This is a genomic window from Companilactobacillus jidongensis, assembly GCF_003946575.1.
Taxonomy (GTDB): Bacteria; Bacillota; Bacilli; order Lactobacillales; family Lactobacillaceae; genus Companilactobacillus; species Companilactobacillus jidongensis.
In genome coordinates, this window is record NZ_RHOP01000002.1 from 1 (window position 1) to 57671 (window position 57671).

A 57671-nucleotide genomic window follows, 5' to 3' on the forward strand; every position below is an offset into this window, starting at 1 on the left:
TGTGCATGAAAATAGGCATCCTCAATGAGGATGCCTATGGTTAAAAGTTATTCATCAATACTATTTGACAAAGAGCCGAATCCTTTTAGTTTATGATCAAACCTTTGGTCTGCTTACGAGCAATAATAATCGTTAAAATCAACCAAATAATACAAACAATCAATGCAGCTATCGAGAATTGCATCTTAGCTGCCTCTCTAAGCGTACTTGGTGACAATAATGGGAACAGATCCTTAAGCATGTGCAAAGCCACTACAAGTAGCAAATTATTCGTTTTAACGTAGATTGCACCTAATAGTAATCCGAAGGAAATTGCAAAGATAACTTGAATCGATACATATCCAAAAGAAATACTCTTCAAATTGATCAAGTGCATTAATCCAAATAAGACACTAGAGCCAATCACAGCATAATAAGCGTTGCCTCTGAACCGTTTTAAGAATAACGGGATCAATAGTCCTCGAAAGCAGAATTCCTCTGCTAAACCGACCAAAATCGTCATTATCAAAACATCCATCTGAAATCTCATATCTTTGACAAAAAACATGGCCGCACTTGAATATGCAACAAATATTATTGTCGGTAAAGCCGTACTGAGCTGATCAAATATTCTATCCATATTGAACCAATTGATCGGTTGATGAAACCACAAGCGATTCAAAAAGTATGCAACTAAAAATACAATTAGATCGGCCATTCCTTGTTTGGTATTCGTCGATAATCCTGATGGTATAATTGCGGCAGAAGCATACAGCATAATTGGAAATATCAACCACACTACAACTATCTTGAGAGGTGAAGACTTAAATATTTTCATTTTATCTGACTCCACTCTTTTCATTTTTGACTAATTCTAACATTTTTGATTATTTTTAAAAATAATTTGACATGGAACCCGTTCCATATAGTATTCTATAGAAGTCGAGTAATAGTGGTCGTTACCACTCGTCGACAATGATTTCAATTAATCTTTGATACTTCTTGAAAGATTCTCACCCTTCAATGATACTTTCAAGTCGGTTATGCAAATAACCTCAAAATACAAATACTCAAAAATAATAGACGCCTATCGGCGTCTATTTGTTTTTTCTAGTAAAAATATTTTTCAGACTACGACTAAGTACCTGGAAGAACCCTAATGATTGAACAATATTCTTAGGATCAATGTACTTACGTACAGTACGTAAAGCCTTCTTAGGATCTTTTGAAGAGAAGGTAAACAAACCATTCTTCTTAGTCTTAAAAGCATAACGTGGAATCCACTTACCCTTGAAAACTGTTGAGACGATTACTTTATCAACCTCATCCCAGGGAATCTGAATAAAGTTCTTCTTATCACGATCACTATAAAATTCAAATCCCTTATCTCCAATCATGATCTTGCCATATTCAGACAATCCCATATGAGAGGTTCCATCAATTACGAGATCAGATTTTGTGTTGATTGATTGGACCATTTAATCCACTCCATTTCTTTGACAATTAATAATTATTAGTATTATACAACTAAAAAAGGATGAACCCATAAGAGTCCATCCAATAAGGAGCCAAATGCTCGATTAAATTATTACATAATGTGAATAACGTGTAGAAGTACACCAACAACGAATAATCCAAGGATAATAACGATTGGTGAAACCTTTTTCTTTAGTAACCACATACAGAAGAAAGTTAGAAGCACAGCGGCCAAACCTGGTACTAATTGATCCAAGTTATCTTGCAATGTTGTAACTTTATCAGGTGTTAATGATAGACCAGCTTTTTGTTGGATAAGAGCTTGTTGAACACCTTTTGCACCTGATGGTAAATGTGCCCAATCAATGTAGGCACCCTTATCAAGTTTAACTGTAGAAACAGTTGGTGTGAACTTAACAACAACCCAACGGTTGATCAACGATCCTAAGATAAACATACCTAGAATTGATGCACCCTTAGTAATGTCTTGTAGCAAACCACCAGACATATCTTCTGTGATAGCTGAACCGGCTTTGTAACCTAATTCTTGTGTATACCACATGAATCCCATACGAATTGCATTCCATACTACGAAGTAAATGATTGGTCCTAAAATGCTACCTGTCATAGCTAATGAAGCAGCCAAGGCACCAACAATAGGCTTAACAGTGAACCAGAACACAGGATCACCAATACCAGCCAAAGGACCCATCATACCAACTTTAACACCTTGGATAGCAACGTCATCAATGGGAGCACCATTGGCACGTTCTTCTTCAAGAGCCATAGTAACACCTAAGATAGGTGAAGCTAAGTATGGGTGAGTATTAAAGAATTCCAAGTGACGCTTCAAAGCAGCGGCACGGTCTTCTTTAGTTGTATATAATTTTTTAAGTGCTGGAATCATTGAATATGCCCAGCCACCGTTTTGCATACGTTCGTAGTTCCATGAACCTTGGATGAAAGTTGAACGCCACCAAACGGAGATTCGATCTTTTTTAGATAACTTTAATTCTTCTGCCATTTTTATTCTTCCTCCGTCCTAGTAATTATCTATCATGTCGCCAACTGGATCACCGGTGTTTGAACCTCCACCGCCGTTGTTTGAGCCACCACTCTTAGAAAGAGTTAGGTAGATCAAGGCTAGTGAAATACCGATAGTACCAAGTGCGATAAGTGTAAGCTGTGTAACTGTAGCTAGAACGAAACCAATTGCGAAGAATGGCCATACTTCTTTAGAAGCCATCATGTTGATAACCATTGCATAACCAACGGCAACAACCATACCACCACCAATGGCAAGACCATCAGTTAACCATGCAGGCATAGCTTGTAGCATAGCTCTAACAGGGCCAGCACCAATAGCAAGAATCATACCTGCAGGGATAGCGATACGAATACCTTGTAAACAGATAGCAATAATCTGCCACATTTCAATCTTTCTAAAACTACCTTCTTCGGCAGCCTTATCCATGATATGAACGATACCAGTTACGATTGTACGAACAATGATTGTTAGTAACAATCCAGCAACGGCAAGGGGAACAGCGATAGCAATAGCTGAAGCAACTCCGGCTTTACCTTCGCCACCTAAAACCAAAATAATTGCAGAAGCAACAGATGCCAAAGCAGCATCAGGAGCAACAGCGGCACCAATATTTGCCCAACCTAAAGCGATCATTTGTAATGAACCACCTAGGATCAAGCAAGGTACTAAATTACCTGTAACTAAGCCGATCAAAGTACATGCGATAACTGGTTGGTGAAAATGGAATTCATCAAGAATACCTTCCATACCAGCTAGGAATGATACTAGAACGACTAATACAATTTGAATAGCATTTAATTGCATAAGTATTAACCCTCCATAAAATATCTAAAAATTATTTATTCTTATTTAATTCTTCTTGAGCTTTGTTCAAGATATTGTCCATATTATCCTTTGAATCTGTTGGAACTTTACGAACATCAAACTTGATACCCTTATCCTCAAGCTTCTTAAATGTATCAACATCATCTTGGCTGAAGGCCAAAACCTTATTAGGTTGAACTTTACCAATTGAATGAGCCATTGATCCAACATTAAGTTCTTTCAATGGAACCCCACCTTCAATTGCACGTAGTGCATCTTGAGGTGTTTCGAATAATAGCAATGCACGTTGACCACCGAAGTGTTTGTCATCTTTTGCTAACTTGATCATTTGATCAACTGGAACAACGTGAGCCTTAACACCAACTGGTGCAGCTTGTTGAATCAATTGAGTACGTAGATCATCTTTAGCAACAGCATCAGATACAACGATAATACGTGTAGGTGTTACTGATTTTGACCATGCAGTAGCAACTTGTCCATGAAGTAGACGTGAATCAATACGTGCTAAGACGTAATCGAATGATCCTGGTCTACCAGCATTAGCAGAAGTATCAGCAGGTGCAGCAGCTTTAGCTTCTTTTGGTTGAAGTGATTCTGGACGAACCTTAACTCCCTCTTTTGCAGTTTCAATGATATGTGCAGCAATTTCTTGTGCGCTTTCCATTGATAGACGTGAAGCATATGCTTCGATCAACATTGGTAAGTTCAAGCCGGCAACAACTGCCCACTTGTCCTTATGTGCTTCAAACAAGCCATTGACTTGATTGAAAGGTGTACCACCCCAAAGATCGACTAGGAACAATACTTGGTCTTGGTCTTTAAAAGTAGCAACTGCTTCTTCAAGCTTTGCTTTTAAGTCATCAGGTCCCATATCAGGCATTAATGTAACAGCTTCTACATCTTCTTGCTCACCGAAAATCATAGATCCGGATTGCTTGATGCCCTTGGCGAATTCACCGTGACTAGCAATGATAATCCCTACCATCTTTAATCCTCCTTATATTTAAATATGTATTAAAGCGCTTACAACAGCTACCTTATGGTAACGAGTACACAAAAATAAAATTGAATTATTTCATAATTAAAACGCTTTAACGAGCTCACCCTTCATGTGAACCCTTTCATAATATCATTTTTTCAGAAAAAAAACACCACTTTAAACAAAAAAAATCAATTGGCACGTAAATTGCCATTACGTCAAAGAATAATTATTCGCATTTTTTGATTTTTGTATGCCTTCGTTATGACACAAAGTCCTACTGTAATAGGCGTTTCAGACACCAGTACCATCGGTATACTCCAAAGTTCACTATTGTTCTAAACAAACAATAGTAGTCAGCTAACAGTGTTGAAAAACCATACGATCACCGATACTTTCATGTTTTCGTTCCACTTTAGGTAAAAAAATATTTTTTTACATTTTTCAGTTTGTTTCTTAAGATTATCTAAAGTCGCTTTTCATAGAAATCAGCAATGGCACCTTACTTGCGCCTATAAATACCGTGGTTATGGGATTCTTCATAATTGGTAATTACCAGTTAGTTTCCTGAAAGTGGTAACTACCTCTCAATTAAGAATGCTCAACGATTATTTCTAATAGTTCACTTAATCTCAATACGTCTTCATCTGAAAAATTCCTAGTTCTATCTTTTAATTCTTTTAAATTTTTTTGATCTAATCTTTTCTTAATTGATAGTATGGTGTGACCATCATCAGTTAGTCTCAAAATCCATTCTTTCTGATTATCTTCACTTTTAGTTTTTTCAATTAATCCCGCCTTCTGCAGCTTAGATGCTGAACGAGAACTCGATGCTTGGGAAACCTTCAGTTTTTGAGGTAGTGTCTTTAAAAGTATTGTATCGGTGTTCTTAAACAAACCAATAAGTCGAAATTCACGACTTTCAAAGGTATTAATAGCTTGTTTTAAGCCTTCATCATTAATCTGGTCGGCCGCCCATTGTTTTTCTTTATCGCCTTTCGAGTCTTTAATCAAAAATTGATTTAATAATTCAATTATGTTTTCCATATTATTTATTCTCCTGAATACATATTGACATAAGAGATATTAGTTGTAAAATATCTATTCAGATGAATAAATATTTAGGAGGTACTCTTTATGAAACAAATTGGAATAATTGTTGGTAGCAATCGTCCTACACGTGTCAGCTTAGATATTGCTACATGGGTGCAAACAACATTACAAGACTCCGAATTAAATTATGAGTTAATTGATCTGGAAAAAATAAATCTGCCATTTCTAGATGAACCAGACATTCCCGCTCATGGGAATTATCAAAATGAACATACTAAAGAATGGGCATCGTTGGTGAATAGCTTTGATGGTTTCATTATCGTCTATCCTCAATACAACTGGGGTTATCCTGCTGTTCTAAAAAATGCGCTAGATTACTTATATACAGAATGGGCACACAAACCAGTCTCTACTATTGTATTTGGCGCTCATGGCGGTTATATGGCTGATTTAGCATTGAGTTTTGTGCTCAAGGGATTACACATGAATGTCTTAAATAGTAAAGCTAGTCTCAATATTGTGCCTGGTCAGCCTGTCAAGCCCGAAATAGACTTCAAACAAAACGAATTTGCTATCGAACAAATTGGAAATGAATTTAAAAATATTTTAAGACAATAAAAAATCTCTTCGCTCATTTTTTGAACGAAGAGATTTTTTATTATTCAGCTAAAGGTTTCATAGTAACTAACTTACCAGTCAAACCAACTTTAACTCCAGTAGCAATTTTATCTTTTCTGCTTGGATCAACAACTTGGAACTTGTTCTTCTTAACAATACGAGGATTGTTGCTCTTGAAGTCAGCAGGTAATTCTTGGTTTGTTCCTGCAATCAACATCACGATAAACTTGAAACCTGAATCGTGAACCTTGATTGGTGCATAGTGAAGAGTATCACTGTAGAATTCAACCACTGTACCAGCTGGTACAAAGAAGATCTGTCCATCTTCGCTAGGACTGTACAAGCCCTTTGTGTCCAATACTTGACGTTTACCAAGAACCATAATGACATCTGTTTGGAAGATGTTCAATTCGCTTCCTTGGTGATATTCGATTGCTGTGAAGCTAGTTGATTGTCCTGTACATTCGCCAGCTTCAATAGGCATACCGGCGAAGACATCTGTTCCAATCTCTTGAATAGTACTGATTTCTTCAAGGGCTGGATTTGAAGGCACGTAGGTATTACCCGGACTTGAGATCTTAACCTTATTATTCATAAAGTCATTGATCTCACTAATATCATAGTCAGTATAAACCGTTCCGTACTTCTTAAAGTCAGGATCATCGATCGTTAAAATTTTGTAATCTGGATTTAGTTTTTTGAAATCTTCATATGTGCTCATTGAATGCTTTCCCCTTTTGCTGTTTGTTGTTGTTCATTTCAAACATAATCTAACATCTGAAAACGTTTTAGTCAAGTCTAACTTCTGACATCAAACTAACAGCAAAAAGTGGTTAAACACTATTATAGCAACGTTATTTAGCATTTAAAGCAGCCATCGTAATGTAATTATATGGTTGATTAAAGTGCGGTAAGAAAAAGATATCTAACAATTTAAGTTGATCAATTGTAACTTTTTGTTCAATTGCCAACGAAAACATATGGATTCCCATTGAAATATCAGCGGTTGAACACATCTGTGCTCCTAGAACTCGACGATTATCTGCATCATAAACAATACGAATTTTAACTTCGGCATTTTCTTTCATGAAACCAGGTTTCTGAGTATCTTCAAAGTCGGTATATAGAACATCAAATCCGTTCTTCTTAGCTGCAGTGACCGACATCCCTGTCGAAACCATGTTCAATCCAAAGATTGAAATACCATTTGAGCCTTGAACTCCAGTCGCATCCAGCTTAGTCCCACCAACGTTATGACCGGCCACAATACCTGAACGTACAGCATTAGTTGCTAGGGCAATATAAGTGGTCTTCTCAAGTGCATTCGAATAGATAGTTGCACAATCCCCAACAGCGTACACCGAAGGATCTGATGTCTGTTGATGATCATCAACAAAATAAGCACCGTTACGGAATAATTCCAGATAATCTTTACCTAAGAAGTTATTCGGTAAGAATCCAATTGCGTTGATAACCAAGTCAACTGGATATTCACCTTTGTTAGTTACGACAGATTCAACCTTGTTAGTTCCTTTATATTCTTGTGCGCGTTCATTGAAATGAACATCTATTCCATGTTCGATCAAATTTTCGTCCATCTTGTCAGTGAATTCTTTATCATAATAACTTGATAATGAACGATCAGCGGTATCAAATAATAAAACATTCTTATTACGACGTTTAACTGCTTCAGCAATTTCCACACCGATATATCCAGCACCGATAACTGCAACATTACGAATATCAAATTGATCCAACAACTTATCAACTGTTTGGCCATCTTGGAATAACTTCAAGAAATGAATATTGTCGAGATCAGCCCCAGGAATATTAGGTTTGATAGGAACAGAACCTGTTGCCAAAATCAATTTGTCATACTTCTCAACAAATGACTTGCCATCAAGTGAGTTGCAATAAACTTTTTTGGTAATGAAATCAACTTTTGAAACAGATGTTTCCAAATAAATCTTGGCACCTTTAGCTTCAAAGTCTTCCTTCTTGGTATAGAACAACTTCTCATATGAATCGATCTGTCGACCGACCCAGAGTGCTGTTCCACATCCCAAGTAACTCAAGTTACTATTTTGATCGATCATCGTTACTTCTTGATCAGGATAATTATCCAATAAAGTATTAGCTGCAGCGATGCCGGCATGGTTTGAACCAATGATAATTGTTTTTGTCATTATTTCACCTACTTGATCTACCTATTATTAATTAAGAAAAAAGAAGCTGAACCATCTACGAATGATATCCGGTCAGCTTCTTAATTTGAATTTTTAGATTAGTCTTCTTCTGCGATTGTTGCGTTTGTATGTGGCAAAATTGATTCTACTTCTGCGTGTGGACGAGGAATTACGTGAACTGATAGTAATTCTCCAACACGTTGTGCAGCTGCTGCTCCGGCATCTGTAGCTGCTTTAACAGCACCAACATCTCCACGAACCATAACTGTGACGATACCACCGCCAACTCTTTCTTTACCTACAAGTGTAACGTTAGCAGCCTTTACCATTGAATCTGCTGCTTCAATTGAACCGATTAATCCTTTAGTTTCGATCATACCTAATGCATCTGATTTCATTTTTTATTCCTCCTAATTTTCACTCTTAATAATTTTGATTTGTGTACCTGGTGTAACTCCTAGTGCATTGGCTTCTTCAGTATCAATATGTACTTCTAAGCCGGAATTCGCTTTAGCGCGAATGATAACGTCAGTTAATGTACCGCCTCTTGGACCATCAAACTTGATTGCAACTGATTCGCCATTTGTAACGCCGAATCTAGCTGCTTGTTCTGGAAGCATGTGAATGTGACGTTTAGCCACGATTACACCTTCGGGAATCTCAAGTGAACCATTAGGTCCAATGATGGTGATTCCTGGTGTTCCGCTCAAGTCGCCTGACAAGCGCAGAACTCCTTTAACTCCAAGTTTGAATGAGTCTCCTTGAAGAATCTCAACTTGAGTTTGGGGACGGACAGGACCTAGAATTCTCACTTTACTGATTGTTCCTTTAGGTCCACAGATCATAACGCATTCTTTACTTGCGAATTGACCTGGTTGAGACAAGTCCTTCAACTTAGTTAGTTGATAACCTGTTCCAAATAACTTATCTAGTGCATCTTGAGAAAGGTGAATATGTCTATTCGAAATTCCTACTGGAATCATTTGATCATTAGATGCCGTTGTTGTAGTTGCGGCTGCATTAGTGATTTTAGCTGCATTACTACTACTTGGGCTCAATTTCTCAAGAAGCGTACCTAATAATTCTTCGTAATCTTCCATGGTTTACCCACCTTTCTCTATGCATTCATTTGTGTTAATACTTTGCGAACTACATCTGATAATTGTTTCAAATCATCATCTGAGAAGTCCTTCTTAGGAGCTGCTGCTGATTGTGATGCCGGAGCTGTTTGACAGCTTGAACCTTCACAATCTTCATCTGCTCCAAAGCTATCTACTAGTTCTGGATGGTTGAATGACTTGTCGTCTTCTACCAATGTAGTTACGTCCTTTAGGCCGTATGCTACTTCTTTGATATTAAGAAGATGTTTAGGACTAACATTCTCTGATACAGAACTTCCACCGTAAGTACCACAACCTAATGTGAAGGCAATTGGTAAGCCAGTACTGATACCTGTACCACCTTGGCTACCACCGGTATTTACAAGGATACGTGATGCTGGTTTAGCAGCAAATTTCAATACCATGTCGCGGTTATTAGTATGAATACTCATTGTATGACCAATACCATTTTGTAGTAGGTCGATACTTAAGTGACAAGCTTCTTCCCAATCCTTGACCACGTAGAATCCAAGAACAGTTGTAAGTTTTTCGTATGAAAGTGGATAACCTTCACCGACACCGCCTTGTTCTCCGATCAACAATGTTGCTGTTGATGGAACTGTGAAACCAGCCGCGTTAGCAATAGTTTGTGGAGAACGTCCAACAAATTTTGCGTTCATAGCGTGTCCACCGTTCTTGAAGAGAACTTTGGTTGCCATATTTGTTTCCTCAGGTGACATGAAGTATGCACCCTTGGCCTTTAATTCACTGATAACTTCGTCTTTGTTGACTTCTTCACAGATAATTGATTGTTCTGAAGCACAAATTGTTCCGTTATCAAATGTCTTACTTGCAACGATTTTGGCAACAGCGTCTTTAACGTTAGCACTGCGTTCGATGTAGGCTGGTGAGTTACCAGCACCAACACCGATGGCTGGCTTACCTGAACTGTATGCTGCCTTAACCATACCAGGACCACCTGTGGCGATGATCAGCTTAACTTCTTTAGCGTGCATCAATTCGTTGGTTGAACCCATTGTTGAGTTCTCGACACAACTGATGACACCCTCTGGAGCTCCAGCAGCAACAGCTGCACGGTTCATCATGTCAGCTGCTTTTTTAGTACATTCAGCGGCTGCAGGATGTGGAGCAAAGACGATAGCATTTCTTGACTTCAAAGCGATCATAGCTTTGAAGATTACTGTTGAAGTTGGGTTTGTTGAAGGTACAATACCAAGAACTAGTCCAACTGGTTCAGCGACATCCATCAGACCTTTTTCTTTGTCTTCATGAATGATTCCTACTGTTTTTTCGTCTTTGATTTGTTCGTATAGCAATGTTGATGCGGCATGGTTCTTGTATGCTTTGTCAGCTACCTTACCAAAACCTGTTTCATCAACGGCTGCTTTAGCTAAGCTAACAGAGAACTTTTCTGCGGCTGTCTTCATGCTTTCAAGAATTGCATTAACTTGCGTTTCGTTGAAAGTAGACATTTCTACGGCTGCCTTATGTCCTGCTCTTGCTAAATCACGTGCTTCTTGAATTGAGCGTAAATCCTTGTCAAAGTTATTCATTACTGATACTCCTCTACTTCCTCAGGTCAATCTTTATTAAAGTAGTCGAACAATGCCTTAATAAGCTTCTCTTTATTGACTCGATAGATATCTTTTCTAGCTATCGGAAAATCCGAATGCTTTTTGGCCATGTTTCTTAGATCAACTACCTTCATGTTCTTCAATTCATCTTCAGTAATTTCACCTTCAGAAGTTTCTTCAGTCTTTGGGACATCTGCCGAATCCGCATTGTCAGTTGGATTATTTGTCGAAACATCCTCTGTTGGGTCTGCTTCTTCTGCTGATGGCTCTTCTGAATCTACTTCATCATGTTTATCAGTTACGTCCGAATCGTCTTGGTTCGATCTGGATTTGACCTCGTCTATTTGGCTTTCTGTTTCTTTCATTAATTCTTCTACATCATCTTCGTCTGATTTGATTGTCTCAGGTCCTTGTGGAAACAATCCCTCGATACTACTATCAGGCCTTGGAATTACATGAGTTGAACAAAGTAATTCTTCACCGAGATTTCTGACTGCAGAATCAGCTGCATCTACAGCTGTCTGAACGGCGCCGACATCGCCAACAACTGTGACTGTCACTAATCCGCCTCTGACAAATTCTCTAGAGTGTAACTGTACTTCTGCTGTTTTCAACATGACATCGAGAGCCTCGATTGAAGCAATCAAACCGTGGGTTTCTACTAATCCTAATGCTTTCATCGCTTACTCCTTTAGACCAAATCGGCCCAGTTAGCTGGATATGTTGCATAGAAGATCTTTGCTTTATCTGGTGAACCCCATGTTACCTTGCTACCCTTAGGTACAAAGGCAACATCTCCAGCATGAGCTGTGTATGTAGTTCCGTCGATAGCAATTGTTAATGTTCCGTCGATAACATAATCGATTTCTTCATAAGTAGACAATTCCCAATCAAAGTGTGAATGATCGATTTCCAGGAATCCCGCACTTATATGAGATTCTTCTTTACTAATAATTTCCTGAAAATGAACGTTTGCTTCTGGATTTCCTGTTTCGAATACATCCATCTTGACGCTTGATCCATCAACGGTCTTCAATCCATTGCTATGCTGTTTGTAGATAAATGGTTTATCACTAGGTGCATCTCCAGCTAAAATTGCTTTTAGCATTTCCACAAGTGTCTCTTTAGTCAAATTACTTGGTAAGGCAACATTCAGAGGATTGTCTTCTTTGGCTGCTCCTTCTTCAAACTTAAGATCTAGCGCATCGGCCATATCCCTTGCTGAAGGAGTAATAATCGTGTTTTTACTATCAATACAAATCGTCTGAGTGCCTTGTTCGTGTGCCTTAGTAATATCATCGGCACATATCAATTTTTTCATAGCCTAGCCCTCTCCTATACAGATTCGCAATTTTCATCAATAATACCGACCACAGCTGCATCTACTGGAATCGCATCATCTTCCAGCATTCTTCTAGCAGAGGATCCGGTGGTAATAATTACCCGATCACCGATTCCTGCGCCGATCACGTCGCAGACTACTAATCGTTCCCCATCACGGGATCCACCAATCAATTCTGCAAGCATGAGCTTTAAGCCGTTTAACCGGTCAGATTTTCTGGTTGCCCAGATATTATCGACTAGTTTCGCTGTTACCATTCTTCTTGAGCCTTGCTTCCCTTTTCAATTGTCTCCATCGCTGACATTACTGATGCGGTATCACCGAAGATTGCCAACATGATCATATTTTGTGGACATGACCCACGAATATCTTCAACAGTTACACCTACGGCTTTTTCAGCCAAATCTGCTGCACATACCATTTCAATCAGCTTACCTTGTACTAGGCCAACTGCATCAGGAGTAGGAATTTCTTCTCTAGGTCCTGAACCCTTACGACGTTTCAGAATGGCAAGTGTTCCTTCACCAGGTGATTTAATAATTCTTAAGTCCATAATTTTCCTCTCCTTTACATTAATTGATCCGTACAACTTAATGCGATTCCTAATGGTGTTACAAACATTGGATTTGCAGGTTTGAACGTTGGAATCTTAGTTCTGGCTTCAATGATATCTTCAAGTCCACCGAGACAAGCTGTTCCACCTACTAGATATAATCCGTCGACATCGTATCCGTCGATCTGTTCTGTAATGATAGAAGCAATCTTTTCAATTACAGGTTTTAGCACTGTAATCAATTCTGGTTGATTCTTAGGGTCGCGTTTGAACAACTCTGCTTGGTCAAATGGAAGTTTGTATGATCCAGCTGTTACCAAGGTCAAGTGTGTTCCACCAGTAGCTTCATCAGCTACTTTGATAACTTTACCATCTTTGATGATCGAGATTCCGGTAGTACCACCACCGATATCAACGACCGCACCGTTCTTGATATTCAAAACTAGATTTGCCGCTGTGGGTTCGTCTAGAACATTTGTAAGTTCAAATCCGGCACTTTGGACAACATTCTTAATTGCTCCTCCATCCAAGGTATCTGTCCCTGGAGGTATTGCTGATGCTGCATAAATCAATTCTGTGGAAAGTTGTTCTTCGAGCTTTTCTTTTAATTCTCTAACTATCGTAATAGCACCGATGTAATCGACTACCATTCCATCTCTGACAACATCTGCGTAACGATATGCTCCAGCGACGGGTTGATAATTTTCATCCATTACTACTAACACAATGCAGGCTGTTCCCAAATCGACTCCAGTGTAATAAGCCTTTGTCTTACTTTTTATAGGCTTCTTGATCACTTGTTCGAATTGGCTTACCAGCTCGTCGCATCTTTGCATATCATTCGCTACCATCATGGCCTTCTCCTATCAATAAATGGATTTCGTTGTCGATACATTGAATCAAACTGTCCAATGAATAACTCTGGGAATCTGTTGTCTTGCTTTTCAAACCCTCGGCAACTACTTGGCTGCGTTTTAGTTTGATCAAAATCTTCCCTTGTGGTGTAAGGAGGTTTTGTTTGTTTAATTGAGATTGTTCTTCCTTACTTGGAACAATTTCTTCTAATGAATCAACTACTTGGTCTTGTTGAATTTTCACAGGCATCTCAGACAGTGAAAAGATTCGCTGACTGGATGCTAGATCGACTTCATTTGCCTTCAAAGCTGCATCTTGAAGTTCTAGTTCCAACAATTGGAAGTTTTGATTCAACTCCTCGGTCTTTTTTTCGACGTCCTCTACTGTGGTCGTCACTGAATCAACTTTGGAATTGGAATCAACTACTTTTATTTGATGATCTATCAAATATTGTCGAGCTCCAGGTGTTAATCGATCGTCAGAGGCAAGAAAGAATTTGGATATTGGAGTTTTTCTGTTTTCAAATTGAATGTCTTGCTCTGTTATGAAATGCATTAGAATCCACCTCTGCAAATTCTCTTGTACAACCCTTCGAGATCTTCCTTCTTAGGTTGCCTTGGATTTGTAAGTGTACATTTGTCATTCATGGCTGCTTCGGCCATATCTGGAATTGCTTCCATAAATTCCGCATTATCAATTCCACATTCTTCGATTGTCTTAGGAATGTTCATTTGTTTGGACATTCTTTGGATTCTGGAAATCAATAAGGTAACACTTGTCTTAGCTGTTCCTGATTGAACTCCCAACATCTTAGCTGCTTGTTGATACTTAGCCAATGCTGGTTCACTATCAGTTGGTAGATCAAGTCCAGCGTTATAAGCGACTACATATGGTAGTAGCATAGCGTTACATCTTCCGTGAGCAATATGGAATCTTCCACCTAAGGCGTGAGCCAAACTGTGACTGATACCAAGCGATGCTTCACTGAATGCCATTCCGGCTAAGCAAGATGCGTTATGAACTTTCTCTCTTAATTCAGCATTGCTTCCATCTTTATAGACATCTACTAGATCTTCCCAGATGATGCGCATTGCTTTTTCAGCAAGAGCATCTGTAAAGTCTGTGGCATCGGTTGAAACGTATGCCTCAAGTGTATGAGTCAACACGTCCATGCCTGTGTCAGCAGTTACACCAGCAGGTACACTTAATGTAAATTCTGAATCTAAAATTGCAATATCGGGAACCATTGATTCGTCGACTAATGCGTATTTTCCGTTATTGGCGGGATCAGAGATTACAGCGAAAGATGTAACTTCACTACCAGTACCACTAGTAGTTGGAACACAGATCAGTTGGATTTTTTTATCATTCTTTACTCCGTAATAAATATGTCTAACTGACTTAGCTGTGTCCAATGCAGAACCGCCTCCTAAAGCAATGATTGCATCAGGTTCGATCTCGATTGCTTTGGCGATTCCTTTTGAAACAACATCGATACTTGGATCAGGTACAACTTCTGAAAATACTGCATATGGTGTCTTCAATTCATCAAATACTTTGGTGATATTGTCAACTTTGTGGGACTTTTCCATGAATGGGTCACAGATAACGAGTGCTCGGTTGATACCGAAGTCACGAATCTTATCAACTGCGCCATGTCCCGAATAAATCTTTGTAGGCATTTTGAAACTTCCCATTTTTTCGCCTCCTCTCTAATTTAATAATTGATCTAATCTACTTAATTCTTCTGGTTTATCCAGATTTATAATTGCATCTATTTTTTTGATTCCTGTGTCCATCAACTGCCGCTCAGTGTATGAATACTCATCGTCCGTGTATGAGTCGTGGTAAGTTATGATTCCGAATATGGGGATTCGGAAGACTTTCGCGAAATTCGGTGGATAAGTATCCTTGTGAGCCTTCATCGGTTGAATGAACAAACCACACTTGGCTGTTTGTTGTAACGCTATGATGTGGTTATACATCCAGGGACATTCTAAATAATTATCTGGCACGGTAACCGTCTCTTTGCGATAAACGATATTGTCAACTTTTCTAAGTGGCACTTCTGATTGCTCAAGGTATGTAGCAATAGTTGCTTTACCGCTCAACCTTGGCCCAACGAGCATCACTCTCGGTTTCATGTTTTTGTTACTCCAACAACTTCGAAGCCAAGTACATCTCTGAATACTCGCAGAACCTCGGTCAAACTGACTTCAACGCTTTGAACATCTCCTGAGATAACTACCGATCCGGTGAAACGATCTAAGAATCCAACTGTGATATCAGCTGCTTTTGCGGCTGTATCTGCAGCAATCATTGCTGTTTCAAATGGAGATACGTTGAGGATCCCGATGGCTCCTTCTTCTTCGATGCCTAGTGCTTGATACACATCTTGAATCGGTGAAGCAATCACATGCGCCAAGGTAACTGTCTTACCTGGAATTGATTCTTCAATCATACGTTGTGTGGTTTCTTTGCTATCCACTGCCATGGGAATTCCTCCTCTCCTTTTGAAAGTCAACGCCTTCCGTCTCTAGTGACGAACAACTCTTACTGGGAAGTCATATTCTTTGATCCATCCTTCAATTCTTGTTAGATCTGCATCTGACAAGCTTGGATCTTCTTTAACTGGGTAATCGATACCTAGTTGACCATATTTGGCAACTCCTAGTTTGTGGTATGGAAGTAAATCGATACCGTGGAAGTTTGGCAAGTCTTTGTATGGCATCAAGAAATCAACGATTTGTTGAATTTCTTCATGACTATCATTAACTTGTTTCAACATAGGCATTCTGATCTTAACGTTGTATCCTCTCTTGAATAATTCCTTCAAGTTAGCAAGGATCTTTTCGTTACTGATACCAGTTAATTCGTTATGTCTAACTGGATCCATGTGTTTCATATCGAATAGGAATAAGTCAATGTAATCTGCCATTTCCATCAAACGATACATGCGACTGTGTCCACATGTTTCAATGGCTGTGTTTAGTCCATCTTCCTTGCAAGCTTTTAGAATTGCTAAAGCTGCATCAGGTTGAGATGTACACTCACCACCACTCAATGTAACGCCACCACCGGAAGTTTCGTAGAAAGCATCATCTTCGTGAACAATCTTCATTAATTCAGAAACCGTTTTGATTTCTCCTGTTATATGAAGAGCACTCATTGGACAAACTTCCTCACACTTACGACAGCCATCACATGAAATGTCACGACGTACTTGGTGATTACCATTTTCGTCAATGTAGTGAATCCCCTTTGGACAAGCTTCAACACAAGCCATACATTGACTACAAATACTTTCTTTGTACATTACTTCGAATTTTCGATTAAGGCCTTCTGGATTAGCACACCATCTGCAACGTAGTGGGCAACCCTTGAGAAAGATGATGGTTCGGATTCCCGGGCCGTCATACAGACTGTATTTTTGTACATTGAAAACAAAGGCCTGTCTTTCTATCCGTTCTTTTTCTTGTTCATCAATCATGCTTTCCCATCTCCAGCTCTAAAATCTACAATTGCGTTAGCATTGTACGACTAATAATTTCATCTTGAACGTCTTTACATAATTCAACGAAGAAGGCACTGTATCCAGCAACACGCACAATCAAACCACGATATTCTTCAGGATGCTTTTGAGCATCGATCAATGTTTGATTATCCAAGTAGTTGAATTGCATTTGTCCACAACCTAGAGAATTTGCTGTTCTAAGTAATGTGATCAAACTTTCTTCACCTTCTGGTGTATCCAACAATCCGGCCATGATCTTGTAGTTATGAACCATACCAATGTTCATACTGTCATTTGCCATCTTAGATACTGACTTAACAATAGCTGTAGGGCCTTTGTAATCTGCACCTTGTGTTGGACTGATACCATCTGATAATGGAACCCAAGCTTTACGACCATTGGCTGATGCACCTGTCATTTGACCAAATGGTGTGTTGTTTGAGATTGACAATGTTCCGTGACTCAATACTGAGTACAGTGTATGGAATTGTCTGTGTTCCATTTCAGTAAAGTTGATAAGGTTAGCTGCAATAAGATCAGCATAATCATCATCGTTACCATATTTAGGAGCGTTTAAGCAATCTGTACGTACTTGATCGAATCCTACGAAGTCTGCTTTCAATGCTTCATTCATTTGGTCCAATGTGTATTTCTTGTCATCAAAGACTAATTTCTTGATAGCTGCCATTGAATCTGTGTATGTAGCAAGTCCTGACCAAACAACACCAGGTCCGAAGTTATACATTGCGCCTCCGGATGAAACATCTTTACCATGTTCCATACAGCCTTCATACATGATTGACATCAATGGTTTTGGAGCTAGTTCACGATGAACACGTTGTGAAATAACGGTTGCTACATCTGTCCATTTTGTGATGTACTTGATTTGTTCTTTAACGGCATGATCGAATTCATCGTATGTCTTGTATTGTGACAAGTCACCCAAGTCTGGTGTAACTTTCTTGCCGTACCATTGTGGAACACCATGGTTAAGAGCTAATTCAATACAGATTGGCCATTGTGTATAAGCCGTTGAAGTCCATTGATACAAACGACCTGACTTCTGTGGTTCAACACATCCCATCAAGCAGTAGTCACGGGCATCTTCAATCGATACACCCTTAGCTAACATGATCTTGATATGTGTATCATCGAAGTGACATGCTGGGAATCCCATTCCGGCACGAACAACATCAACGATCTTCTTGAGATATTTTCTTGGTGAATGAGCGTGGATACGACATGCTAATGATGGTTGATAAATCTTAACGTGTCTTACAGCATCCATTAGTAAGTATGTTAAGTCGTTAGTAGCATCTTGACCTTGTCTTGTAATACCACCGACACACATGTTGATAAATGGTTGGTAACCAGCGAAGAACTTAGAACCACCTTCACTTGTGATCCACATCATTTCTGACATCTTGATCAACATACAACCTGCAAGCTCAAAGGCTTCATGATTGTTCATGCGTCCTGCTTCAAGATCAGCTTTAAACAATGGGTACATGTATTGATCAACACGTCCAATTGACATACCTGTTTGATTCTCTTCAACAACCAATAGTGATTCAACTGTCCATACAGCTTGGATTGCTTCGTAGAATGTTTCAGGTTTGTGTGCAGGAACTTTAGCATTGATTTCTGAAATTTTTAGAAGTTCTGCTTTACGTTTTGGATCTGTTTCTTTAGCAGCTTTTTCTGCAGCGTATTCTGACATACGACGAGCGTAGATCATAACACCTTCTGTAGTATCGATAACTGATTTGTAGAAGTAAATCTTTTCGATATCATCTGGGTTCTCATAGTCCAATTTTTCGAGGTGTTCTTTAGCCTCGTTTTGGATGTCGATCATACCCTTCTTCATCAAGATTACATCGTAACCTGGGTTTGAATCTCCACCACCGTTTAATGCATGGTATGAACAATCTGATACGAATGATTCACCTGATAATTCCCAAACACCAGCTTCGCGGTATTGGTCTTCACAGTATTCATCAACTGACTTGCCTTTCCAATATGGGAAAAGTTCATCACGCATGATCTTCTTGTCTTCGTCTGAGATATAGAATGGATCTTGTGGACGAGTACCGATTGTATCGATTTCGTCTTCCATCCAACGCCAAGCGATATCTGGTGAGAATGCTCCGGCACGAGGTGCTCCGTTAGGTGCTCCAACGATAAGCTCATTATCTTGAATTACTAAAGGTGCTGTTTCACAACAGTAGCGGAAACATTTAGCACGTAATTCAATTTTTGGCATACCAGGATTTTCTTTGGCAATCTTAGTAATAGCACGTGCACGGTAAGTTGTGATTGATGGTTTTTGATCCAAGTAATTGTCTTTTAAGGCACTCAATCTTGGTGTGATTCCATCTGGAACTTCTGTTGTTGTTTGATCGTCTAAATGATCTTTACCAGCTACGATTGCTCCATCAGTTGATTCGATGTGATCTGAAACTGATGAGAACATCTTCATTAGTGCATTTCTTTCTTCTTGGCTGAGATCTTGTGTTGCTGCGGCGAGTTTAGTTGAAAATTCTTTAACGTCCATCTGACTCCCTCACTTCTTAAATTTATTGATCCATAATTTTCTTTAATACTTTTGCTAATAATTCTTTGTCCGCCGAAATATCTCTTTCCTGAGTTACTTCTTGAACCTTTACATTGTTAGGAATGTTTGGTTTTGTATATCCGATGTCTCTTTGATAAGTTAGGTCCTCAGCTACAACGTTCTTGGAAATGAATCCTCGTCCAGTAGTTAAACCGCCTAGAATCAACGAAACTGGTAATGTTGAATTTAATCCGATACTTGAGAAACTTGCTGGTCCATTAACGATCATTCTGCCGACTGGTTTCTTCAATGCAAATTCTTTGATAACCGCTTCATCGTTTGAATAGATTGCTAAGGTGTGACCATTTCTCTTTGTCTTTAATAATCTGATACATTTTTCGCAAGCGTGCATCCAATCTGGTTCAACATAGAATGTTAAGATTGGGCACTTCAACTCGTCAGTAAATGGATTCTCATCGAAGATGTAAGGTTTCTCTGATACAAGAACCTTGGTATTCTCCGGTACGCTGAATCCTGATTGTTTAGCTAACCATGTGGCACTTTGTCCTACGAACAATGGGTTTACATGATCTTCATCTAAGAATAAGCTGCCTAGTAATTGTTCTTCCTCGCTGTCAGACAAGAAGTAAGCTCCTGCTTCTTTCATATCTGACTTAACTTCGTTAGCAACGACGCCTTCGGCGAGAACAAATTGTTCAGCTGCTGGTAAAAGTCCGTTATCAAATGAGCGACTATCCACAACTGATTTAGCTGCTTGAGCAATATCAGCTGTGTGCTCGATGAAGACTGGTGTTGATCCGGTACCACCGTAGATCATCGGTTTATTAACAACTTGATTGTTGTCAAAGTATTTTGGAACACCGATATCAATCACAATGGCTGTATCTGGATGAGCAAGTATTTGAGTAACACCTTCATCCGCCGTATTCTCCATATAACCGATGGCTCCTTTTGGAAGTCCCGATTCTTGGCAAATGTGAGCTACTTTGCTATAAAATCTTGCAACAACTTTTTCAGTTCTTGATTGTGGAACCAAGATGATTGTGTTGCCAGATTTAATAGCAATCAGTGTTGCGTACAAACTGTTCAAAATAATATTTTCAGTTGGTAGTAATACTGCAACGACTCCTAATGAAACACCAATCGTTTCGATTTGATTATGGGAATTCTCCTTCAAGCTTCCAATAACTTTTTGATTTTTAAGTTTATCTTCTAGAATAGGAAGAAATTCTTCAAATAGTTTTAATTTGTCTTTCTTAACGCCAGCTTTTGTTTCCGCAATTTCCAAATCCACTAGTTCAGGGATTTCAATAAGAATGTCTGACATTAATTTATCAATTACTCGGTCAAGATCTTGTTGACTGTATTCCTTCAAAAGAACATGGGCATCGCGCGCAGATTCGACTAATATCCTTGCTTCCTGGACTGATTTCAGATCTTTATCCACAAACTGCATTTTGCCCAACTCCTTCTATTATTTTTCATCCAATAATATATCTAATGAGTAACGGTCGATTATCTTGTTCAAGTCTTGATGAGGACTTGCGATAACGACTGAGCTGTAAACTTCAGCACCCATGTTTTCTACTGCCTTAACCCCTGCTTCAACGGCTGATTTACATGCGGCTACATCGCCTTGGACGATTACCGAGATATAACCTGAAGCCGTATTTTCATAACCGACTACATCGACATCTGCGGCTTTGCACATTGCATCAGCTGCTTGAACTACAAAGACGAGGCCGAATGTTTCAATAGCACCGATTGCTTGGTATGTCTTCATATTCTCTCTCCTCGTACTTTACTGATGATCGATATCGTGAACTGATACGATATCGCCAACTGCTGGGATTGGTCTAGGAATTACGTTCTTGGCCGTTAACTTACCAATTGCATCAGCTGCGATTGCTCCAGCTTCAACAGATGCCTCAACTGCGGCAACGTCACCCTTGATCATAATTGTTACTAATGTGGAACCGATGTTTTCGTAAGAGATCAACTCTACGTCTGCGGCTTTTAACATAATGTCTGCAGCTTTCAAAGCTGGCACTAAGCCGATGGTTTCTATGAAGCCTACTGCTTCTTCGCCTCTAAATCTCACATCTCTGCCTCCTTACGCAACCCGATAACGTTTATCAACGTATTTTTCAACGGTACTTTTACCGTCATCAGTAATTTTGTATTTCATAACCAGATCACCGTTCTCATTTAAGTCGTAGCTTGACATTTCTGCCAATCCATTAGCTTCGAGAGCCATCAGATGATCGAGATACATTTTTTCATTAAATTGTTTTTCATTTCCGTAGTCGTCTTTTAAGGCTGCCATAACTGACTTAACGTCGACTTCGTCTTTATCAAACATATGATTTAAAACTGCCATCCTGCTAGGTAGTAACATCTTATGCATCTCCTTTTCTAAATAGATCCAAAGGATTCATTGTAACGACGATGGCACCAAGTACGATGACGATTGATCCAATGACGATTGTTGGTGTGAATGCTTGTCCTAAGAACAAGACTGAGAACAAAACGCCCCAGAATGCGTATGTAACGTTAAGTGACATACCAACCGCACATCCAACCATTGAATTAGCCTTATACCAACTAACGAATGAAATAGCTGCACTCATTCCGGCAATTGCTAACCAAAGCATTGGTGATGGAGCTGAAAGTGTTCCACCAAGTAATTTGATTCCGCCACCGATAAGTGGAACAACAATAAGTAATGCGAATAAACCTGAGATTAATTCACGTAGGTTAACTGCTACGTCAGTATCGATCATTGCACCACCAAAACTTGAGAAGACTCCTTCAAGTCCCCAAGCAACAGCGGCGATCAATGCGCAAATAATTCCTAAAGTAAAGTTTGGTGCACCTTGTGGTTTAACAAAGTTAATAACAATAGCTCCGGCAACACACATTAACATTCCTAAAACAACACGTTTTGTAGGACGTTGTTTCAAGAAGATCCAAGCAAATAATGCTCCGAATAAACTACATGTTGCTGAAATTGGAATTGCATAAGCACCCGCTAATGCCAATCCAACTAGATAAGCACCGTTAGCAATTGGTCCACCTAATAGGAAGCCAATAACTAACATCTTTCCTGGTTTAGTTTTCAATGTACGTCCAAGTTCTCTTAATCGACCTTGTTTTGCGTTGTAGAATAATAACCAAATTCCGGCAAACAAGTCGTTCAATCCTGAAGCAACAAATGGAGCTGCCAGGATTCCTGCGGCACTTACTAGTGGGTTATAACCACTGGCCACAACTACTAAGGTTGAATAGATACCATATGTCAACCCAGAAACTAAGCCGTTGGAAATCCCAGTTACCTGGAATTTTTTACCAACAGCTTTCATTTGTGTATCCGCAGAAACTGCGGAAGTATTCATAATGCTCTTTCCACTATTCATAGGAATCCTCCTTATTCAGTTACATTTGCAGGTGCATTTGGAAGAATTGACTCTACTTCACTGTGTGGACGAGGAATTACGTGAACTGATAATACTTCTCCAACACGCTCTGCTGCTGCTGCTCCTGCGTCTGTGGCTGCCTTAACGGCTCCAACATCGCCTCTTACCATTACAGTAACGATTCCGCCACCAACAAGTTCTTTTCCTATTAATGAGACATTCGCAGCCTTTACCATGGCATCAGCCGCTTCAATTGATCCTACCAAGCCTTTTGTTTCTACCATACCTAATGCATCGAACTTCATAATCGTTCCTCCTAGTTTGTATGTAATTAAGCGCTTACATAACTTAACGATTTAAATATAGAACCTCCCCTTATGGTAGGGTCAACATTAATTTTGACCATTGTGTATTTTTTCACATCTAAGCTTATTTGGCACGCTATTACTTTTAAAATATTGCACAAAAATTAAATCATGATTTCGGTATAAATGCCGTTTAAACAGGATTCTTCGACTCATTTGTTAGTAAATCAGATAATCAAATACCAATAAAAATAAATTTGAAATAAAAAAAATAAATTATTTTGAATGATCTATTTTGGAATAAAAAACACATTTTGTGATTTATTTACGATTTTTTAAAAAAATATTCCTAAATATTTTTTGAATTGGAATAATTCTTAAAATGCTGATATATCAGTGGTTTTAGCAAAATAAGTTTAAAAATATACCCAATTAAGAGAACCCTTACCTGCGGGTACGGGTATAATGAATTATATATATATGGAATAATTATTCCATTCTGTTTTTATTAGTAATTCAAAATATATAATAAAAAAACCTCAAAAATTAGTTTTTGAGATCAACACACTTGATTGCTGATTTAACAAGATAAATCGTCTGTTTTTCTGAATTAATTTCATATTGTGATTTTTTCACTATATGAGTGTTTTAAGACAAAAAAATAAGTTTTGAACTATTTAAATTAATAGCTCAAAACTTATTTTTAAGATATTTTTTCTGCCGGTATCATAATCTCACAGACAAAACTGCTTTCGTCTTTGGTTGCCCAATAATCAACTAGATATCGTTCATACGATTCTGAACTCAACTTATATCCATGATTATCGGCCCAAACCTCTAAATCGTGATACTTAGACGCTGACGTATCTGGAGCGCCTACATTATAAGTGCATAAATACATTTGACCACCGAAGTCGATTGTTGGGATACGATGTGGATCATTCCTGACCGGCTTCTGCATAATCGATGCTCTTGAAATCTTTCCAGCTACCTTCTCCTGATAATTGTTGAATGACAATATCACAGGGCCTGTGATGGCTGAACCGTACTTTTCCAAGTGATTAATCCAAGGTAGATTGATAATTGAATCTTTATAATTGTACTTAAAATCTTGTTCCAAAGAATAATATTGTTCCTGTTCTACGTACTTCAAAGTAATACTCGAAATCCCATTCTCAACGGCTGTGTTACCCTCATGTAACATACCAACCCAATCATAGATTGCCTGATAGCGATTCTGAAGCTCTCGTTCCTCTTTCTTTAACTCATCTAACTTAGTAAGGAAGTTCCGTTCATGAAAGAAGCAGTCACAAGTATCCCCAACACCATTCATTTCCTGTAGATGAAAGCCCATTTGCTTGTAATATTTCAAAATTGGGACCGTGTTTAAGGTATCGTCGCTATAATAGCGATATCCGTTGTCTGGACTTACATAATCTGGAATTAGTAGGCCCAGCTCTTCATAAAAGCGTAATGTCTTGCGAGAAACGCCACAAATTTTGGCAGTCTCGCCGATAGTATGGAGTTTATCCATATCTGTTTTAGCCATATCCACTTTACTGCCTCCCAACTAACTAAATAACAACTATCGCGAATGCAATAGTTGTTTCATCCGTAGTAATATTGATCTACCTGTTTAACCAGTTCAAATTATGATTACATTTAACAAAGTTGTCAAGCGCTTTCAAAAACTGACACGTAAACGTCATAATGCTTTTTATAATAACATACTTTTTTGAAATTTTTTTCTCATTTTGTATAGTAAATAAAAAATTTCTTTAATTAACATAATCAATTAACGAGATTAATTTTATTTTATGATAACTTTAACAACTTCAGTCCCAGAATTAACCTTTCGATCAAGCGTTTGATACTTCATATAACTAACTGCAGGCATATTAGTAATAATAACCATAACGTCTGTCTTTTTACCGGCTTCTTTAACTTTTGACAAGTTCATATCAGCAAATGTTTCACCATGAACAACTTTTTGTCCTTCAGTAACTATGACATTGAATGGCTCACCCTTTAGCTGAACTGTATCGATTCCCATGTGAACTAGAACTTCTAATCCATTAGGAGTTGTAATGCCGATAGCATGCTTGGTAGGAAAGATAGTTGAAATCTCTCCATCGACTGGTACAACAATTTTTCCGTCGCTTGGAACAACTGCATAACCATCACCAAGCATTTTTTGTGCAAAGGTCGGATCAGATACATTCTCAATATCTTCTAATTCACCATTGCCTATACTATAGAAGATATCCGTCTCACCTGACTTGATATTATCAGTTGTTGGTGCTATTTGTTCTTCCTTTTTAGTAGATGTAGCAGTAGTTACAGCAGCATTTTCTTTATACAATTTGCTCAACTCATCAGCAACAAATTGTACTTCCGTTCCAATAACAATTTGAATATTATTTTTATCCAGAATATTGATACCGGCCGCACCAGATGTCTTAACTGTGGCTTGATCAACTTTGTCGGTATCAATTAACTGTAACCGGAGTCGAGTCGTACAATTATCAATGACTTTGATATTATCATGACCACCAATACCGGCATAGACTTTTTTGGCGGCAGTCATATATTTATCATCGTCGGCAGATGTTTCGACTGCGACTGAATCATCATTAGCTGTTTCTAATGGTTCACGACCAGGTGTCATGAGATTGAATTTTTTGATAGCAAAGTTAAATCCGAAGTAATAAATGAATGCCATAACTACGCCCTGAACCAATAGCATCAAGGGATGATTGGCTATTGGCATGTGTAAACTCAATATGTAATCAACGAGACCAGCACTAAATGTAAATCCAGCTGTCCAATGCATGAAAGCTGCGAATGCCATCGATAATCCGGTGAAAACAGCATGGATCACGTATAGTGGCCAAGCAACGAACATAAATGAAAATTCTAGTGGCTCTGTGACGCCAGTAAAGAATGAGGCAAAAGCACCGGCCATCATCAATCCGGCAGTGGCCTTTTTTCGTTCCGGTAAGGCATTCTGGTAAATAGCTAACGCCCCAGCCGGCAATCCAAACATCATAACGGGAAAATATCCTGCTAGATACATGCCTGTAATACCTTTTGTACCTTTGTTTGCCCAAAAATTACCAATGTCGTTGATCCCGGCAATATTAAATTCAAAAACTTGATTAAGTGCTTGGTGTAAACCAGTTGGAATCAGCAAGCGATTGAAGAATCCAAACAATCCAGAACCCCATGGTCCCAGTTGAACGAAGAACTTGCCAAATGTAATTAGAGCGTTATATAACGTTGGCCAAACAAATAGCAATATAACCGTAAATAATAGCATAACCAGTGAAGCCATGATAGGCACTAATCTCTTACCACTGAAGAATGATAATGCCATTGGCAATTTAGTTTCGTGGAATCGATCGTATAACGCCGCTGCGGTTAATCCAGCAATGATACCGATGAACACATTACCCGATATAGCATTAAATGCTGGATCAACATTTTTAACGTTGATACCTTTTAATAAGGCTACATTTGCTGGAGCTAACACTCCAACTGGAACAATATAGGCTACTACACCGGCCAAAGCCGAGGCACCGTCTTTCTCCTTAGCCATCCCCAGTGATAACCCAACCGCAAACAATAGTGCTAGTTGTCCAAGAATAGCAGTCCCACCTGCTTGTAAGAATTGTGCTAGAGCCCAATTGGCTGGCATCCAGTGTCCAATACCTACAAGAAGGGCTGCTGCTGGCAAAACAGCAACAGGAAGTTGAAGTGATCGTCCCATTCTTTGTAAATATGTTTTCATTTTTTCGTTTTCCCTCCAAAGGTAATAAAATAAATCAACGAATCCTATACTAATGGTATACCTAAAATATTTCAAGAAGAAATTGCCGTGGTATATACCTATGAAACATCTACACGTTTTTTCATAAGCTTGATAGTGATAATTGGTATACCCCAATATCAACAGAATTATAATTGAATATAATTAATTTCTAATAAGTTTATTAAGATTGACATAATCGTAATTACCTGTTAATTTATATATATAATATTTCTAAGGAGTGGAACTGGACTGAAAACGAATATCGCAATTATCTCCGGTACTAAAAGTTAATTACGTTTATTTAGGGCGCACTGCTATTGGGCAACGCGCTTTTTTTAACCCTATTTTCAAAAAACAAATAAATTATATTAATATTGAGGAGAAACAATAATTGGAAAAGAAATTTTTTCAAATGGGATTAGATGAACTAAAGGAACAAAATAACTTTGAGGATTTTAAACAAGGACTATCCGATACAGAGGCTGCGCAACGCTTAGCCACTGATGGTCCAAATAAACTTGAATCACAAAAAACGCCAAAGTGGAAAGTATTCATACGTCAATTCAAGAGTATGGTTATCTACGTGTTGATTGCTTCGACGCTGATCACCCTACTGATGGGCCACTACTCAGATTCGATCATTATCGGATTAGTAGTTATCATCAATGCGTTGATTGGATACTATCAAGAAACTAATGCCTCTGATGCACTAGAAAAAATCAAACAGATGCTCTCAACCGATGCAACTGTCTATCGAGAGGGCCAGCGAAAAGATGTTCCGGCTGAAGAACTAGTTGTTGGTGATCTAGTCTTCTTAGAAGCCGGTGATAATGTCCCAGCCGATCTTAGAATCGTTGATTCCGATAACTTGAGAATTCAAGAGTCGGCTCTAACGGGTGAAGCTAATTCGGTCGAAAAAATTGCTGAAGGTATTAATGAAGAAACCGTCGCACTTGCCGATCAAGACAACATGGCATTCGCTTCGACTGCGGTTACTAACGGTAGTGGTACTGGATTAGTTGTTGCTACAGCTGCAGACACAGAAATCGGTAAGATTTCTACTTCGGTTAGCTCTGTTAAACAAAGAAAGACTCCACTGATGACTGTCATCGATAAATTAGGAACGAACACTTCTTACTTCATCGTTGCTGCCTCAGTTGTGATCTTCCTAATTGGTTTTATCTTTGATACTTATTCACTATCTGTACTTGCGTTAGCCGTTGTTGCCATGATGGTTGGTGCTATACCCGAAGGATTACCTGCCACAACCTCAGTTATTCTTGCCAAAGGTGTTAGTGACATGGCTAAGAATCAGAACACCATTGTCAAAACTTTGCCAGCGGTTGAAACATTAGGTTCTGTCGACGTTGTTGCAACTGATAAGACTGGTACGCTGACAAAAAATGAAATGACCGTAACTGATATTATGATCGATGATGAAGAATATCAAGTTAGTGGAATAGGTTATCGACCAGAAGGTCAAATCACCAATAATGGTCAACCAGTTGTAATAGACGAAAAACTTCAATTATTATTGGAAGCTGGTTATGAAGCTAATGATACTGATTTGGCTGAAGAAGACGGACATTGGGTCATCAACGGTGAACCGACCGATGGTGCCTTCTTAACTCTTTATCACAAAGTTGTCCCCTTCGGTACAGCTGATAAATATGAAGAACTAGATATCCTACCATTCGACTCTGACTTCCGTTATATGGCCAAATTAGTAAAGAATAAAGACGATAATCGTTTATTGTTCGTTAAAGGATCACCTGACAAATTGCTAGAAATGGCTCAAAAGAACGATTCTAACTTTGATTATGACAAGTGGTTTGAGCTGGTTAAGCGATTCTCTGAAGAGGGAAAACGTGTTATCGCGGTTGGTTACGAAAAACAGCCTAATACACTGAATGAAATAACTCACGAGATCATTACTGACGGTCTCAACTTCTTAGGATTAGTGGCTATCATTGATCCACCTCGTGAAGAAGTAATTGAGGCTCTCAAGGTCATGCGCGCGGCTGGTGTTGAAGTCAAAATGATTACTGGTGACAATGCCATAACTGCCAAAACTATCGGTGAGAAACTTGGCTTAGCAGAAACTATTCATGCCATAACTGGTCCTGAATGGGATAAGTTAACTGACGAAGAACGCATTAAAGCTGCTGACAAAAATCAAGTTTTCGCAAGAACTACTCCAAGCAACAAGATTGAAATCATCGAAGCTCTACAAAAAAATAATAAAGTTACCGCTATGACTGGTGACGGTGTTAACGATGCTCCTGCCTTGAAGCGTGCCGATATCGGTGTTGCTATGGGTATTAAGGGTACGGACGTTGCTAAGGATTCTGCTGACATGGTCCTAACCGATGATAACTTTGCGACTATCGCAACTGCTATCAAAGAAGGTCGTCGTATCTTCGACAATATCAAGAAGAGTATTCTCTATCTGTTACCTATTTCATTCTCTGAAGGTCTGATTGTGGCCTATGCAATCTTAACTAAGAACGAGATTCCATTACACCCTACTCAACTTCTTTGGATCAACATGGTTTCAGCTATCACGATTCAATTTGCTTTGATTTTTGAACCATCTGAAGAAGGAATCATGAATCGACCACCACGTAAAACTGGTGCTAAATTTATGAGCCGACATGATGTATTTCAGATGACCTATGTTGCAATACTTATCGCTGGTGTCAGTTTGGTTGTTGACGCTTGGTTGATTGGTAACGGCGTTAGTCAAACTATCGCAAGCACGACTATGGTCAATGTGTTAGTTGTTGGTAAAATATTCTATCTATTCAACATCCGTACGCCAAAACTTGCTCTATCAAAAGAATTGTTCTCCAATATGTATGCCTTTGTTTTCGTAGGATTGATGATTATCTTGCAACTTATTCTCACCTACGTACCCTTCATGCAAGATATTTTCCATACAGGTTCAATCGGACTACCCGAATGGGGCCTCGCTGTTATCGGTGGAATAATCGTGCTCGCAGTCGCTGAGTTCGATAAAATAATTAGACTATTGATGAATAGAAAAACTGCATAATAAAAGACGCTCCAGCCATCTGGCGGAGCGTCTTTTTATTGTGTTGCAACTAACGGATAGTCATTATCCAAAATATAACCGAAACCTCGAACCGTCTTAATCCAAGTTGGTGATGAAGGATTCTCTTCAAGCTTGTCGCGTAAATGACTAATATGTATATCGATCGTACGGCTTGATCCCGCAGCATCATATCCCCAAACACCGGACAATAGTTGTTCTCGACTTAGAACCTGCCCTCGATGTTGCATCAAATACCACAAGAGACTGAATTCCTTAGGTGTCAATCCTAAATCCATTCCCTCATGAGATACTCTAAAGTGCTTCAGATCTATTGAGAGATCATGGCACTGAACAGTATGTTTAACATCTTTAGCAATTTTTTTCTTAGCTTGGTTGACGGCAAATTTGTCATAGACCCAAAACAATTGTTTAAATTTTGAAATCAGTTCCGGATAAGATAATGGTTCTACTAAATAAGCATCAACATTAATATCATAAAATAATTTACATTCATCCTTTTTCTTTGTTGGAGATAAGACCACGATAGGACCATCGATTTTATCACGAATTTCTTTTAAAGTATTCAATGATGTTTTTAAATCAGTTGTCGATAAGTCCCAGATCAGGCCAGATACATCGTCATCATTTATCATCTCAACAGTCTTCTCAGGCGTTGTCATATTATGAATGAACCATCCCTGACTATTGCAGTAACTGTTCATTTCAATGAATAATGGCAGATTTTTACTCAATAATACCAATGGTCGCATAGATCCAACCTCTTTCCGCTCATAAATATTGCGTCTTCCCTTTGTGTAACATGATTATAACTTATAATCGTATGGCCGTAATCTATTTTGCATAAAATGAGCATTCTATTTTGATATAGACCAATACAAATAGAATAATTGTCCATTCGAGCAAATTCAAACAAATTTGTTTATACATCAATTATAAAAATATAAATACAACATTTACACAATCTTTACAAACAACAAACAAGTTTTATACATCATAGAGTTATATTTGCATCATGTACTAAATATTGTTAGTAAGGGGTTAGTTATGAAAAAGAAAAATATCATTTCTGCGATCCTTTTATTCGGTGCTTTCATCGCCGTTTTAACTGGATGCAGTAACAATAGTAAGAGTAGTTCTAGTTCATCAGATTCCAGCGCATCAGGCAAAATCACTGCGGTCGGATCAACTGCTCTACAACCTTTAGTAGAAAAGGCCGCAAGCAATTTCCAAAAAGACAACAGTAAAATCAGCATCACCGTTCAAGGTGGAGGTTCTGGTACAGGTCTTAGCCAAGTACAAGATGGCTCAGTTGCCCTTGGTAACTCTGATATCTTTGCAGAATCAAAAGACGGTATCGATGCTAAGAAGCTTGTCGATCATAAAGTTGCTGTAGTTGGTATGGCTCCAGTTGTTAACAAAGAAACAGGCGTTAAAAATCTAACAATGGATCAATTAAAGAAGATCTTCACAGGTAAAACCACTAACTGGAAAGATGTTGGTGGTAAAGATCAAGAAATAACAGTTGTTAACCGTGCCGAAGGTAGTGGTACTCGTGCAACATTTGAAGACGCTGTTCTCGGTGGCGACAAAGCTGTTAAATCACAAGAGCAAGATTCAAACGGTACTGTTCAAAAAATCGTTGAAAGTACACCAGGTGCTATCAGTTACCTAGCATTCTCATACATCAACGACAAAGTACAAGCTGTATCAATCAACGATGTTAAACCTACAGATGCAAATGTTGAAACAAATGCTTGGCCTATCTGGTCATATGAACATATGTATACAAAGGGTGAAGCTAAAGATGCCACAGCTAAATTCTTGAAATACATGGACTCAAGTGCAGTTCAAAAAGACCTTGTTGGTAAGATGGGATACATCAGTATTCATGACATGAAAGTTCAAAAAGATGCCAAAGGTACTGTTTCAAACAAATAATTCTGAGGGGCTTTGACTTGTAGCATCGCTGACGGTCAAAGTCTCTTTTTCATGTCTCAATTTATAGGAGGCTCTAAATGTTATGGATGAAATTCAACGTAAATTACAGCAAAATTCAAAGGCCACCCGAGAAGACCATTTAGGTAGAACTATTTGTTATATCTGTATTGGTCTGATCATTGCATTAGTGACTTGTATTCTATATTTTATAGCTTCAAAAGGAATTGCCACATTCACAAAGGACCATGTCAATGTCTGGCAATTCTTGACTACCTCTAACTGGGAACCAACTACCATGGACAGTAAAGGCCGACCAATTGTCGGTGCACTTCCAATGATAGTTACTTCGTTCAGTGTCACTCTTCTGGCTGCATTAGTCGCAACGCCATTTGCTATCGGTGTTGCTATCTTCATGACAGAGATATCCGCTAAACGTGGTGCTAAATTACTTCAACCTGTTATCGAACTATTAGTCGGAATCCCCTCAGTTGTTTATGGATTCATCGGACTATCATTGATTGTTCCCTTCATCAGACATATCTTTGGTGGAACAGGTTTTGGTATCCTTTCAGGTACATTAGTACTATTCGTAATGGTGCTCCCTACTATTACCACTCTGACTGTTGATAGCCTAAAGGCTGTTCCTATGCATTACCGACAAGCTTCATTAGCCTTGGGAGCCACTCGTTGGCAAACTATTTACAAAGTTATTTTGCGGTCAGCAACTCCCGGTATCTTAACGGCTATCATCTTCGGAATGGCACGTGCTTTCGGTGAAGCGTTAGCCGTACAGATGGTTATCGGTAATGCTCTCTTGATGCCTAAGAATCTTGTCTCACCCGCATCAACCTTAACTAGTAAACTTACTACCGATATTGGTAATACTGTCATGGGAACTCTCCCAAATGACGCATTATGGTCATTAGCCTTGATTCTCCTACTAATGTCTCTCTTCTTCAATATGTTAGTAAGATTCATCGGAAAGAGAGGTAACATAAAAAATGCATCCTAAACGTACAGACAAAATAGCCACAGGAATTATTTATGCAGTTGTTGCCACTGTGGTCGCTATTCTAGTATTCTTGATCGGATATATTTTGTACAACGGAGTACCTGACATAACTTGGCACTTCTTAACATCCCAAGCACAGTCATTCAGTGCTGGCGGTGGTATCCGTGACCAACTATTCAACTCACTCTATCTATTACTTTTAACACTAATAATTTCCTTTCCAATTGCCATGGGAGCCGGTATCTATCTAGCCGAATATGCCAAAGACAATTGGATAACTGATATTATTCGTACATCAATTGAAGTATTGAGTTCCTTACCTTCCGTTGTTGTCGGATTATTCGGCTACTTATTATTAGTTAATCAACTTAACATGGGATTCTCGATTCTTTCAGGTGCTATCGCCTTAACATTCTTCAACTTACCATTACTTACTAGAAATATTGAAGAATCACTTAACAGTGTTCCTAATCTTCAAAAGGAAGCCGGTATTTCCCTTGGATTATCTGACTGGAAAACTATTACTAAGATTATTGTTCCCGAAGGATTGCCTGGTATCTTAACTGGTGTGATTCTTAGTTCTGGACGTGTCTTCGGTGAAGCTGCTGCATTAATCTACACAGCTGGTCAAAGCGCCCCATCAGTCTCATATACAAACTGGAACATCTTTAACGCCAACAGTTTTCTCAATCCAATGCGCCCTGCCGAAACACTAGCAGTTCATATTTGGAAAGTTAACACTGAAGCTGTCACTCCTGATGCCCATGCAATTTCTAGCGGTTCATCTGCTGTATTGATCATCGTCATCTTGATCTTCAATCTAGGTGCCAGATTCATTGGTAACCACATCTATAAAAAAATGACCGCAGCAAAGTGAGGTATTACTTTGAAAACATATGATTTTAATGACAAATATATCATCGACTTAAAGTCAGAAATGGCAATTGAAACTGAAAATATTCAAGTTTCATATGGTAAAAATCAAGCCATTTTTGATACCAGTTTGAAATTTCCAAGATTCAAAATAATTTCTCTTATCGGTGCCTCAGGATCAGGTAAATCTACCTATCTCAGATGTCTCAATCGCATGAACGATAAGATTGCGACCGTTGATGGAAAAATTATGTATCGAAACGTTGATATCAATGATCCAAAGACTAATGTTTACGAAGTTCGAAAACACATTGGAATGGTATTTCAACGTCCCAATCCATTCGCCAAGTCAATTCGAGAGAATATCCTTTTCGCACTTAAAGAAAATGGTATCCATGATAAAAATGAATTGGAAGAAAGACTCGAGATGAGCTTACAAGATGCTGCACTTTGGGAAGAAGTAAAAGACGAGCTAGATACTAGTGCCTTAGCATTATCTGGTGGACAACAACAACGTCTTTGCATCGCTAGGTCAATCGCAATGAAACCAGACGTGCTGCTATTAGATGAACCAGCGAGTGCACTTGATCCTATCTCAACTTCCAAAATCGAAGATACAGTTCAATTATTGAGTAAAAATTTAACGATCATCATCGTGACCCACAATATGCAACAAGCATCCCGTATCAGTGATTACACTGCCTTCTTCCATATGGGACACATTATTGAATACAATCAAACTAGAAAAATTTTTACTAAGCCTAAAATAAAAGCCACCGACGATTACATCTCCGGTGACTTTGGATAAACAAAAGTCGTGTGATTACGAAATCACACGACTTTTTTAGTGCCTTAAAACTAATCTATACTCATCTTCATTTTTAGTTTCTTTAATATGATATTTGTTGGCAATAATACGACGTAAATTATCAAGTTGCTTAGTACTTGAGCTCCTAAACAAGCTCGTTACCTTAGCTAATGGATTAGGCTTAACTTCCACTTCAACATTTTTCGTTGAATACAGAACTGAGCGACAAATCTCATAGGCTTCGCCGATTACATAAATATTATTTTGACGAGAATAAACTAATTCAAATAATTCTGTTTGATCTGAGACCTTCATAATTTAACCACTCCTAGTGACTTCATTATGACATAATACGGTCTCATGTACTACATCTTAGAGATTATCTCCCTTAGCACGAAGTAATTCTCCAAGTGAAGGTTGATCTTTTGGATCAATGTTGTACTTTTTGGAATATTCATCAACTGCATCTTTACCGTACAACTTCTCATCAAGTGGCATGAAGGCTGTCGCAATTGGATCTTCTTGCTTGATTACAGCATTGATAACGATAGGTTTCTTATTTCCAGATGCTTGTAATTTCTTGATCTGATCAAAAACATCATTAGCTTCTTTGATATTAGTAACAGTGAAACCAATTCCACCAAGTCCTTCAGCAACTTTAGCCCAATCAGCTCCAGTTAGATCAACACCATACAAGTGTTGCTTAGTAGCAACTTGTTCGTAATAAATGAAGCCTAATCTTTCATTAGACAAAACAACATTAACAACTGGCAATCCATAACGTGCTTCAGTAATAATATCTGGAGCAACCATTGAGAAACCACCATCACCTGACAACGTCCAGGCTTGGCCATCCGGAACACTCAAAGCACCTGCAATTCCGGCTGGAAGGCCGAATCCCATTGTTGCAAATAATCCTGACAAAGCAAAACGTTGATTCTTGTTCATTGGCAATCCACGAACACCAAATTCGGAAACATTTCCGGTATCGACACCATAAGTATCATTAGAACCGGCCATTTCAGCAATCTTGGCTGTGATTGTTTCTGGATTCAAACCATCACTGTCATCCTTGGCACGTGCAGCAATCCATCTATCCCAGTTGGCTTTGTTAGTTTGGTTAGACTTCAACCAGTCACCTGCTGGTAGTGTTTCACCAGTTTCAATTAATGCCTTCAAGTAACTTTCTGCATCAGAAATAACTGCATAATCGACATCAACTGTCTTACCAATATCATATGGATTGTTATTTACTTCGATAATCTTCAAGTTCTTTGGCCAGAAACCTGCAAATGGGAATTCTGAACCTAAAAATAGAATCAGATCAGCGTGTTGTAATGCTTCAAAACCTGACTTGCTGCCAAGACGTCCAAAGGTACCGATAAAATTAGGATGGTCAGTGCTAATAACACCAGTTGCAGGAACTGTATTCATGATTGGCAAGTTGAATTGCTCTGAGAACTTAGTCAATGTCTCACGAGCACCTATTAATCCACGGCCAGCATAGACTAATGGATGTTTAGCTTCTTTTAACATCTTCAAAGTATTAGCTACATCTTCGGGATTGATTGTTTGTGAATAGTCATTTTCAACGACCTTTGGTGTCTTAGGTGATTCATAATCAATCTCGGCTGCAGTGAGATCTTCAGGCAAAGTAACCACGGCAACACCCTTTTGACGGTACGCTTCACGAATTGCCTGATTGATAACGTATGGAATTTGTTCGGCTGTTGTAACGGTACGATTATATACGGCCACATCAGCGAACATTGGAGTTTCGTCCATCTCTTGGAAGTAGTTAGTATTCATAGTCGTTTGTGGAACTTGTCCAACTAAGGCTAAAACAGGAACATGGTCCATCTTGGCATCATACAATCCGTTGAACAAATGTGTTGCACCAGGACCGGCTGAACCGAAAGCTACACCAATTTTACCAGTAAATTTGGCGTCAGCTGAAGCAGCGATTGCTCCAACTTCCTCATGACGCACTTGAATATACTTAATCTTATCTTTTTCGAGATATAGTCCCTCAACTGTATGGTTGATTGAACCACCAGGGATACCGTAAACGTGATTTACACCCCACTCTTCAAGAACTTTAACTAGTGCTTGACCTGCTATCATTTTTGCCATAATAAAAACTTCCTTCTATTAAACATTTTTATTCTGAAAACGAATTCACGATAATCTTGCCAATAATAACAAAATTTGTCAAAGATTCTTTCTCGATAATTATTTATTTTAATTAAATTAATTGTTAAATTCATTTTTCTGGAAATATGTTTAAACAAGTATTAACATGGTCAAAAATAACGAACGGTGGTGTTACTTATGCAAGTATTTCAAAAGAAAGATATTAATGACCTACTGAGTCAAACTTCCCCCTTGAAGCGAACCTTGCATACTTGGGATTTGACCTTCCTTGGAATTGGGGCAATTATTGGAACAGGTATCTTCGTTCTGACTGGTAAGGGGGCTTTGACAACTGGACCTTCACTTGCAGTTTCATTTTTGATTGCAGCAATTTGTTGTGGATTCGCGGGATTGTGTTACGCTGAATTTGCTTCAATGGCACCTGTTGCTGGATCAGCTTATACTTATTCATATATTTCCTTCGGCGAAATCATTGCCTTCATCATTGGTTGGGACTTAATTCTTGAATACGCTCTTGGTGCTGCAACTGTCTCAGCTGGTTGGTCTGGTTACTTCGTCAATTTAATGGATAATCTTGGCATCCATATTCCCAAGATTTTGACCGCAGCCGCTGGTACAACCCCTGGAGTAACAACTTATTTCAACTTACCAGCATTTTTGATTATTTTATTAATTACTTATATTTTGGCAAAAGGTATCAATACTACGAAACGTGTCAATGATACGATGGTTATTATTAAATTGGCGGTCATCATTCTGTTTATTGTCTTTACAGTTTGGTATATTAAGCCTCAAAATTGGAAACCATTCACACCTTACGGATGGTATTCGTTCCACAATGGAACAGCTGCTGGCGTAATACCGGCAGCATCAATCGTCTTCTTCTCGTTCATCGGTTTTGATGCAGTTTCATCCAGTGCTGAGGAAACTGTCAATCCCAGTAAGACTTTGCCACGAGGAATCATGTTTTCACTTGGAATTTCTACCGTACTATATATTGCAATGACTTTAATTATGACTGGTGTCGTTAAATACACCGCTTTTGCAAAGTTTCTTGATGCTCCAATTCTGGCAGTTTTGAAGGCAACCGATCAAACTTGGCTAAGCATTATCGTCAGCATCGGAGCTATTCTTGGCATGACAACAGTTATTTTAGTCCAACTTTATGGTCAATCACGTATTACCTATTCAATGTCACGCGATGGGCTATTTCCAAAGTTCTTCGGGGATGTCGACTTACAACATCAGACACCATACAAGGGCACTTGGTTCTTCGGTATCATTACCGCTATTACTGCGGGTTTCATAAACTTAAATATTCTTTCTGAACTAGTTAACATTGGTACCTTGACAGCCTTCATTCTCGTATCAGCTGGCGTATTGTGGATGAGACACAAGCATCCTGAGATTCGCCGTGGATTCCGTGCACCGGGAGTTCCATTTACACCAATCATTGCTATCGCTTTTTGTTTATTATTGGTAGCTGGACTTAATTGGGAAACTTGGTTGAGATTTGTCGTCTGGTTCGCAATTGGATTGGTTATTTACTTTAATTACTCTTTTAAGCATTCTAAATTGAGAAATTAAATTTATTTTCTATTTTTTAGTTTTCTTTAAGGAACAAAATGTATAATTTATCCAAACAAATAATAAGTAATCTGTTATTTGCCATGTAATCCTACTTTAAGCACTATTTTTGCTAACATACCCTAATGTAAGAATATTTATTTGGAGTACTTATGAATTAATTATACAAAGCTACTATAAATACATAAAACAAGCATAAATGATGTATTTTGTGTAGAACTATATTTTCACAAACAAAGCGCTAAATTATATCTCTTGTAAACGCTTTTGATTGTGCTAATATGCCCTTTTTGATAAACTAATTACTCATACCTTGCTCTTCAATGAACAATCTAATTAATCTATCGTTAAAGAGAACCATTTTTGACTGGAGGTACATAAATGCTTGGTAAAATAAGTAAGCTTATTCGTGAACGTCGTAGGTCTTTGAACTTAACTATTGAACAGTTAGCTGAAAAATCCGGTGTTTCTGAAAGCTTTATCTCGCGTATTGAGAGAGGCGAGGTTGATAACGTCAGAATAAAGAAGTTGAATGACATTGCGAATGCTTTGAATATGCAATTGTCCGACTTTTTTACCGACTCAAACCTTTCTGATATCTATACGTTAGACTTGATCAAATATCTTTCTAGCTTGCCAGAAGACGAGAGAAAGAGAGTTTCTGAAGTTCTTTTGAAAGTTATCAATTTATAATTTGTGTTCATCTACGATCATGTTAGTAATATTTTTTGTAAAAATCCGCTAAGTTTATTATCTGATTGGGAAAATTTAGTGCTAAAACATTAAAATTACAATAATCGATTGAATTAGAACTGCAATTATAAATTTCAAATCTTAGAAATAAATTCAATAAAAATAGGACTTCTTAGATTGGCAAACGGCCAGTTAAGAAGTCCTATTTGTTTTTTTATTAATTATTGAAAAACTGAGTTAAGATTAGGAACGCTATTCCACCGACAATAATTCCAATTCCAACGATGAAAAAGTTCCAAAGGCCTAAAACACCAAAGATTATCAACAAAATTCCGATAAAGGGATGGTGCAATAGTGCTGCACCAGTTTTGAACAATAACCAAATTATTACCAGAATTGCCACTCCAATCGCAATCAAGAGTGGTGCTGAACTAGATGTGCTAGTTGCCATTAATGTAAGCATCTCATTCCTCCTTATGATGCTAGATTATAGCATTAGTAAATGAAGGAAGTATGAAAAAGGCTATTATTTCTTTATTAATACTTTGTTCAAAATATTATACATAATGAAGGATAAATAAAATCCAGCCGCATAACAAATTAGTGTTATTTCGAATACTGTTAAAAAGACGCTTTTTGAAGTTAATTCATTGACTACATAAACGAATATGCCTGCTATTAAAAGTATTCCTCCCAGACCTAATAAGTATTTATGAACATGTACAAAGAAAACATCCCTACTGTTGGGCTTGTGCAATTCTTCGTTTTTGAACTGACCGATAATTTCTCTAATCGCTGTATCTTCATTTTTACCAAATGATTTTTGATCAGTAACATAATCAACCATCATAGTCTTAATCTCCATTTTTTCATCATTAGAAATATCCAAATCATGCACAAATTGATCAATAGATTCGTAAGTCTTGTACAACGGATTAATTCTTAAATGATCAATGTAGTTGATGATCGACCAAAATGCCGCCAACATAATCGCAAACATATAACCAACAACGAAAACAAATTCTGTCTGTCTTGGATCGATTACACTGTCCAAATAGTAACAGACAAAAAATAATATCATTGATATCACTAAAATTGTTTTATAACTAATTTGTTTAATCGAAAAATAATTCATCGCATTCACCTCACATAAACCTTTGAACAACTTCGGATAATGATTGAAAGTCTCGCTTCATATCACTCAATTGTCTGATGCCCTGATCCATAATATGATAATATTTTCGCTTACCACCATGGGTTTTTTCACCCCAATATGCCTCAATACATCCTTGTTTTTCCAATCGTTTCAAAGCTAAATACAAAGTTGCTTCTTGAATTTCAAACGTCTCATCAGATTTATCAGTTATATTCTTGGAAATTTGATAACCATAGTTATCTTCTTCCTTAAGAACTGATAAAATCAGCAGATCTATCGTCCCTTTCAACATTTCTTTATTCATTAGGTCAAATCCTCTTACATTACATTATTACTTCTATTTTACAGAACACTTGCACTAATTACTAATAAAGCTCCACTTAAAAATTTTATTTTCAAATTTATAAATGGACGTTAAAACCTTTTTTAGAATTATAGAATTAAATAAATAAATATAGCTAATGATACTGATAATTGTTCCAATTGATGCTCCTACAAAAACATCGACTGGATAATGTACTCCAACAAATATTCTAGACAAACCAACTATTAGTGCCATAACTGTAAATAAATAACGAACCTTTGACTTCGTATAAATAAAAAATATAATCATGATACTAAAAAATACAATCGTATGATCACTCGGAAAGCTATTACCAACGGTCTTAGGTATCAACTGATGAACATTCTGCCAAACTGCAAAAGGTTGACGATGATAATAAATATTTCCGGCAATCAACTTACCTACTAGTTCTGAAATTAAACAGGATATCACACTAACTGATAACATTTGTCTGTATTTGAAGTCATTTCGCTTAACAAACCACAATCCAATCATAATTAGTGCCAAAATATAAACCGTATATTGAGCGGTAAAAACTCCTAAAGCATTTAACAGACCAGACTTATTTGCTAAATCGTTGACCGACCTGAATAAAAAAGCATCCATTTTAAAACCTCTACTTAACATTATTGAGTACTTGATTAAACCATAATATAAAGTAATGTACTAAATAATGCAAGGTACTTTTATAAATTAAAAACTGTGAATATTATTATTTCACAGTTTCATTGATATAATCATCTTAATAAGTAACGGAGGTTTTCTCAATGAAAGCATTAGTTGTACCATCATCAACTACTAAAAAAATTAGTGATATAAAACTGGTTGATACTGATAAACCAGTAATTAAGGAAGATGAAGTCATGATCAAGGTTCATGCCTTAGGACTCAATCCGGTCGACTACAAACTAGTTGAAGGACATAATTCCGCATGGAATTATCCCCATATAATCGGACTGGATACTGCTGGTGAAATAGTTTCAGTTGGATCTAATAATCCAAAAAACTTCCAAATTGGTGATCGAGTATTCTTTCACGGCGATTTGGCTAAAGATGGTGTCTTTGCCGAGTTTGCTAAATCGAAATACAATTCAGTTGCAAGAATTCCGGATAACGTAAAATATGAAGAGGCGGCAGCAATACTCTGTAGTGGACTCACCGCATATCAAGCAATTTTTAGAAAAATGAGTCTGGCTGGTAAAAAAACAATTCTTATTCATGCTGGTGCTGGTGGTGTAGGAACCATTGCCATTCAGCTAGCCAAAATTGCCGGATTAACGGTTATAACCACCGTTTCAGAACATAAAAAAAATATAGTAGCATCTTTAGGCGCAGACTATATTATCGATTATCGACATGAAAATATCGATGATCGAATTGACGAAATAACCAATAGTAATGGTGTAGATCTGATTATCAATGATATTGGCAACCCTGAAGCAGATTTACCTAGACTTGCTTACAATGGCGGCTTAATTTGTATTTTGAATACTCCAGATATTAACGACTACAATCTCTCATCACAGGGACAAAGCGTTTTGTCATTGAACCTCGGTGGAGTACATCAGTCTGGATATCCAGATCAGCTAGATGATTTGGCCACAATGGCAGAATCATTGGTTGAACTCATATCTGATAAAAAACTTAATCCAGCAATTACTAAGGTAATAAAGTTTGAAGATATTCCTGCTGGTTTAGCTGAACTGAGTGAACATAAAACAATTGGAAAAATTATCGCAACTATATAAAAAAGACAAAGTCCCAAATCAGGACTTTGTCTTCAATCTGAGGCTTTGTAGTTTAGACTACAAAGCCTTTTCTCTATTTTGAATTTGTTCAATTGCTTTTAACAATCTAGCAATATCATCTCTATAAACCTCACCGATGTTACCAATGCGGAAAGTTGGAACTTGAGATATTTTACCAGGATAAATTACAAATCCAGCTTCTTTTAATTCATTATAAAATTCTTGGAAATCAAAATCATCAGTTGGATAAATGAAAGATGTGATAATTGGTGATTGCCACTTTTCATCAATCAACAACTTAAAACCAAGATGCTCCATACCAGAAGCTAATTGTTTTTGATTAGATTGATATCTCTTATAACGTCTTTGCAAGCCGCCCTCGAGTTTCAATTCTTCAAGTGCTTGAGCAAAAGCATGAACAACATGTGTTGGCGAAGTAAAACGCCATTTACCGTTATTTTTCTCCATTTCATTGTATTGATCATACAAATCAAGTGACAATGTTCTGGCCATACCTGCGGTAGTGTCTAGAATTGACTTTTTAGCAATTACAAAAGCAAATCCGGGAACACCCTGAATACATTTGTTGGTACTGCTGATCAAGAAATCAATATTGATACCACTGACATCAATTGGAATGCCACCAAAACTACTCATGGCATCCACAATAGTAACAATACCTTTTTCATGAACCCAAGGAACGATGTCTTCGATAGGATTCAAAATACCAGTTGTCGTTTCACAATGAATCATCGCAAAGTGTGTGATTTCAGGATGATTTTCGATTGTCGATTTAACATCGGATAAGAGCACTGGACTTTGTTCATCTACGACCAGATCAATATGATTGATGCCGTACACATCAGCCATTTGACCAATTCGCTTACCATATGCACCGTTCATGGCAATCAATAATGTACCAGAATCTGGAATAACTGAACTAATAACTGCTTCAACTCCGTATGTACCACTACCTTGAATTGGCACTGCAGTGTACTGTGAAGGATTAACATCTGCCAAGGCCAAGAGCGATTGACGGATAGATTGAGTGATTTTTTTGTAATCGTCATCCCATGTACAATAATCAAATTCCATCGCTTTTTTAACGGTAGAACTAGTAGTTAGTGGTCCTGGTGTTAGTAATAAATACTTATTATCCATTAGTTACCTCCTCAGATGCATTGAGTGTTTCAATCACATCTGGCAATTCAGACATATTATTAATAATTAAATCAGCACCTTCGTTTTCGAAGGTTTTGCGAACGTCTCGGCGTTTCAGAATTTTTTCATCTTCTGTAAGTCGATCATATTCAGTTTTAGACAATCCCATCAAACTGCTACCCTCAACAATTCCTACAGTAATGACTCCAGCATTTTTACCTTCTTGGATATCAACTACTGTGTCACCGATCTTCATTACACTTTGTAATTCATTGATACTAAATTGAGAAAGAATTGTTTTGATCATTGCAGGGGAAGGACGGCCTTGACCTGCAACATCTTCAGATGTGACAACTAATTCCGGTAAATAACCCAACTTAGCAGCACTGTCTCGAACAATATTCATCATTTCTAAAGTATATCCAGTTGTAGTGGCAACTCGAATATGATGTGCAGTTAAATATTGGAATGCTTCTAAAACTCCTGGTTTTAATTCTGTTGAGATTTTAAGATGGTTTATCAACGATTCTTGGAATAATCCATAAACATTTTCTCTGTCTTCTTCACTTGGAAGACGATTATATACTTCTTTCCATTGTTCACTGATTCTAGGCATAGCTAAAATTTTACCAATATGATCCCACTTAGCTATTCCCATATCTATTCTTATTTCTGAATCGAGCAAATTAATGCCAGCACGATCAAATGCCTTTTTAAAAGCTATAACTGGAGCTAAACTACCGTAATCAACAGTTGTTCCTGCCCAATCAAAAATTACTGTCTTAATCATAAAATTATCCTCTCAACCTACTTAGCGATGTAAGCTTTTCTTAATTTGACAGCTATGAATTCTAGCAAAATCGTCACTGCAATTATCAAGTAAACAATCATCCCTACTTCATGGAAATCAAAACTCATACCACTGGCGACATAGAGTTGATACCCAATACCACCCGCACCAGCAGCTGCACCCACAGCAACTGCATTAGCAAAGTTAATTTCCAAACGGATAAATGTCCATGATACTAACGAAGCAATAATTGTTGGCCAAATTGCTTGAAATACAACAACCCAAAACTTACTACCTGTGACTTTTAATGCCTCAATAGTTGATTGGTCGATTTCTTCAATACTTTCTGAGTACGCCTTCGTTAAATATGCAATACTATGAAAACTTAAGCCTAGAACAGCTGCATTAGTACCTAGTCCACAAACAATCGAGAAAATTAATACCCAGATGATTGTTGGAATGGCACGAATTACCGCCATAAAAATTCTGATACTGCCACCTAGCCAAGCATTTGTAAGATTCTTTGAAGCCATCACGGCTAAAACAAACCCTACAACTGCTCCAATAACAGTCGTCATAATTGACAACAATAAACTGATACCCAAAGCTTGTAAAAGCATGACTATCCCATCACTACCAGCACTTGGTTGTAGAAACATTTGATTCAAAGTCATCATTAGACCCCTAAATGCCTCACCAATTTTTACATTAGCAGTATTCAAATGCGTCAACGTATAGACTGTTATCAAAACTAAAGATGTTATTACACCAATGATCATGTATCTGGATAAACTAGGATTACGCAATTTTATTTTTTGTGGTTGTGGAGATTTTGGATGCATAACTAATCTATCATCGCTATTAGAAATCATAAGATAACCTTTCTGATTTGATTCGATAATACTTCCAATGCAATTACAACGAGGATAATGGATAGAACCGTCATACCTGCAGCATCAAATCTAAAACTTTTGTAATATATGTCGAAAACAAAACCAATACCTGTACCTGTCAAAATACCAACCAACGTAGCATCACGTACATTATTCTCGATCATATATAAAATCCAACTAATTAAGCTGGGCATAATTTGTGGTAAGACTGCTTGAAATATAACTTGGAAATAACTTGCCCCGGTCGCTTTTAAGGCAAGCATTGTTTCACTAGCTTCATCTTCAATTATTTCCATGAATGCACGAATCAAGTAACCAACAGACATCAGTAGTAACGCTAAGAATCCAGTAAAGTCACTTTGCTTGAATGAGAATAATAAGATCATTGCCCAAGCTACTAACGGAATATTTCTGAAAAATGAAGCTATTCCACGTACAATTGTTTGCACTAGACTACTTCCACCAGTAACTTTGGAACCCATTATAGCAACCAATATTGCGATCAAAGAGGCAACTACGGTTGAAGCAATTGCTAACATTACTGTACCAATCAATTTTTGCCAGATACTTGGCAGAAAATGGACTGAATTAGCGGTTGGTTTAAAATTAACTCCCAACCAAGAGAACGCCTTAGGGATCGCAATGATTCCACTTAAACCATCAAATTTGAGAATCCAACTACTTAATAGATAAATACCTCCAATAAGTACGATGGCCCCAGTTTGTTTCCAATGTTTTCGAGCTAAATAATTTACAGGTGTTTGCATTAATCTAGCTCCTCAGTAACATTTTGATCATACAATGTCTTCAATATTTCCTCAGATAATGCATCTGCATCCTCATTAAAAACCATTTTCCCTTGTCGGATACCAATGATCTTGTCCGCATAATCTTTTGCTAAACCGATTTGATGCAAGTTAGCAATACAAATAATATTAAATTCCGTTGTTAAGTCTTTGAGCAATTGCATAACTGTCCGTGATGACGCTGGATCAAGTGATGCAATTGGTTCATCACAAAGAATAACTTTTGGATGTTGTATTAGTGATCTAGCGATACCAACACGTTGTTTTTGACCACCACTTAATTCCGAACAGCGTCTCAGAGCAAATTCTTCTAAACCAACTTTTTCTAGTAAAGTCATTGCTTCTTGCTTTTCTTCTTCTGTGTAGCGCCCAAACATCCCTGCAAGAGTAGATTTATAACCAAGGCGACCATGTAAAACATTTTCAATTACCGTCAATCGTTCAACTAGATTATAATTTTGAAAAACCATTCCAATCTGTCTACGATATCCGCGTAATTGTGTCTTATTAGCTGTCCTAAGGTCACCGCCGTCAAGTAAAATTTGACCGCCATCATCCTTGATCAATTGATTCAAACTGCGTAGAATCGTTGTTTTACCGGCACCAGAAGGACCGATAATCGCAACAAATGTTCCAGGGTCGACGGAAAAAGTAATATCTGTCAACGCCGGTTTATCCTTTTGATAGCTCTTCTCTAAATGTTTTACCTCTAGCATATTTTGTCCCCTTATTTACCAACTAGTTCATGAGTAGGTTTGTACCAGTCATCATTAACTGGAAGAAGTGTTGTTTTGGCACTCTTCTTTTGCCATAGAGTTGGATTCTTTGTTCCCTCTTTAGCAAATAGCTTTGGATTATCTGTTACATCTTTTGATGTGAAACGTTTTTGAATAGCTTTTTGATCTTTTTCGCTCAATGATTCTGTATTAACTACGAATGGTCCATTTTGTACTGGAAGAACTGAAATATTGATCATTTCTTTGCCCTTAAAGTCTGAGAATGGTGCATCTGCATCGTCTTTAACTTTGAATGTTGAACCAACCTTATCGTAACTACCATCTGAAACTTCTAGGAATGGTGCTAAATCAATATCATCAAATGCAGCAACATCTGCATCACCCTTTAGCAAGTTGATTGCTGAACCAGGATGTGAACTACCATAAAGAACTTTATCGAAGAACTTGCCACCTTCTGATAGCTTGTCCTTGTCTGCTAACTTGAAGTGCTTTTGGATCTCATCAGTTGGAACAGCGAAACCTGATGTTGAACTAGCTGAAACGAATGAAATTTTTTCACCCTTGATCTTATCGATATTATATTTGTCATCTTTCATATATGAAGCGGCTTTTTCTTTTGGAACCATTAAGTATGAACGATAACTTGCACCTTTAGTTGTTCCATCTTCACCCGATTGTAATAGGAATGGAAGAACTTTTTTGTTTTGTGCATGTGCTTGAATATAGCCATCAGCCCCCATGAATGCTAATTGAGCTTTACCTGAAGCGATTGCTTCAATTGCAACGTTGTAATCTGTTGTAGTTTGAATATCTACTTCTTTACCTGTTGCTTCGTGAATTTGCTTCTTCATCTCATCACGTGAAGCGGTGAAATTCTTAGCAGATTCATTTGGATAGAATACTACCGAGATCTTACCTGAATCTTTCTTTGCGCTAGCAGAGTTTTGACTGGAACAACCAGTTAAAACACCAACAAGCAATAACATTAACCCTAAACAAATTGTTATAAATCGCCCTTTTTTCATTAAGGAATACCCAACTTTCTCTTTCTTTTTTTGAACAAATCTAGCTTAACAAAGGAATGTATACGTTCTATATATTTAATGTAAAGATTGTATAGTTATGTAAAGAAATTCTTTACTGAAAATTTACAATGTAAAGATTGCTTTTATGTAAGCTTTATCCATCATGAATATATCGATTATTTGCATCAATTAATCAATTAATTTATTTATAAATTTTCATAGATAGTGAAGCTTATCTCAATGCAAATGGTTGACTTGAACCCCACTTCAACGTGTATCCTGAAAGCGTAATCAAAATTGGAGGAATTTATTTATGGCCTACAAAACAATCAATCCATTTAACAATGAAGTCGTAAAAGAATATGACAATGCAACTGAAGAAGATATAAAAAATACGCTTGAAATCGATGATAAACTCTATCATCAATTCAAAAAGCAGCCTATTTCTGATCGAGCAACAACTTTGCACAAAATTGCTGACTTGATGAGAAAAAACGAAGATGATCTTGCTAAGACAATGGTCTTAGACATGGGAAAGCTGATTGGTGAAGCAAAAGGTGAAGTTGAGCTCTGCGCTTTGATTGCCGATTATTTTGCTGACAACGCCGAGGACTTGCTCAAACCAACTCCAATCAAATCTGGTGCTGGGGAAGCTTGGATCGAAAAACAATCCACTGGTACAATCATGATGGTTGAACCATGGAACTTCCCTTACTATCAAATCATGCGTGTCTTTGCACCTAACTTTATGGTCGGTAATCCAATGATTTTGAAACACGCTTCTAACACTCCTGGATCTGCTGTTGCCTTTGAAAAAGTTGTCAATGATGCTGGCGCACCTGAAGGTAGTTTGACTAACTTGTTCCTATCGTACGATCAAGTTTCAGACATTATCGCTGACGACCGCATTCAAGGTGTCGCTTTGACCGGTTCAGAACGTGGAGGACAATCAGTCAACAGAGTGGCCGGTGAAAATCTAAAGAAATCCACTATGGAGCTTGGTGGAACAGATGCCTTCATCGTCACTAGTGATGCGGATATCAATCAAGTTATGAGCGTGGCTGCCAAAGCTAGAATCTATAATGCTGGTCAAGTTTGTACTTCTTCAAAGCGATTTATCGTCGCTGAAAATCTATATGATGAATTCGTTGATAGACTGACAAAGAAATTTGGCGAATTCAAGCCTGGCGATCCAATGGATCCAACTACTACACTTGCTCCAATGTCTTCAGCTAGAGCCAAAGATAAATTGGTTGAACAAGTAAATGAAGCCGTTAAGAACGGAGCTAAAGTTAAATTCGGTAACAAACCAATTGATTTACCTGGACAATTTTTCATGCCAACAATCCTTACTAATATAGATAGTAAGAATCCGGCATACTCTAAAGAAATGTTTGGACCAGTTGCACAAGTATATAAAGCATCTAGTGATGAAGAAGCCATCGCTATTGCCAATGATTCTAACTATGGTCTAGGCGGTATCGTTTTCTCTGGTAGCAAAGAACATGGTGCCGAAGTTGCTAAACAAATTGAAACTGGTATGGTTTTCGTCAATACATTCATGTTCACACTTCCCGAATTACCATTTGGTGGTGTTAAAAAGTCCGGATTCGGTCGTGAGATGAGTAGTTTGGGATTAGCAGCATTCGTTAACGAAAAACTTATCGTTGCGGTTGATAAACCAGATTTAAACAATTTAGCTGGTGGATTATTCTAATCTACTCAAAAAAACCATTCCAAACGGAATGGCTTTTTGTTATATTCTCTTAAAATAATCTTCAATAATAAAGTCAATATCATCCTGGTCCTCGTATCCAAAATCACCAGTATATTCCCTAACCTCAGACACCAAATTGACAACGCTACTTATACTTAGTTCTCTGTCCTTGGCATTATTGAATAAAATATCGTGATGTTCCAGAAATCTGATGGCTGACAATTTTACATGATCATTCATACATTCATGCTCAATATCAAAAAAACAGTCATCAATAAAAACCTCTTCTGGATACCCATATTCATTTTCCCAACCAGGATTCTTGAACTCGCCATTAAAGAAGTCATATTCAATTTGTCGAGGAATGTCTGGATAATCATTCAACATGGCTTCATATCCTCGTAATACCAAATAATCATGGATATATTCTTGTACTTCACCAAAATAGATCCAGCCCATCGGTTTACCTACAAATTCAGCAATGGCTTTAACCGTTAGATTAGTTGGGATACGGCGACAAGCAATATATTCTCGCAAATCATTAGACATCAATCCCGTCTTATCGGCCAATTCCGAAAGTAAGAGATTTTTTTCAGTTAATATTTTCTCGATCTGTACGCCAATCTTTTCTAATTGAATTTCCATAATATTATCAAACATAATAAAAAACCTTTCTCGTCATTAAAGTTTATAAGAATTTACTCTATAAACTAAAATACGTGAAAGGTTTGTTTTTTTACTTATGAAATTAAAACTCCGACACTTAAGAATACCAAAATCAAAACAACTATCATCAATAATAGCTTCATAACAAACTTGATCCACTTATCAAAACCTATATTTACCATCGACAGAGATACTAAGATCAAACCTGTTGGAGCAATCAAACCAATTAAGCCTTGCCCCCAGTTATAAGCATCAATGATCAAGGCACGATCGATACCAACAACATCGGCTAACGGTGCCATGATAGGCATTGATAGCACGGCAAGTCCTGATGACGATTGAATAAAGAATCCTAGAATTATGTAGACAAAGAATAATACACAAATGAAGAGTATATTGTTCATCCCACTGATTTGGTTACTGAAGTAGTTCATGATCGTATCACTAACGTAACTATTTTCCATTACGATACCAACTGAACGTGCCAGTCCAACGGTTAATGCAACACCTAATAGGTCTGCAGCACCAGAAACGAAGCTCTGAACGAATTTTTTCTCACCAAGTCCTGCAACAAACACTAAGACATAAGTTACAGCTAGGAAGACTACAGCAATTTCTGTGAAGTACCAGCCGAGCTGTTGAACTCCCCAGATCATAACAACAAAACCTAATGCAAAGATAATCAATGACAGTTTTTGGCGAAGCGTAAAGACTTTTTCTTCAGTCATATCTTCATCTAAGAACTGCTCACGATCAGCTTCCATCTGATCAGCAACTAATGAATTTGCCGGATCCTTACGGACCTTTTCACCATATCTAATCGTGTAAATAATTGAAATACCAACTGCAGCAACCCACATCAAGACTCTTAGCGGCATACCATCGGTAAAGGTAATACCAGCCGCATTCGATGCGATAACTGTTGAGAACGGATTAATCGTCGAACTCATCGTACCAATGGCAGTTCCCAGATAAACTGTCGCGATTGCGGTCAGTGTATCATATCCTGCCAGCAAGAATATTGGGATAAGGATTGGGTAAAACGCAATTGTTTCTTCGGCCAATCCAAAGGTCGTACCTCCCAAAGCAATCAATGACATGACAATGATGATCAGCCACTTCTGCTTACCATTCAATATTTCCGACAGACGTTTCATACCAGCATCCATTGCTCCAGTGGCATTAACGATCCCGATAACCCCACCTAATATAAGAATAAAGACAATAATATCAACACTATCAACAATACCTTGAACTTGTGATGTTAGGAATTGATTGATAGTCCCAAAGACGCCACGCTTCGGTTTTTTGATTCCTTCATAAGAATTAGGAATCGCCGCCGGACGATAAATAGTTCCGTCCTTAAACTTAGACAACTTGATATTGATCTTATACTTATCAAGCGTCTTCTTAGTTGCGGGCTCTTCTTTCACCTTACCTTTCGGATTGGTAATGACGAAAGCGTTGCTTTCAGAACTGTATTCAAGCGTTGAATACTTACCAGAAGGTATGAAGAAAGTTAAAGCCTGAACTGCAATTAAAACAATGACTATGACCGTATAGGCCGACGGAAAGGCGTGTTTTTTCTTTTTCGTAGTAGCCATGATTTAATACCCCTTTTTCAAAATTTGACTAAACAAATTTAGTCCCATTTAAAAGTATATCATAGGTTATGCAAGCCTTTACATAGATATTGTGAATTATTTAACTTTCAAAATCATAATACCAACTGCCAAGTAACACCAAACTTATCAGTCACCCAAGTAGCCTTTTCATATTCACATATTGGTTCAGGTCCCATAACAATTGTCCCTTCGTTAGATAATGCATCGAATAATTCATCAAACTCATTTTCAGAGCTACATTCGACCATCAAAGAAAAGGACCAATTCAGATCTGGTGCCTTCTTGTCATGCTTCATATCCAAAAAATTAACGTCCATGCCATCAATGTTGAGCACACCTTGAAATACCTTGTCATTTTTGCCCTGTGGATCATCATCAAATTTGTCCATTTGAGTAATCTCAGCGTTTGGAATGATCTCCGCATAATAGCGCATCGCTACTTCAGAATTACCATTGAGAGTAATAAATGGTGTAATTGATTTCATCTGAAAGACCTCCCATTTTTCAAAGAGAATAACATATTTTTTTAGAGAAGCTTTACTAAAACGGTCTAAAAATTTATTTATAAAAGGTTATTACTAGCCAAATATACCAGTAAGATGATATTCTATCATTACTAAAAAATTATGATAACGATTAGGAGATGACCTATGAAAATAACTATTCAGAAAGAATTATTACAACTATTATCCTCAAATGTAGAACCAAAGATCAGTATTATTCTTCCGATTCATCCCGAAACTCCCCAAATCGAAAACAATATTTTAACTTATAAAAATTTACTCAAAGATGTCAAAAAGGATTTGGAACTTAACTACCCTCGTCGTGACTGGAGTGAGATAGTCGCTAAACTAGACAACTTGATTCTTGACCGTGGCCTGTGGAACTCTGCCAGTCGATCTCTACTTATCTTTGGCAACAACGAGAATCTACAAATCTGCGAATTAAACCACGACGTACAACCAAAGGCTCACGTCGGTAGTACTTTCTTGATTCAAGATTTATTCAGTCAAGAAGAATTAGCCGACAAGCCACAATACATCATTAATCTAAGCCGTGACCGTATTAACATTATCGACATTGCTAGTCTCAAGGCCATCGAATTTGCGGAAATTCATGCTAACTTCTCCGATTATTATTCCGACTTCGATGCTAATTCCAACTTAAACTCTGGTTCATATGGTGGATTGAACGGTTCATACCATGGACACCGGACAAAATCTGAAGAACAACAAAAAGATCAGTTGATCTACTATCGTTACTTAGATAGAGAACTATCCAAGATGCACAAAGAACAAGGTTTCAATTTCATTATTGCCGGATTGCCTGAAGTCCTTGATAATTACCTTAATAATTATGGCAATGCCGATTACATATACGATGTGATTCACGGTTCAGTCATTAATCTCTCTCAGCGTGATTTAGCTAATAAGATTCAAAAAATTTTCCAAGATCAAAAAATGATTACAACTCAAACACTAATGAAAGAGTACAATCAAGCTCATCGCCAAGACAAAGTCCTGAATGATGTCGACAGTATCTCACATGCTTTGAACAACGAACGTGTAAAATCACTGATTTCATTTAACAATGGTGATTCATATTCAGTTGATCAAAATAAATTAATGCTACAAGCAACATTAAATAAAATTCATTGCCGGGTGCTTGAAACTCCTGAAAAGTCTGATTTGCCAACAATCAGTGCCATAGTCTACTAAATAAAACTGCTACTGAAATAATTCAGTAGCAGTTTTTTTATGTTTTATTATTGACAATCATTCGGTACCGAACTATAATCACTTTTGAAATAAAGGTTCGGTACCGAATCAATTTATAATAATAGAAATGAGGAATTTAATATGAGTACATTAACAGATGATTTGATGAAACAATTACACTTTATCAGTGAGGCCAGTAACAACTACATGCATCAGAATAAACAACGACTGTCCGGCCAACAACGAGTACTAGCAATTCTGCGCTTGGAAGATGGACTAAGCCAACGCTACCTAACAGAAGTACTAGATCTGCGTCCTAGTTCTGTAGCTGAATTACTAAAAAAATTAGAAACAAACGGCGACATCACTCGTAAAGAAGATGATAATGACAAACGTACTAAGTTAGTTTATTTAACTGAAGTTGGTCGTAAAAAAGCCGATGAAAATGCATCCCTCAAAGATGAGGATTATAGTGATACCTTCTTCGCGGGACTAAACGACGATGAAAAGCAATCATTCAGCGATAACTTAACTAAAATTGCTAATGGTTGGGACGACGATTTCAAACAACAAACTGACAAGTTCGTTGACCCGATGGATCGGATGCAACAAATGCAAAAAGTTCACGAAACGATGATGGCAAAATTTGGAAATGATTGGCAAGATATGTCACCTGAGGACATGCGTCATCAAATGCGCAAACAAATGCGTAAGGCTATGAAAAATGGTGATATTCCCGAAAGCTATGGCATGGGAATGGGATTCATGCCTGGTATGATGAATCACGATTGTGGTAACCATAGAGATCACAGAAATCGTAGACCCAACAATTTCAGATTTTAATTTTTGATAATTTAGAGGATATAAATAATGCGTAGTGAAGCAGTTATGAGACGAGATCTGCCACGTTCAAAAGGCAATATCAAACTCAAAGAATTTTTACAATTGATCAACAGTGTAAACCCTAAAAAAGGAATCTTCATTTTGGGATTACTACTAAGTTTAGTTACTAGTGGAGCCAGCTTAGTTGTACCACAGTTAACCAAAGGACTAGTTGATACTAGCCAACTGGCCAAAATCGACGGCAAGATGCTAGCGGTTTTGATACTGGCGTTTGCAATTCAACTGGGGTTTGGAACTATTGGCGGATTTCTTCTACGTTATGTCGGAGAAAGTGCCGTTAAAACATTACGTGAAAAGCTTTGGAATCACCTTCTGAAACTCCCCGTCAGTTATTTCGACGATCACAAATCAGGTGAAAGCAGTTCGCGATTAGTCAACGACACATCTGTTATCAAAGACCTAGTAACTTCTCAATTCCCTAACTTCATTACCGGTGGAATTCAACTAGTCGGATCCATGATCATTCTATTCATAATGGATTGGAAAATGGCCGCTATTATGTTTAGTGCTGTGCCTATTTTTGCATTGATCCTATTACCAGTAGGAAGAATCCTGTCAAAACTTGGTCGTCAACTTCAAGCAGCTACTGCAGATTTCAATGCCGATGCTAGTGAAAAATTATCTGAAGTTCGTTTGATCAAATCTAGCAACGGTGAAGCATTTGAAAAAACAACTGGTGGCGGTTTTATCAACAACATCTTCACACTAGGCGTTAAAGATGCCAAAGTCGAAGCCGTCCTCCAGCCTATTATGATGACTGCCATGTTAGGAATTTTCGTTGGTATATTAGGTTACGGCGCTGTTAGAGTTCAATCCGGAACTATGACTAGTGGTGCATTAGTTGCCTTCCTACTGTATCTATTCAATATTATCGCACCTGTGACTAGCTTTGCGACTTTCTTCTCTCAAGTTCAAAAAGCTATGGGATCAACTGAACGAATTCAAGAGATTCTTAATACTGAACTAGAACCAGTTGAAGACGGCGACAAACTTGATGTTGAAGGTAAAACTATTACTGCTAATAACATTTCCTTCAGTTACGAACCTAATCATCCTATTTTGACCAATGTTTCGTTTGAAGCTAAACCTAATACGGTTATCGCTTTTGCGGGGCCAAGTGGTGGCGGTAAATCAACTCTATTTTCACTTCTAGAACGTTTTTACAAACCTACAAGTGGTCAATTAACCGTTGGAAACAGCAATATCGAAAATATTAACGTATCAAATTGGCGTTCACAAATTGGTTACGTCTCACAAGATAGTGCCGTGTTTGCTGGAACGATTCGTGATAATCTTCAATATGGATTAGATAAAACTCTGACAGATGACGAACTATGGCACGGACTTGAGCTGGCTTATGCCGACAAATTTGTTAAAGAATTTCCTGAACAGTTAAACACTCAAATTGGTGAAAGAGGGGTTAAATTGTCAGGTGGTCAAAAGCAACGTATCGCCATTGCTCGAGCCTTCTTACGTGACCCTAAGGTTCTAATGTTAGATGAAGCGACTGCCAGTCTAGATTCTGAATCAGAAGAAAAAGTTCAATGTGCTTTGGAACAACTAATGATTGGTCGGACAACACTAGTTATCGCTCATCGATTATCCACAATCGTTGGTGCTGACCAAATCTACTTCATTGAACATGGCCAAGTTACTGGTCATGGCACACATACAGAATTAATTGCGCATCACAAACTATATGCGCAATATGTAAATGAACAAATGGTTAACTAAAAATAGCCTGCCGAATTCGGCAGGCTATTTATTTGTCTAAACTGTTAATAATCTGTTTCTTATAATTCAAAAATTCCTTTGATAATAAAAAGTTCTTCGCTTTTTTTGATCCACTATCGATTTCAATACTTTCAAAACTATCGACCTGGCTGCCCTTTAAGACATAAACTCGATTGGATAGTTTTATCGCTTCATCAATATCATGCGTGATAAACAAAGTCGTTAATCCAAGATTCTTATGAATCTTCAAATACCATGATTGTATTTCTGACTTCGTAAATGTGTCTAAAGCACTAAAGGGTTCGTCCAATAAAATCAAATTGGCAGAAAACAAGTAAGTTCTCAACAAAGCAATTCGTTGCCGCATCCCTCCAGATAATTCATCCGGATATGACTTTCTCACCATCTCAAATCCAAATTCCTTTAACAATTCATCCGCCTGAATCAATGCTTGTTTCTTCTTACACCCCTTTAATAACAATGGCAATGCCACATTCTGTTCCACTGTCTTATATGGCAGTAACAAGTCTTTCTGGAGCATATACGAAACATTACCAGGATGGTTCAAGATCGATTTATCATCCAAATATACTTCACCCTGACCAGGATCTAGTAATCCGGCAATAATATTGAACAAAGTTGATTTACCGACGCCACTAGGACCCACAATACTGACGATCTCATGCTCATCAACATAAAAGCTCAAATCATTCAGTATCTTCTTGTATTCAAAACTCTTTGAAATATGTTCTACGACTAATTTTGGCATGCAATTACTCCGGTAAATACTTATCAGTAAAACCAGTATTATTTGGAATCTTGTTCTTAACTAATTTATTCTCACCTAACCAGTCATAGAAGGCATTCCAACGTTGTGGATCAATGTAACCCCAACGTGACTGTTCAGCCTTATATTGCTTAGAGATCCATGCTTGACTGGCTTGAACTAGCTTATTATTTAATTCCGGAACTTGTTTAACTAGAATGTTAGCTGCTGCTTTAGGATGATCAACCGAGTAATCATAGCCCTGTGAAGTGGCCTTCAAGAATTTCTTAGCTGTATCAGGATCCTTCTTCAAGAACGAATTATTCGAAATAACAACCGGTGTGTAATAATCAAAGGTTGAATTTAAATCTTTGAAATAGAAGTAGTCTACTGGCACTTTTTGTTGCTTAGCAGAAATACCTCCCCAACCATAGAAGACCCAGATTGCATCTGCTTGTTTTTCTTTCAGTGCCTTTGGCTCATCCACAATATTATTTGGAATCATTTTTAAC

The 57671-nt window shown here is 37.8% G+C and carries 61 protein-coding genes (1 of these 61 running past the window's edge); 13 read left to right on the plus strand and 48 right to left on the minus strand.

What is annotated here, in order from left to right:
* Window positions 1-85: 85 nt before the first annotated feature.
* The 6 genes from EKM68_RS01240 to EKM68_RS01265 all read right to left on the minus strand — a co-directional run bounded on the left by EKM68_RS01240 (window position 86) and on the right by EKM68_RS01265 (window position 5354).
* Complete coding sequence (locus EKM68_RS01240; protein ID WP_164509325.1) at window positions 86-817, minus strand: CPBP family intramembrane glutamic endopeptidase; 732 nt, start codon at window positions 815-817, stop codon at window positions 86-88.
* Window positions 818-1076: 259 nt separating this feature from the next.
* On the minus strand, window positions 1077-1457 hold the full coding sequence (locus EKM68_RS01245; RefSeq protein WP_125587863.1) for a DUF956 family protein: 381 nt from the start codon (window positions 1455-1457) through the stop codon (window positions 1077-1079).
* A 110-nt stretch (window positions 1458-1567) separates the two neighbouring features.
* The gene (locus tag EKM68_RS01250) at window positions 1568-2479 is read right to left on the minus strand and encodes a PTS system mannose/fructose/sorbose family transporter subunit IID (RefSeq protein ID WP_125587864.1); all 912 of its coding nucleotides are present in this window, start codon (window positions 2477-2479) and stop codon (window positions 1568-1570) included.
* A gap of 18 nt (window positions 2480-2497) precedes the next feature.
* Window positions 2498-3307, minus strand: coding sequence for a PTS mannose/fructose/sorbose transporter subunit IIC (locus EKM68_RS01255; protein WP_125587865.1), 810 nt, complete (start codon window positions 3305-3307; stop codon window positions 2498-2500).
* Between the two features lie 31 nt (window positions 3308-3338).
* Window positions 3339-4313 carry a mannose/fructose/sorbose PTS transporter subunit IIA gene (locus EKM68_RS01260; protein WP_125587866.1) on the minus strand — a complete coding sequence of 325 codons (975 nt, stop codon included), beginning with the start codon at window positions 4311-4313 and terminating at the stop codon, window positions 3339-3341.
* A gap of 585 nt (window positions 4314-4898) precedes the next feature.
* A complete protein-coding gene (locus EKM68_RS01265; RefSeq protein ID WP_125587867.1) occupies window positions 4899-5354 on the minus strand; it encodes a MarR family transcriptional regulator in 456 nt (151 codons plus the stop codon).
* A 90-nt stretch (window positions 5355-5444) separates the two neighbouring features.
* Here EKM68_RS01265 and EKM68_RS01270 point away from each other — a divergent pair, with 90 nt between their 5' ends.
* On the plus strand, window positions 5445-5978 hold the full coding sequence (locus tag EKM68_RS01270; protein WP_125587868.1) for an NADPH-dependent FMN reductase: 534 nt from the start codon (window positions 5445-5447) through the stop codon (window positions 5976-5978).
* A 40-nt stretch (window positions 5979-6018) separates the two neighbouring features.
* On the opposite strand, the gene EKM68_RS01275 is transcribed toward EKM68_RS01270, so the two are convergent.
* The 24 genes from EKM68_RS01275 to nagE all read right to left on the minus strand — a co-directional run bounded on the left by EKM68_RS01275 (window position 6019) and on the right by nagE (window position 27209).
* Window positions 6019-6699 (minus strand): DUF4867 family protein, encoded by a 681-nt coding sequence (locus tag EKM68_RS01275; protein WP_125587869.1) that lies wholly within the window; start codon window positions 6697-6699, stop codon window positions 6019-6021.
* Window positions 6700-6832: 133 nt separating this feature from the next.
* A complete protein-coding gene (gene nox, locus EKM68_RS01280) occupies window positions 6833-8164 on the minus strand; it encodes a H2O-forming NADH oxidase (protein ID WP_125587870.1) in 1332 nt (443 codons plus the stop codon).
* 98 nt (window positions 8165-8262) lie between these two features.
* A complete protein-coding gene (locus EKM68_RS01285) occupies window positions 8263-8562 on the minus strand; it encodes a BMC domain-containing protein (protein WP_125587871.1) in 300 nt (99 codons plus the stop codon).
* 12 nt (window positions 8563-8574) lie between these two features.
* Window positions 8575-9264, minus strand: coding sequence for a phosphate propanoyltransferase (pduL, locus tag EKM68_RS01290; RefSeq protein ID WP_125587872.1), 690 nt, complete (start codon window positions 9262-9264; stop codon window positions 8575-8577).
* Between the two features lie 17 nt (window positions 9265-9281).
* Complete coding sequence (locus EKM68_RS01295) at window positions 9282-10838, minus strand: acetaldehyde dehydrogenase (acetylating) (RefSeq protein WP_125587873.1); 1557 nt, start codon at window positions 10836-10838, stop codon at window positions 9282-9284.
* Between the two features lie 26 nt (window positions 10839-10864).
* On the minus strand, window positions 10865-11539 hold the full coding sequence (locus EKM68_RS01300) for a BMC domain-containing protein (RefSeq protein ID WP_125587874.1): 675 nt from the start codon (window positions 11537-11539) through the stop codon (window positions 10865-10867).
* A gap of 11 nt (window positions 11540-11550) precedes the next feature.
* Window positions 11551-12180 carry a cupin domain-containing protein gene (locus tag EKM68_RS01305; RefSeq protein WP_125587875.1) on the minus strand — a complete coding sequence of 210 codons (630 nt, stop codon included), beginning with the start codon at window positions 12178-12180 and terminating at the stop codon, window positions 11551-11553.
* A 14-nt stretch (window positions 12181-12194) separates the two neighbouring features.
* Entirely contained in the window at window positions 12195-12458 is a 264-nt protein-coding gene (locus EKM68_RS01310) for a EutN/CcmL family microcompartment protein (RefSeq protein WP_025023772.1), read from the minus strand.
* Complete coding sequence (locus EKM68_RS01315; protein WP_025023773.1) at window positions 12452-12754, minus strand: bacterial microcompartment protein; 303 nt, start codon at window positions 12752-12754, stop codon at window positions 12452-12454. Before EKM68_RS01315 ends, EKM68_RS01310 begins: the two co-directional genes overlap by 7 nt.
* Before the next feature lie 14 nt (window positions 12755-12768).
* Complete coding sequence (gene eutJ / locus EKM68_RS01320; RefSeq protein ID WP_125588074.1) at window positions 12769-13605, minus strand: ethanolamine utilization protein EutJ; 837 nt, start codon at window positions 13603-13605, stop codon at window positions 12769-12771.
* Window positions 13592-14164, minus strand: coding sequence for a hypothetical protein (locus tag EKM68_RS01325; protein ID WP_125587876.1), 573 nt, complete (start codon window positions 14162-14164; stop codon window positions 13592-13594). Before EKM68_RS01325 ends, eutJ begins: the two co-directional genes overlap by 14 nt.
* Window positions 14164-15306, minus strand: coding sequence for a 1-propanol dehydrogenase PduQ (locus EKM68_RS01330; protein WP_125587877.1), 1143 nt, complete (start codon window positions 15304-15306; stop codon window positions 14164-14166). The genes EKM68_RS01325 and EKM68_RS01330 overlap by 1 nt, the downstream gene beginning before the upstream one ends.
* Window positions 15307-15321: 15 nt before the next feature.
* On the minus strand, window positions 15322-15753 hold the full coding sequence (locus tag EKM68_RS01335) for a EutP/PduV family microcompartment system protein (RefSeq protein ID WP_125587878.1): 432 nt from the start codon (window positions 15751-15753) through the stop codon (window positions 15322-15324).
* Window positions 15750-16103: a BMC domain-containing protein gene (locus EKM68_RS01340; protein WP_125587879.1), complete on the minus strand. Its 354-nt coding sequence runs from the start codon at window positions 16101-16103 to the stop codon at window positions 15750-15752. Before EKM68_RS01340 ends, EKM68_RS01335 begins: the two co-directional genes overlap by 4 nt.
* Window positions 16104-16145: 42 nt before the next feature.
* Window positions 16146-17099 carry a choline TMA-lyase-activating enzyme gene (gene cutD / locus EKM68_RS01345; protein WP_125587880.1) on the minus strand — a complete coding sequence of 318 codons (954 nt, stop codon included), beginning with the start codon at window positions 17097-17099 and terminating at the stop codon, window positions 16146-16148.
* Between the two features lie 25 nt (window positions 17100-17124).
* Window positions 17125-19677 (minus strand): choline trimethylamine-lyase, encoded by a 2553-nt coding sequence (gene cutC, locus EKM68_RS01350; protein WP_125587881.1) that lies wholly within the window; start codon window positions 19675-19677, stop codon window positions 17125-17127.
* Window positions 19678-19699: 22 nt separating this feature from the next.
* Entirely contained in the window at window positions 19700-21154 is a 1455-nt protein-coding gene (locus tag EKM68_RS01355) for an aldehyde dehydrogenase family protein (RefSeq protein ID WP_125587882.1), read from the minus strand.
* A gap of 18 nt (window positions 21155-21172) precedes the next feature.
* Window positions 21173-21481: a BMC domain-containing protein gene (locus EKM68_RS01360; protein WP_125565743.1), complete on the minus strand. Its 309-nt coding sequence runs from the start codon at window positions 21479-21481 to the stop codon at window positions 21173-21175.
* 18 nt (window positions 21482-21499) lie between these two features.
* Window positions 21500-21799 (minus strand): BMC domain-containing protein, encoded by a 300-nt coding sequence (locus tag EKM68_RS01365; protein ID WP_125587883.1) that lies wholly within the window; start codon window positions 21797-21799, stop codon window positions 21500-21502.
* 12 nt (window positions 21800-21811) lie between these two features.
* On the minus strand, window positions 21812-22096 hold the full coding sequence (locus EKM68_RS01370) for a hypothetical protein (RefSeq protein WP_125587884.1): 285 nt from the start codon (window positions 22094-22096) through the stop codon (window positions 21812-21814).
* A 1-nt stretch (window position 22097) separates the two neighbouring features.
* Window positions 22098-23114 (minus strand): DMT family transporter, encoded by a 1017-nt coding sequence (locus EKM68_RS01375; RefSeq protein WP_125587885.1) that lies wholly within the window; start codon window positions 23112-23114, stop codon window positions 22098-22100.
* 11 nt (window positions 23115-23125) lie between these two features.
* Window positions 23126-23419 carry a BMC domain-containing protein gene (locus EKM68_RS01380; protein ID WP_125587886.1) on the minus strand — a complete coding sequence of 98 codons (294 nt, stop codon included), beginning with the start codon at window positions 23417-23419 and terminating at the stop codon, window positions 23126-23128.
* Window positions 23420-24122: 703 nt separating this feature from the next.
* Entirely contained in the window at window positions 24123-24968 is an 846-nt protein-coding gene (locus tag EKM68_RS01385) for a MerR family transcriptional regulator (RefSeq protein WP_125587887.1), read from the minus strand.
* A 261-nt stretch (window positions 24969-25229) separates the two neighbouring features.
* On the minus strand, window positions 25230-27209 hold the full coding sequence (gene nagE, locus EKM68_RS01390; protein WP_125587888.1) for an N-acetylglucosamine-specific PTS transporter subunit IIBC: 1980 nt from the start codon (window positions 27207-27209) through the stop codon (window positions 25230-25232).
* 412 nt (window positions 27210-27621) lie between these two features.
* On the opposite strand from nagE, the gene EKM68_RS01395 reads away from it, so the two are divergent.
* Window positions 27622-30285 carry an HAD-IC family P-type ATPase gene (locus EKM68_RS01395; RefSeq protein WP_125587889.1) on the plus strand — a complete coding sequence of 888 codons (2664 nt, stop codon included), beginning with the start codon at window positions 27622-27624 and terminating at the stop codon, window positions 30283-30285.
* 35 nt (window positions 30286-30320) lie between these two features.
* Here the strand turns inward: EKM68_RS01395 and EKM68_RS13790 are convergent, their stop codons facing one another.
* Window positions 30321-31055 carry a winged helix-turn-helix transcriptional regulator gene (locus tag EKM68_RS13790; protein ID WP_125587890.1) on the minus strand — a complete coding sequence of 245 codons (735 nt, stop codon included), beginning with the start codon at window positions 31053-31055 and terminating at the stop codon, window positions 30321-30323.
* A gap of 295 nt (window positions 31056-31350) precedes the next feature.
* Here EKM68_RS13790 and EKM68_RS01405 point away from each other — a divergent pair, with 295 nt between their 5' ends.
* From EKM68_RS01405 to pstB, 4 genes are all read left to right on the plus strand, one after another.
* A complete protein-coding gene (locus tag EKM68_RS01405; RefSeq protein ID WP_125587891.1) occupies window positions 31351-32244 on the plus strand; it encodes a phosphate ABC transporter substrate-binding protein PstS family protein in 894 nt (297 codons plus the stop codon).
* Between the two features lie 82 nt (window positions 32245-32326).
* Window positions 32327-33256 carry a phosphate ABC transporter permease subunit PstC gene (gene pstC / locus EKM68_RS01410; protein ID WP_125587892.1) on the plus strand — a complete coding sequence of 310 codons (930 nt, stop codon included), beginning with the start codon at window positions 32327-32329 and terminating at the stop codon, window positions 33254-33256.
* A complete protein-coding gene (gene pstA / locus EKM68_RS01415) occupies window positions 33246-34133 on the plus strand; it encodes a phosphate ABC transporter permease PstA (protein WP_125587893.1) in 888 nt (295 codons plus the stop codon). Before pstC ends, pstA begins: the two co-directional genes overlap by 11 nt.
* Window positions 34134-34193: 60 nt before the next feature.
* Entirely contained in the window at window positions 34194-34937 is a 744-nt protein-coding gene (pstB, locus tag EKM68_RS01420) for a phosphate ABC transporter ATP-binding protein PstB (protein ID WP_225422946.1), read from the plus strand.
* Between the two features lie 36 nt (window positions 34938-34973).
* Here pstB and EKM68_RS01425 read toward each other — a convergent pair whose 3' ends face one another.
* Both EKM68_RS01425 and EKM68_RS01430 read right to left on the minus strand, forming a co-directional pair.
* Complete coding sequence (locus EKM68_RS01425) at window positions 34974-35252, minus strand: hypothetical protein (RefSeq protein ID WP_125587895.1); 279 nt, start codon at window positions 35250-35252, stop codon at window positions 34974-34976.
* Window positions 35253-35309: 57 nt separating this feature from the next.
* Entirely contained in the window at window positions 35310-37070 is a 1761-nt protein-coding gene (locus tag EKM68_RS01430) for a thiamine pyrophosphate-binding protein (protein ID WP_125587896.1), read from the minus strand.
* Between the two features lie 198 nt (window positions 37071-37268).
* Between EKM68_RS01430 and EKM68_RS01435 the strand changes: the two genes are divergently transcribed.
* Together EKM68_RS01435 and EKM68_RS01440 are read left to right on the plus strand one after the other, a co-directional pair.
* Window positions 37269-38678, plus strand: coding sequence for an amino acid permease (locus EKM68_RS01435; protein ID WP_125587897.1), 1410 nt, complete (start codon window positions 37269-37271; stop codon window positions 38676-38678).
* Between the two features lie 381 nt (window positions 38679-39059).
* Complete coding sequence (locus EKM68_RS01440; protein ID WP_125587898.1) at window positions 39060-39371, plus strand: helix-turn-helix domain-containing protein; 312 nt, start codon at window positions 39060-39062, stop codon at window positions 39369-39371.
* 217 nt (window positions 39372-39588) lie between these two features.
* On the opposite strand, the gene EKM68_RS01445 is transcribed toward EKM68_RS01440, so the two are convergent.
* The 4 genes from EKM68_RS01445 to EKM68_RS01460 form a co-directional block, all read right to left on the minus strand.
* Window positions 39589-39834, minus strand: a complete 246-nt coding sequence (locus EKM68_RS01445; RefSeq protein ID WP_125587899.1) for a hypothetical protein — start codon at window positions 39832-39834, stop codon at window positions 39589-39591.
* Window positions 39835-39897: 63 nt separating this feature from the next.
* Window positions 39898-40506 carry a hypothetical protein gene (locus tag EKM68_RS01450; protein WP_125587900.1) on the minus strand — a complete coding sequence of 203 codons (609 nt, stop codon included), beginning with the start codon at window positions 40504-40506 and terminating at the stop codon, window positions 39898-39900.
* 10 nt (window positions 40507-40516) lie between these two features.
* Window positions 40517-40831 (minus strand): PadR family transcriptional regulator, encoded by a 315-nt coding sequence (locus tag EKM68_RS01455; RefSeq protein ID WP_125587901.1) that lies wholly within the window; start codon window positions 40829-40831, stop codon window positions 40517-40519.
* 54 nt (window positions 40832-40885) lie between these two features.
* The gene (locus EKM68_RS01460; RefSeq protein WP_164509326.1) at window positions 40886-41476 is read right to left on the minus strand and encodes a phosphatase PAP2 family protein; all 591 of its coding nucleotides are present in this window, start codon (window positions 41474-41476) and stop codon (window positions 40886-40888) included.
* Window positions 41477-41637: 161 nt separating this feature from the next.
* On the opposite strand from EKM68_RS01460, the gene EKM68_RS01465 reads away from it, so the two are divergent.
* Complete coding sequence (locus EKM68_RS01465; protein WP_125587903.1) at window positions 41638-42618, plus strand: zinc-binding dehydrogenase; 981 nt, start codon at window positions 41638-41640, stop codon at window positions 42616-42618.
* A gap of 57 nt (window positions 42619-42675) precedes the next feature.
* Here the strand turns inward: EKM68_RS01465 and phnW are convergent, their stop codons facing one another.
* The 6 genes from phnW to EKM68_RS01495 are packed head-to-tail and all read right to left on the minus strand — an operon-like array spanning window position 42676 to window position 48030.
* A complete protein-coding gene (gene phnW / locus EKM68_RS01470; RefSeq protein ID WP_125587904.1) occupies window positions 42676-43779 on the minus strand; it encodes a 2-aminoethylphosphonate--pyruvate transaminase in 1104 nt (367 codons plus the stop codon).
* A complete protein-coding gene (gene phnX / locus EKM68_RS01475; protein WP_125587905.1) occupies window positions 43772-44569 on the minus strand; it encodes a phosphonoacetaldehyde hydrolase in 798 nt (265 codons plus the stop codon). The genes phnW and phnX overlap by 8 nt, the downstream gene beginning before the upstream one ends.
* A gap of 17 nt (window positions 44570-44586) precedes the next feature.
* Window positions 44587-45441 carry a PhnE/PtxC family ABC transporter permease gene (locus EKM68_RS01480; protein WP_125587906.1) on the minus strand — a complete coding sequence of 285 codons (855 nt, stop codon included), beginning with the start codon at window positions 45439-45441 and terminating at the stop codon, window positions 44587-44589.
* Window positions 45438-46229, minus strand: coding sequence for a PhnE/PtxC family ABC transporter permease (locus EKM68_RS01485; RefSeq protein WP_125587907.1), 792 nt, complete (start codon window positions 46227-46229; stop codon window positions 45438-45440). Before EKM68_RS01485 ends, EKM68_RS01480 begins: the two co-directional genes overlap by 4 nt.
* Window positions 46229-46984: a phosphonate ABC transporter ATP-binding protein gene (phnC, locus tag EKM68_RS01490; RefSeq protein ID WP_125587908.1), complete on the minus strand. Its 756-nt coding sequence runs from the start codon at window positions 46982-46984 to the stop codon at window positions 46229-46231. The genes EKM68_RS01485 and phnC overlap by 1 nt, the downstream gene beginning before the upstream one ends.
* Before the next feature lie 11 nt (window positions 46985-46995).
* A complete protein-coding gene (locus tag EKM68_RS01495; RefSeq protein ID WP_125587909.1) occupies window positions 46996-48030 on the minus strand; it encodes a phosphate/phosphite/phosphonate ABC transporter substrate-binding protein in 1035 nt (344 codons plus the stop codon).
* A 313-nt stretch (window positions 48031-48343) separates the two neighbouring features.
* Here EKM68_RS01495 and EKM68_RS01500 point away from each other — a divergent pair, with 313 nt between their 5' ends.
* Window positions 48344-49747, plus strand: coding sequence for an NAD-dependent succinate-semialdehyde dehydrogenase (locus EKM68_RS01500; protein ID WP_125587910.1), 1404 nt, complete (start codon window positions 48344-48346; stop codon window positions 49745-49747).
* A 39-nt stretch (window positions 49748-49786) separates the two neighbouring features.
* Here EKM68_RS01500 and EKM68_RS01505 read toward each other — a convergent pair whose 3' ends face one another.
* The 3 genes from EKM68_RS01505 to EKM68_RS01515 all read right to left on the minus strand — a co-directional run bounded on the left by EKM68_RS01505 (window position 49787) and on the right by EKM68_RS01515 (window position 52523).
* A complete protein-coding gene (locus EKM68_RS01505; protein ID WP_125587911.1) occupies window positions 49787-50407 on the minus strand; it encodes a helix-turn-helix domain-containing protein in 621 nt (206 codons plus the stop codon).
* Between the two features lie 80 nt (window positions 50408-50487).
* Window positions 50488-52017, minus strand: a complete 1530-nt coding sequence (locus EKM68_RS01510; protein ID WP_125587912.1) for a YfcC family protein — start codon at window positions 52015-52017, stop codon at window positions 50488-50490.
* A gap of 113 nt (window positions 52018-52130) precedes the next feature.
* Window positions 52131-52523 carry a VOC family protein gene (locus EKM68_RS01515; RefSeq protein ID WP_125587913.1) on the minus strand — a complete coding sequence of 131 codons (393 nt, stop codon included), beginning with the start codon at window positions 52521-52523 and terminating at the stop codon, window positions 52131-52133.
* 165 nt (window positions 52524-52688) lie between these two features.
* Between EKM68_RS01515 and EKM68_RS01520 the strand changes: the two genes are divergently transcribed.
* The 3 genes from EKM68_RS01520 to EKM68_RS01530 all read left to right on the plus strand — a co-directional run bounded on the left by EKM68_RS01520 (window position 52689) and on the right by EKM68_RS01530 (window position 56393).
* Window positions 52689-53756, plus strand: coding sequence for a baeRF8 domain-containing protein (locus EKM68_RS01520; RefSeq protein WP_125587914.1), 1068 nt, complete (start codon window positions 52689-52691; stop codon window positions 53754-53756).
* A gap of 141 nt (window positions 53757-53897) precedes the next feature.
* Window positions 53898-54599 (plus strand): MarR family winged helix-turn-helix transcriptional regulator, encoded by a 702-nt coding sequence (locus tag EKM68_RS01525; RefSeq protein WP_125587915.1) that lies wholly within the window; start codon window positions 53898-53900, stop codon window positions 54597-54599.
* A 27-nt stretch (window positions 54600-54626) separates the two neighbouring features.
* Complete coding sequence (locus EKM68_RS01530) at window positions 54627-56393, plus strand: ABC transporter ATP-binding protein (RefSeq protein ID WP_125587916.1); 1767 nt, start codon at window positions 54627-54629, stop codon at window positions 56391-56393.
* 28 nt (window positions 56394-56421) lie between these two features.
* On the opposite strand, the gene EKM68_RS01535 is transcribed toward EKM68_RS01530, so the two are convergent.
* Window positions 56422-57162: an ABC transporter ATP-binding protein gene (locus EKM68_RS01535; RefSeq protein WP_125587917.1), complete on the minus strand. Its 741-nt coding sequence runs from the start codon at window positions 57160-57162 to the stop codon at window positions 56422-56424.
* A gap of 4 nt (window positions 57163-57166) precedes the next feature.
* On the minus strand, window positions 57167-57671 hold the 3' portion of the coding sequence (locus tag EKM68_RS01540; RefSeq protein ID WP_125587918.1) for an ABC transporter substrate-binding protein. The gene runs 497 nt beyond the window's last position; the window shows 505 of its 1002 coding nt (coding positions 498-1002); its start codon lies off the right edge, out of view; its stop codon occupies window positions 57167-57169.

What these genes read in the sequence shown, in the direction of transcription:
- EKM68_RS01380 (WP_125587886.1), bottom strand. Translation starts at nt 23,419, where the DNA reads ATGAAGTTCGATGCATTAGGTATGGTAGAAACAAAAGGCTTGGTAGGA.
- EKM68_RS01430 (WP_125587896.1), bottom strand. Translation starts at nt 37,070, where the DNA reads ATGGCAAAAATGATAGCAGGTCAAGCACTAGTTAAAGTTCTTGAAGAG.
- EKM68_RS01295 (WP_125587873.1), bottom strand. Translation starts at nt 10,838, where the DNA reads ATGAATAACTTTGACAAGGATTTACGCTCAATTCAAGAAGCACGTGAT.
- EKM68_RS01250 (WP_125587864.1), bottom strand. Translation starts at nt 2,479, where the DNA reads ATGGCAGAAGAATTAAAGTTATCTAAAAAAGATCGAATCTCCGTTTGG.
- pstC (WP_125587892.1), top strand. Translation starts at nt 32,327, where the DNA reads ATGGATGAAATTCAACGTAAATTACAGCAAAATTCAAAGGCCACCCGA.
- nox (WP_125587870.1), bottom strand. Translation starts at nt 8,164, where the DNA reads ATGACAAAAACAATTATCATTGGTTCAAACCATGCCGGCATCGCTGCA.
- EKM68_RS01340 (WP_125587879.1), bottom strand. Translation starts at nt 16,103, where the DNA reads ATGGCAGTGGATAGCAAAGAAACCACACAACGTATGATTGAAGAATCA.
- EKM68_RS01530 (WP_125587916.1), top strand. Translation starts at nt 54,627, where the DNA reads ATGCGTAGTGAAGCAGTTATGAGACGAGATCTGCCACGTTCAAAAGGC.
- nagE (WP_125587888.1), bottom strand. Translation starts at nt 27,209, where the DNA reads ATGAAAACATATTTACAAAGAATGGGACGATCACTTCAACTTCCTGTT.
- EKM68_RS01440 (WP_125587898.1), top strand. Translation starts at nt 39,060, where the DNA reads ATGCTTGGTAAAATAAGTAAGCTTATTCGTGAACGTCGTAGGTCTTTG.
- cutD (WP_125587880.1), bottom strand. Translation starts at nt 17,099, where the DNA reads ATGATTGATGAACAAGAAAAAGAACGGATAGAAAGACAGGCCTTTGTT.
- EKM68_RS01445 (WP_125587899.1), bottom strand. Translation starts at nt 39,834, where the DNA reads ATGCTTACATTAATGGCAACTAGCACATCTAGTTCAGCACCACTCTTG.
- phnC (WP_125587908.1), bottom strand. Translation starts at nt 46,984, where the DNA reads ATGCTAGAGGTAAAACATTTAGAGAAGAGCTATCAAAAGGATAAACCG.
- pduL (WP_125587872.1), bottom strand. Translation starts at nt 9,264, where the DNA reads ATGGAAGATTACGAAGAATTATTAGGTACGCTTCTTGAGAAATTGAGC.
- eutJ (WP_125588074.1), bottom strand. Translation starts at nt 13,605, where the DNA reads ATGGTAGCGAATGATATGCAAAGATGCGACGAGCTGGTAAGCCAATTC.
- EKM68_RS01315 (WP_025023773.1), bottom strand. Translation starts at nt 12,754, where the DNA reads ATGGACTTAAGAATTATTAAATCACCTGGTGAAGGAACACTTGCCATT.
- EKM68_RS01485 (WP_125587907.1), bottom strand. Translation starts at nt 46,229, where the DNA reads ATGCAAACACCTGTAAATTATTTAGCTCGAAAACATTGGAAACAAACT.
- EKM68_RS01285 (WP_125587871.1), bottom strand. Translation starts at nt 8,562, where the DNA reads ATGAAATCAGATGCATTAGGTATGATCGAAACTAAAGGATTAATCGGT.
- EKM68_RS01255 (WP_125587865.1), bottom strand. Translation starts at nt 3,307, where the DNA reads ATGCAATTAAATGCTATTCAAATTGTATTAGTCGTTCTAGTATCATTC.
- EKM68_RS01355 (WP_125587882.1), bottom strand. Translation starts at nt 21,154, where the DNA reads ATGCAGTTTGTGGATAAAGATCTGAAATCAGTCCAGGAAGCAAGGATA.
- EKM68_RS01265 (WP_125587867.1), bottom strand. Translation starts at nt 5,354, where the DNA reads ATGGAAAACATAATTGAATTATTAAATCAATTTTTGATTAAAGACTCG.
- EKM68_RS01360 (WP_125565743.1), bottom strand. Translation starts at nt 21,481, where the DNA reads ATGAAGACATACCAAGCAATCGGTGCTATTGAAACATTCGGCCTCGTC.
- EKM68_RS01525 (WP_125587915.1), top strand. Translation starts at nt 53,898, where the DNA reads ATGAGTACATTAACAGATGATTTGATGAAACAATTACACTTTATCAGT.
- EKM68_RS01455 (WP_125587901.1), bottom strand. Translation starts at nt 40,831, where the DNA reads ATGAATAAAGAAATGTTGAAAGGGACGATAGATCTGCTGATTTTATCA.
- EKM68_RS01245 (WP_125587863.1), bottom strand. Translation starts at nt 1,457, where the DNA reads ATGGTCCAATCAATCAACACAAAATCTGATCTCGTAATTGATGGAACC.
- EKM68_RS01385 (WP_125587887.1), bottom strand. Translation starts at nt 24,968, where the DNA reads ATGGCTAAAACAGATATGGATAAACTCCATACTATCGGCGAGACTGCC.
- EKM68_RS01310 (WP_025023772.1), bottom strand. Translation starts at nt 12,458, where the DNA reads ATGGTAACAGCGAAACTAGTCGATAATATCTGGGCAACCAGAAAATCT.
- EKM68_RS01305 (WP_125587875.1), bottom strand. Translation starts at nt 12,180, where the DNA reads ATGAAAAAATTGATATGTGCCGATGATATTACTAAGGCACACGAACAA.
- phnX (WP_125587905.1), bottom strand. Translation starts at nt 44,569, where the DNA reads ATGATTAAGACAGTAATTTTTGATTGGGCAGGAACAACTGTTGATTAC.
- EKM68_RS01495 (WP_125587909.1), bottom strand. Translation starts at nt 48,030, where the DNA reads ATGAAAAAAGGGCGATTTATAACAATTTGTTTAGGGTTAATGTTATTG.
- EKM68_RS01240 (WP_164509325.1), bottom strand. Translation starts at nt 817, where the DNA reads ATGAAAATATTTAAGTCTTCACCTCTCAAGATAGTTGTAGTGTGGTTG.
- EKM68_RS01510 (WP_125587912.1), bottom strand. Translation starts at nt 52,017, where the DNA reads ATGGCTACTACGAAAAAGAAAAAACACGCCTTTCCGTCGGCCTATACG.
- EKM68_RS01465 (WP_125587903.1), top strand. Translation starts at nt 41,638, where the DNA reads ATGAAAGCATTAGTTGTACCATCATCAACTACTAAAAAAATTAGTGAT.
- EKM68_RS01370 (WP_125587884.1), bottom strand. Translation starts at nt 22,096, where the DNA reads ATGTTACTACCTAGCAGGATGGCAGTTTTAAATCATATGTTTGATAAA.
- pstA (WP_125587893.1), top strand. Translation starts at nt 33,246, where the DNA reads ATGCATCCTAAACGTACAGACAAAATAGCCACAGGAATTATTTATGCA.
- EKM68_RS01450 (WP_125587900.1), bottom strand. Translation starts at nt 40,506, where the DNA reads ATGAATTATTTTTCGATTAAACAAATTAGTTATAAAACAATTTTAGTG.
- EKM68_RS01500 (WP_125587910.1), top strand. Translation starts at nt 48,344, where the DNA reads ATGGCCTACAAAACAATCAATCCATTTAACAATGAAGTCGTAAAAGAA.
- EKM68_RS01275 (WP_125587869.1), bottom strand. Translation starts at nt 6,699, where the DNA reads ATGAGCACATATGAAGATTTCAAAAAACTAAATCCAGATTACAAAATT.
- EKM68_RS01270 (WP_125587868.1), top strand. Translation starts at nt 5,445, where the DNA reads ATGAAACAAATTGGAATAATTGTTGGTAGCAATCGTCCTACACGTGTC.
- EKM68_RS01335 (WP_125587878.1), bottom strand. Translation starts at nt 15,753, where the DNA reads ATGAAACCGAGAGTGATGCTCGTTGGGCCAAGGTTGAGCGGTAAAGCA.
- EKM68_RS13790 (WP_125587890.1), bottom strand. Translation starts at nt 31,055, where the DNA reads ATGCGACCATTGGTATTATTGAGTAAAAATCTGCCATTATTCATTGAA.
- EKM68_RS01330 (WP_125587877.1), bottom strand. Translation starts at nt 15,306, where the DNA reads ATGGGAAGTTTCAAAATGCCTACAAAGATTTATTCGGGACATGGCGCA.
- EKM68_RS01325 (WP_125587876.1), bottom strand. Translation starts at nt 14,164, where the DNA reads ATGCATTTCATAACAGAGCAAGACATTCAATTTGAAAACAGAAAAACT.
- EKM68_RS01405 (WP_125587891.1), top strand. Translation starts at nt 31,351, where the DNA reads ATGAAAAAGAAAAATATCATTTCTGCGATCCTTTTATTCGGTGCTTTC.
- EKM68_RS01260 (WP_125587866.1), bottom strand. Translation starts at nt 4,313, where the DNA reads ATGGTAGGGATTATCATTGCTAGTCACGGTGAATTCGCCAAGGGCATC.
- EKM68_RS01480 (WP_125587906.1), bottom strand. Translation starts at nt 45,441, where the DNA reads ATGATTTCTAATAGCGATGATAGATTAGTTATGCATCCAAAATCTCCA.
- EKM68_RS01460 (WP_164509326.1), bottom strand. Translation starts at nt 41,476, where the DNA reads ATGGATGCTTTTTTATTCAGGTCGGTCAACGATTTAGCAAATAAGTCT.
- EKM68_RS01300 (WP_125587874.1), bottom strand. Translation starts at nt 11,539, where the DNA reads ATGAAAGCATTAGGATTAGTAGAAACCCACGGTTTGATTGCTTCAATC.
- phnW (WP_125587904.1), bottom strand. Translation starts at nt 43,779, where the DNA reads ATGGATAATAAGTATTTATTACTAACACCAGGACCACTAACTACTAGT.
- EKM68_RS01375 (WP_125587885.1), bottom strand. Translation starts at nt 23,114, where the DNA reads ATGAATAGTGGAAAGAGCATTATGAATACTTCCGCAGTTTCTGCGGAT.
- cutC (WP_125587881.1), bottom strand. Translation starts at nt 19,677, where the DNA reads ATGGACGTTAAAGAATTTTCAACTAAACTCGCCGCAGCAACACAAGAT.
- pstB (WP_225422946.1), top strand. Translation starts at nt 34,194, where the DNA reads ATGGCAATTGAAACTGAAAATATTCAAGTTTCATATGGTAAAAATCAA.
- EKM68_RS01515 (WP_125587913.1), bottom strand. Translation starts at nt 52,523, where the DNA reads ATGAAATCAATTACACCATTTATTACTCTCAATGGTAATTCTGAAGTA.
- EKM68_RS01505 (WP_125587911.1), bottom strand. Translation starts at nt 50,407, where the DNA reads ATGTTTGATAATATTATGGAAATTCAATTAGAAAAGATTGGCGTACAG.
- EKM68_RS01535 (WP_125587917.1), bottom strand. Translation starts at nt 57,162, where the DNA reads ATGCCAAAATTAGTCGTAGAACATATTTCAAAGAGTTTTGAATACAAG.
- EKM68_RS01435 (WP_125587897.1), top strand. Translation starts at nt 37,269, where the DNA reads ATGCAAGTATTTCAAAAGAAAGATATTAATGACCTACTGAGTCAAACT.
- EKM68_RS01520 (WP_125587914.1), top strand. Translation starts at nt 52,689, where the DNA reads ATGAAAATAACTATTCAGAAAGAATTATTACAACTATTATCCTCAAAT.
- EKM68_RS01425 (WP_125587895.1), bottom strand. Translation starts at nt 35,252, where the DNA reads ATGAAGGTCTCAGATCAAACAGAATTATTTGAATTAGTTTATTCTCGT.